Genomic DNA, 56,915 nt, shown 5'->3' with positions numbered 1-56,915 from the left:
TCTCCTGTGGAGCTCATTTGTAAATCGTGCTGGCATTCGGCGCTGCAATCCGTACCATACACGACACACTTTCGCATGCTGGTTTTTACCGGTAGCCACAAACCCGTCTTTTATCGCTAACCAGATGGGGCACGTACATGCGCAGATGGTGTATGAAATCTATGCTACATGGATAGAAGAGATGAACACGAAGCTGACGCTTTGAAATCGTTTTCCTCACCCTGTGCCCCATTTGAGATCTGAGTAACGAATAGATGCAACAAAATCAAGAAATTAACAAGAAAGAACAGTACAACCTGAATAAACTGCAAAAGCGACTGCGCCGTAACGTGGGCGAAGCCATTGCAGACTTCAACATGATTGAAGAAGGCGATCGCATCATGGTCTGCCTGTCGGGCGGTAAAGACAGCTACACCATGCTGGAGATCCTGCGCAATCTACAGCAAAGCGCACCGGTGAACTTTTCTCTGGTCGCGGTTAACCTCGATCAGAAACAGCCGGGCTTCCCGGAGCATATCCTGCCGGAGTACCTTGAGAACCTGGGCGTTGAGTACAAAATCGTAGAAGAGAATACCTACGGCATTGTTAAAGAGAAGATCCCAGAGGGCAAAACGACCTGCTCGCTCTGCTCACGTTTGCGTCGCGGCATTCTGTACCGCACCGCAACCGAACTGGGCGCCACCAAGATTGCGCTTGGTCATCACCGGGACGACATTCTGCAAACGCTGTTTTTGAATATGTTCTACGGCGGCAAAATGAAGGGAATGCCACCGAAGCTGATGAGCGACGACGGGAAACACATCGTGATCCGCCCACTCGCCTACTGCCGCGAGAAAGACATTGAGCGTTTCTCCCAGGCCAAAGCCTTCCCTATCATTCCGTGCAATCTGTGCGGCTCACAGCCGAACCTGCAACGTCAGGTCATTGGCGACATGCTGCGTGACTGGGATAAACGCTATCCGGGTCGCATCGAAACCATGTTCAGCGCCATGCAGAACGTGGTGCCTTCGCACCTCGCCGACGTTGAACTGTTCGATTTCAAAGGGATTAACCACGGTTCAGAGGTGGTGAATGGCGGGGATCTGGCGTTTGACCGCGAAGAGATCCCGATGCAGCCTGCTGGCTGGCAGCCAGAGGAAGAGGATGCGCAATTCGATGAACTGCGCCTGAACGTGGTAGAAGTCAAGTAACCTGGGAGCGTCTCAGATATCATTTCTGAGACGCGTTTTAAGCTTATTTCAGCAGTCGAACGCGGCAGGTCTTCCCTTTAATCTTCCCGCCCTGCAACTGTTTCCTGGCCTTTTGCGCAACTGACTGGCGAACCGCTACGTAGACATGCGCAGGATGGACCGTGATCTTGCCAATATCTGCCCCGTCGAGACCGATATCCCCAGTTAACGCCCCCAGAACGTCACCGGGACGCATTTTGGCCTTTTTACCGCCGTCGATGCACAGGGTGGCCATTTCCGCCGCCAGCGGAGCGATGCTGATATTACCAGGGGTATTCACCCAGTTGAGTTTCAGTTGCAGCATTTCCGCAAGAATATTGGCGCGCTGCGCCTCTTCAGGTGCGCAGAAGCTGATGGCGAGACCACTGTTACCTGCGCGCGCGGTACGCCCGATGCGGTGGACATGCACTTCCGGATCCCATGCCAGTTCGAAATTCACCACCAGCTCAAGCGATTTAATATCCAGGCCACGGGCCGCCACATCCGTTGCAACCAGCACGCGTGCGCTGCCGTTAGCGAAACGCACCAGCGTCTGATCGCGATCGCGCTGTTCCAGATCGCCATGCAGCGATAATGCGCTCTGTCCTGCATCATTCAGGGCATCGCACACCGCCTGACAATCTTTTTTGGTATTACAGAACACCACGCAGGACGCTGGCTGGTGTTGGCTCAGCAATTTTTGTAGCAGTGGAATTTTGCCGTGCTGCGATGTCTCGAAGAACTGCTGCTCAATCGCCGGTAACGCATCGACAGTATCGATTTCAATGGTCAGCGGGTTCTTCTGCACGCGCCCGCTGATCGCCGCTATCGCCTCTGGCCAGGTGGCAGAAAAGAGCAGCGTCTGGCGTGTGGCTGGGGCAAAGCGGATCACTTCGTCAATCGCATCGCTGAAGCCCATATCCAGCATGCGGTCAGCTTCATCCATCACCAGCGTTTGCAGTGCATCGAGTGAAACAGTGCCTTTTTGCAGGTGATCGAGCAGACGGCCTGGCGTTGCCACAATGATATGCGGCGCGTGCTGAAGGGAATCGCGCTGCGCACCGAACGGTTGCCCGCCGCAGAGCGTTAAAATTTTAGTGTTAGGCAAAAAACGCGCCAGACGACGCAGCTCACCCGCGACCTGATCGGCCAGCTCGCGCGTCGGGCAGAGTATCAAGGACTGGGTCTGAAACAGGGTTGCATCAATGTGTTGTAACAGGCCTAGCCCAAATGCAGCCGTTTTTCCACTGCCGGTTTTCGCCTGCACGCGCACGTCACGGCCTTCAAGGATAGCCGGCAGCGCGGCGGCCTGGACAGGGGTCATAGTGAGGTAGCCCAACTCATTCAGGTTAGTCAGTTGGGCTTCAGGCAGAACGTTCAGCGTGGAAAAAGCGGTCACAATATACTCTCGTGGTAATGATTGCAGTCAGATGGCGCGTATCCTCGCAGATCTGCGCTAACGATGCGACAATTTAATCGGTTCTTCATCGGGCGGCGGATCCGGCATCGGCTGCGGACGTGGGACAGGATCGGGTATCGGCGTCGGATCGGTGGGCACCGGATCGGACTGCCAGGTGTTGAGGCGTTGCAGGGCAAGTAGCATACTCATCTTTTCCTCCAGATTAGGGTGCTTACTCCTAAAGGGTAGACGCAGATAAACAGGAGGCAAAAAAAAGCCGACTATGAAGTCGGCGTCGTACGAATCAATTGTGCTATGCAGTAATTCAAAAAAGGAAGTAAGACAATATGGAGCGCAACGCCCATCGCTTGACGTTGCATTCACCTGCGGGAGTAATATTGCACCTAACATGGTCGGAGTTTATTGACTTCGCTCAATTAAAATGTCGTTTTGAAGCCGACTCTGCCTCAGAAAAGCGTAAATTTACAGCCATTTACTACGATGCAACCACCATGCAACACCCCCAATCAAAACCACTAACATGACGCAAAACGTGGTGAAGCCATAGTGATATTCACCGCCGGGGATCCCTCCGAGGTTTACGCCAAACAACCCCGTCAGGAAGGTACTCGGTAAAAAGACCATCGCCATCAGCGACATGGTGTACGTTCTCCTGGCTAACGACTCCTGCATCACCTGGGCTATCTCATCCGCCATGACTGCCGTTCTGGCAATACATGAGTCAATCTCGTCCAGTCCACGTCCGAGCCGGTCAGCGATATCCTGCATTCTGCGGCGCTGATCGTCGTTCATCCAGCTCATGCGTTCGCTGGCCAGCCGCGCATAAACGTCGCGCTGAGGGGTCATATAGCGGCGCATCACGATGAGCTGCTTACGCAGCAGCGCCAGAAAACCACGTGGGGGGATTTGCTGATCGAGCAGGTTATCTTCCAGATCGATGATTTTATCGTGAAGTTCTTCAATAAACTCGCTGGCATGATCGGTCAGCGCATCACACACATCCACCAGCCAGCTGCCGCAATCCGTAGGCCCCGTGCCCTCTTTCAGATCGTTAATGACGTCATCCAGCGCCAGCACTTTTCTCTGGCGGGTGGAAACAATCAGCCGTTCATCCATATAAACACGCATTGCCACCAGCTGATCCGGACGCTCATCCGTACTGCCGTTTATACAACGCAGCGTAATTAACGTCCCCTCACCCATGCGGCTGACGCGGGGTCTGAGACTTTCTCCCGCCAGCGCATCCCGAACGTTGTTGGGCAGTAGCGGCGTGGACGCGAGCCACTCGGCGCTGTCCGGGTGCGTGTAATTGAGGTGCAGCCAGCATGGATGTTCGCTGTCGATGTGATCCTGATCTTCAAGCGGCCTTGCGCCGCCTTGTCCATCAAACACCCATGCAAAAACTGCGTCAGGTACGTTAACCTCAGACCCTTTAATGCTCTCCACAGCGCCTCCACCGTTTTATCTCTTTCGGTGTCAGTCTAGCTTTCGCCGAGGGTTAAGCAATAATTATGTGAGGCATCGTCCTGAATACGTTCAGGAATTCACCGCCCATTCGCGGCTTCTTAACGCATTATCAGTCTGGAACTCATTTTCCAGACGGAAATTGCGTGTTCGTGTCTGGAGCTCAATCACCTGATTGCGCAGCACATCTGACGATCCATTGAGTTCCTCAACCATCGACACGTTGCTCTGCGTTACGCGTTCAAGCTCTGATAATGCCTGCGTAATTTGTGAAATACCTTTTTCCTGTTCTGATGTTGAGGCGGATATTTCATCCATCAGTCTGCTCACATTGCCCGAACCGGTAACAATGTCATGCATGTTTTTTTCGGCTTCAGAGACCACGTTAACGCCCTGCGTCACGTTATGGCTGGTAACTTCAATCAGTGACTTAATATTTTTTGCCGCTTCGGCGCTACGATGCGCCAGGCTTCTCACCTCACCCGCGACCACAGAAAACCCTTTACCATGGTCGCCCGCTCTTGCCGCTTCAACGGCGGCGTTAAGCGCCAGAATATTGGTCTGAAAAGCGATACCGTCAATCAGCGAGATAATCTCTGTCATTTGCTGGGCGCAGTCGGTAATCGACTGCATATTGTTCGCGACCTGCCCCATTAATTCTCCGCCTTTACGCGCCTGTAACGTCGCGATATTCGCCTGCTCGCTGGCTAAACGGGTATTGTCGGCATTATTTTTTGTACTTGCAGCCATCTCTTCCATGCTGGCTGCCGTTTGCACCAGCGAAGCTGACTGCTGTTCTGTTTTGACGGAAAGCTGCGCGCTGCGTGAAGAGAGTTGATCTGACAGGGTCATCGCGGTTTGCGAGGAGGCGCGGATCTCACGGACCAGCGTTGCAATGTTGCTGGAGAGACTATTAATCCCGGGGATCAGTCGTCCCGCACAGTTGTTGCCAAATTCAGGTATCGACACGCCAAGTTTGCCTGACGTTACTTCTTCAATACTTTTTTTCACAGTATTGATCGGCGTCACAAGATATTTGGTCATGTACGCCCAGAGTAAAAATAAGGCGATGAATTGTACAATTATGACTGCAATAAAAAGCGAAGAATTCCGTGAAAATAGCGCTATAACTCCATCACTTACCAAAAATACACATAAAAGGAAATAGACAATGAACGTTCTGACACTAATATTTCTTAGCATACGTTTTCCTGGGACATTATATTTTGGTTGGCATTAAGGGTTATAGCATTGCCATACGAATTTGTCCTCACGTTCGTCGCTGGTTTGTTGTTTTGCAGTTTGATTTGCGCAGTTTTACTTAGGGCGGATAAAAAGCATGTTTTACGCTAAATATCTGGCTTGTCGTTGGGTTGCTGATACCCCTTCCATAACGGTAATTATATATTTAAGGAGGGGTACTGTAGGGCGCCGTTGTTTAGTGGTGCTTAATAAGTTAACGTAGTTAATACGCGCCCCTCCCGTTAGAGTGGCTTACGTTCAGGCCAGATAGTCGATAGTCTGGAAAAAGCAGTCCTCATTCATGAGAATATTCTCTTTTGCACTTTGATGCCCGCGACGAATATACCAGCCTGTATCAGGCGCCATGCTTAAATGGAATATCCTCGCCCCCGACAGACTATCGGGGACATTAATACTCATCGTCACACACCCCTTCTCCGGCCCCCTGATCACCTGTTCTGGCATAATGGTGACGCTGCGATCCCCATTTTGCAAAATGATCGTCGTAATAGCATAACGACATATACCGCTACTGAGGCTGTAGCCAACCGTACTTAAATCGGTGATATGTTTTTTAGATAAAATTATTTCAATACCAGAACCTTCAAACCATGTAATGATTTGCTGCGCAAGATCCTCCATCCGCTCACAAAACGTCCTGACTTCGGCCTCAGCCGTATTAACATAGATTGGTTTGTCCCCGATATTCTGTTGCACTTTCTTAAAAAAACGCTCTCTTGCTGACATGTCAACTCCGTGTTTTTCGCCAGTCTCATTATTCTTTTTGGTGCTTCAGCAGGGCATAGCTGGCAATCAACTGCTGAAGATGCTGTTCGGTCTGGTTTAGCTGCGCTGCTGACAGGGGTTGCCCGGCAGGTAAAATGGAAAGCAGACGAAGCTGCTCCTCAAGCGGAACGGTATGGCGAATAAATGACTACGCATTTTTCGATAAACGGGAGAAAAAATCTCTCTGAAGATATTCATCATGACAATAAGTGATGGGCTGATATGAAGGGGATATTCGGTAATAACCATGCTGTAAAACTATCAACCCTTAGAGCGGGCGCTTATGGGTTAATGGATGTTAACCATAATCACGTAGCGCCCTGAGCTCTTTTTAGTGCTTTTCAATATACATTGTACGGCTGTACGCAACATCCTCTGGGTTATTTATCGGATAACCTTTAACCCATGGCTTGATGAGACGGCCATTGGTGTATTGATAAATAGGGGCAATCGGTGCTTTCTCGGTGAGGATCTTCTCGGCCATGTTGTAGTCGGCATTACGCGCTTTTTCAGTAGTTTCGAGCGTCGCCTGATGAATAATCTTATCGTAAGCAGGATCGTTGAATCGTGAGATATTCCCGCTATGGGAGGATGTCAGCAGCGACAGGAATGTTGACGGCTCATTGTAGTCCCCTACCCACGATGCACGGATGACGTCAAAATTCCCGGTATTGCGGCTGTCGATGTAGGTTTTCCACTCCTGATTCTGCAACTTAACGTCAACACCCAGATTTTTCTTCCACATGGATGCAACGGCAATCGCAATTTTCTGATGGTTTTCAGACGTGTTGTACAGCAGCGTTAATTTTAGCGGCCGCTGAGGGCCATAGCCTGCCGCCTGCAACAACGTTTTCGCCTGCGCATTTAGCTCCTGTTGCGACATCTGCTCAAATGGCGAGGTTTCCGGCGTAAAACCCGCAGTGACATCGGGAGTAAAATGCCAGGCCGGTTTCTCGCCGGTCCCCAGGACTTTTTCCGCCATAATACGTCTGTCGATAGTCATGCTGAGCGCGAGACGTACGCGGGCATCCGCGGTTGGGCCTTTTTGCGTGTTAAACGCGTAGTAATAGGTCCCAAGCTGTGGCGGTGTGTATACCTGTCCCGGAATATCTTTAAGCAGCTTCTGGTACATGTTTTTCGGAAACGATTCTGTAATATCGATATCGCCCGCCAGATAGCGTTTGGTCGCTGAGGACTCCTGGTTGATCGGTACAAAGGTGACTTTTTTAAGCACCGTCCTGGCGTTATTCCAGTAATGAGAGTTCGGCTCAACCACCAGTTTTTCATTCACCACGCGATCTTTCAGCACATAAGCACCGTTGCCAATGAGCGCGCCAGGGCGCGTCCATTCCTTACCGCTCTCCACATTGGCCTTTTGAACAGGATAAAACGCGAAGTTAGCCGTCAGATTACTGAACCAGGGTAGCGGTTTGTCCAGCTGCACGCGCAGCGTTTTAGCATCGACCGCCGTCACGCCGAGCGTATCCGGAGCAGCTTTGCCGTCGATGATGGACTGGGCATTGTTAATGCCCGCCAGCGCCGCAAACCAGGCGAAAGGTGACGTTGTTCTAGGATCAACCAGACGACGCCAGCTATAGACAAAATCTTGTGCCGTCACCGGAGTACCGTCGGACCACTTAGCGTTATCCCGCAGCGTGAATGTCCAGATGCGGTTATCATTGCTCTGCCAGCGCGTCGCCACGCCGGGAACTAACTCCCCTTTTTCGTTCTGATTCACCAGCCCTTCATAGAGGTCGCGGATCACCTGTATCTCGGGCAATCCCACCGCTTTTGCCGGATCGAGCGAAGCGGGCTCATCTTTGATATGTCGAACCAGCTCCTGCTTTTGCGCCAGAACCGTTCCTTCGGGAACCTCCGCGGCATATGAAAGTGAAGAAAGCCCGCACAGCCACAGCGCAGTACAAAGAAGCGAAACAGGATGCTTCATACGATCCCCTTAATGATGTCAGGTAACAGGTAGATGCGTAATTATTTGTTTCGAAACGGAGAAATGCAAATGCTTCCTCCGGAAAGTTGATGTCAGGCAATTTTCCACACACACGGAAACTATTTGATTAAGCGCGGCTTTTGCACAACACTGCCAGAAGTGACTTTATCATCAGGGTTTACTATGGCAACTACCCGACCAAGAACGGAACGCGGCGCCTTCCCGCCCGGGACTGAACATTATGGACGCTCGTTTTTAGGCGCGCCGCTGATCTGGTTTCCGGCACCCGAGGCCGATCGTACTAGCGGCTTAATCATTGCGGGCACGCATGGCGATGAACACTCGTCTGTCGTGACGCTCTCGTGCGCGCTACGTACGCTGGCCCCCGATTTACGACGACATCATGTGATTTTGACCGTCAACCCGGACGGTTGTCAGCTTGGATTACGGGCGAATGCACGCGGCGTTGACCTGAACAGGAACTTCCCGGCGGCAAACTGGCGCGCCGGTGAAACGGTGTATCGCTGGAACAGTTCAGCGCAGGAGCGAGATGTGGTCCTGCTCACGGGAGACAAACCCGGTTCCGAACCGGAGACTCAGGCATTGTGCCAGCTTATTCATAAGATCCACCCGGCCTGGGTTGTCTCTTTCCACGATCCCCTCGCCTGTATTGAAGATCCTCGTAATACGGCGCTCGGGCAGTGGCTGGCGGATGCGTTTGCTCTACCTCTGGTGAGCAGCGTTGGCTATGAAACACCCGGGTCGTTTGGCAGCTGGTGCGCGGACCTTAGCCTTCACTGTATCACCGCAGAGTTTCCGCCCATCTCCTCGGATGAAGCGAGCGAAAAATACCTGCGGGCGATGACAGATCTCCTGCGCTGGCAGCCTCAAAGATGAAGTACACCGGAGGTAAAATTCAGGGCGGGTGATACGTCAACCGCCAGCCAGGTTGGGCCGTCAAGATCGGCAAAACGCACGCTGTTCACCAGCGGGAGCGCAGCGCCGATCGCTCTTGACGTGCACAACATGCAGCCCAGCATCAGAGCAAAGCCTTGCGCCTGCGCATCTTGTGCCAGTGCCAGGGCTTCGGTTAATCCACCTGTTTTATCCAGCTTAATGTTCACCATTTCGTAGCGTCCCTCGAGAGCTGACAGGCTCTCACGGGTATGACAGCTTTCATCTGCACAGACGGGAAGCGGATGAATAAAATTCGCCAGCGCGGCATCGTCTTCTGCCGGGAGGGGTTGCTCCAGCATGGCAACGCCCAGATCGGCAAGCAGCTGACAACGGGCTGCCAGCCCTTCGCTATGCCATGATTCGTTCGCATCGACGATAAGAGTGGCATCAGGCACCGCCGCACGAATGGCGACCATGCGTTCGCTAATCAGACGATCGTCGAGCTTCACCTTTAATAATGTTGCACCGGTGGCATACAACGCCTGAGCGCTGGCGGCCATTTGCTCTGGTTCACCGATGACCACCGTTTGCGCGGTGACGATCGATTGCGGCAGCGTAACGTCCAGCAGCGCAGGCAGCGGTTTTTGTTGTTTCGCCGCTTCCAGACTCCAGAGTGCGCAGTCAATCGCGTTGCGTGCCGCGCCGGCCGGCAACCGAAGCTGAAGAGCCTCGCGCGTCAGACCCGCCTGCAACTCGGGCACCACCGTCATAATTTGCGCCATGACTGACGCCAGGCTTTCTCCGTAGCGAGGATAAGGGGTACATTCCCCGACGCCTTTTACGCCGTCCTCTTCACATTCAACCACGACCACACAGGCCTCATTACGGCTGCCGCGCGAGATCACAAACGGGGTGTGCAATGGCCAGGCTTCTTCATAGACCTTAACGCTTCTCATCACTAACTCCTTGCAGGCCGGAAAGGCAGAAAATTGGTTTGCCGTGCTAACTGCGGATGACATACACTAGCCACGACGTTAACTATTTGTAAACAGGAAGATATCTATGTCACAACTCGTTCATTTCCAGGGCAACCCGGTTGCTGTTGCAGGTTCCATCCCACAGTCTGGCAGCAAAGCACAGCCTTTTACTCTGGTGGCTAAAGATCTGTCTGACGTCACGCTGAGCCAGTTTGCTGGCAAACGTAAAGTCCTGAACATTTTCCCAAGCATCGATACTGGCGTTTGTGCTGCATCAGTGCGTAAATTCAACCAGCTGGCGACCGAAATGGACAACACCGTAGTGCTGTGCATTTCTGCTGACCTGCCGTTTGCCCAGTCCCGCTTCTGCGGCGCTGAAGGCCTGAGCAACGTCATCACCCTTTCCACTCTGCGCAGCCCGGATTTCCTGGAAAAATACGGTGTTGCCATTTCCGAAGGCGCGCTGAAAGGTCTGGCTGCTCGTGCGGTACTGGTGATCGACGAAAACGACAACGTTGTTTTCAGTGAGCTGGTTAACGAAATCACTACCGAACCGGATTACACCGCCGCACTTGAGGCGCTTAAAGCCTAAACGTAAAAAAGCCTCTGCAAAGAGGCTTTTTTATTTATTCGTCACCCTTCTTCTGATTTAACCCATACTCGCGCAGCTTATTCGCAATTGCGGTATGTGACACCCCAAGACGTTTAGCCAGCTTGCGCGTGCTCGGATAGCTGCGATAAAGCTGCGTTAACACCGAACGCTCGAAACGGCTGGTGATGTCATCCAGCGAGCCTTCCATTGCCTCTTCGCCTACCGAGACCGTCCCGGCATCGTAATCCGGCAACAGAATATCCTGAGGGCGCAGTTCATACCCTTCAAGCTGAGTTAATGCGCGATAGACCGCATTTTTAAGCTGACGAATATTGCCCGGCCAGCCGTAACGCGTCAGCACGGTGCCCAGGTCGGCAGAGAGCTTCGGACGCGGCACGCCCTGCTCGTCGGCAAAACGGGCCACGAACAGTTCTGTCAACGGCATGATGTCCTGCGGGCAATCACGCAGCGGCGGTATATTGAGCGTCAGAACGTTGAGACGATAGTAGAGATCTTCGCGGAATACCCCTTTCTGCACCAGCTCCACCAGGTTTTTCTGGGTGGCGCAGATGACGCGCACGTCCACGTGCACTTCATGATCTTCCCCCACACGGCGGAACGTGCCGTCATTGAGAAAACGCAGCAGTTTCGCCTGCATGCGTGGCGACATTTCGCCAATCTCGTCCAGCAACACCGAGCCGCCGTTCGCCTGCTCAAAGAAGCCTTTTTTGCCTTCCGGCGCATGCCCGAACAGCTCACTTTCCACCGCATCTTCAGGAATAGAGGCGCAGTTCAGCGCCAGATACGGTTTTGCCGCACGCGGGCTGGCCGTGTGCACAGCATGCGCCAGCAGATCTTTCCCCGTACCGGTATCCCCGGTAATCAGCAGCGGCGCCGTAAGATTTGCCAGCTTGCGCGCCTGGTCGATTACATGACGCATCTTCGGGCTCACCGCAATAATCTGGCTGAATGCGCCGACGTCCTGGCTGGAAAGATTCTGTAACTGGCGTCCCATGCGCACCGTGGAGCGCAGCATGATCACCGCGCCGGTGAGCACCCGCGCGGCATTTTCCCCTTTCAGGTAGACCGGCGTGATCTCCATCAGGAAATTCTGTCCGTTGATAACGACATGCTCGCTATGGGTATTTTGCGGGTTGCTGTCCAGCCAGCGCTGGAAATTAAACCCGGTGATCAGTTGCGTGGCGTGGTGCCCAATAAGTTTTTCCTGAGTCTGCGCAAACAGCTGGCAGCTGGCCTGGTTAACGCGCTCGACTTTATTTTTCAGATCGAGAGAGAGAAACGGCTCCGGCATTGCTTCCAGCAGCGCGCTCAGCGCAAGATGTTCCCGCTCGGACGGCATCCAGGGGATGGTGCGTACATCCGTAACGCCAGCGATACGGCGGATTTCCGCCATCAGGCTACTGAAGGTATTAAATTCAATTTCGGCAAAATTGAGGTAAATTCGCCCGACAGGGTCGATCTCTATGCCACGTAAATCAATGCTACGTAAAACAAGAAGATCGAGTAACTCGCGGGTCAGACCGAGACGGTCCTCACAAAAGACTTCCAGACGCATGGGAAATTCACCGTTTAAGCCAATAACAGTAAAATGATATGTCAGATCACGTTATTCGGGAAGGTGGCTGTCAACAAATATTGACAGCCCGCACGATTAGAAAACAAAACCTCACTGAGCAGGTTTTTTATTGAGCGTCTCTTTAAGCTGGCCAATCAATTCGCGACGGAAATCCCCCAGCCGCGGCTTATCGCCATCGATCCAGGGGAGTGGACGACAAACCTCCATCGCTTTGATGCCCAGGCGTGCCGTCAGCAGACCGGCACCAATCCCCTGCGCCGCCCGGGCAGAGAGACGGGCCGCAAGATCCTGCGACATCCAGTCCATCCCGACCTCCCGTACCAGTTCGCTTGCCCCGGCGAAGGCGATATTCAGCAATACCAGTTTGAACAGGCGCAGCCGGCTGTAATAGCCAAGCTCGATGCCATACAGTCTGGCGATGCGGTTGATCAGGCGCAGGTTGCGCCAGGCGATAAAGGCCATGTCCACCATCGCCAGCGGACTGACGGCGATCATCAGGGTAGATTCCGCCGCCGAGCGGCTGATCTCACGACGAGCCTGCGCATCCAGCACCGGCTGAACAATGTGGGCATAGAGCGTGACCACTTCCTGGTCATTCTGGGTTTCGTGGATCGCCGCATACCAGCGCTGAAGCGCCGGGTGAGAGTGATCAATCCCGGCCTGAGCCGCAAGCTTTTCACAAAAAGCACGCCCTTTTCCTGTGCCGTGACTGTGCAGCAGATCCCGCGCTTCATCGCGTTCGTGGGCACGCTGACGCAAACGCCAGAGGCGACGCCACTCGGTGACGACTGAGCCAACGCCCGCACCAACAATCAACGCCCCGGCGGCGCATCCCCCCAGCGCCACCCAGTCCTGCGTTTGCCAGGCATTGACGCCCCACTGCACGCCCTGGCCGATTACGCTCGCACCAAAAAGGGCTAACCCGGCGGTCACCATCTTGCGCCACAGGCTGCGTTTCGGGCGCAGTGCCGCATCAACCACCGCTTCCGCCTGCCCCTCTTCAGCCAACGGTTCGTCTGCCAGCACGGGAGCAAAGTTGTCGGCCTGCGGGCCGCTGAAGGTTTGCGCCGTTTTAAACGCCTCATGCGGGGACTGCTCAAGCTGGCCGGTAAAATCAATGCGTGGTTTTAACGGTTCCGTCATCGCAATTTATCTCCAATTAAAAACTCCAGCGCGGCATCCAGACGGATATGCGGCAATGGCTGGTCAACGTTCATACTCTGCGGACGGAAGGCTTCGAACTGAAAACCCTGGCTTTGCCAGAAAGCCTGGCCCGGCAGACGCGCCGGAACTTCCCCCGGATAGACCGTGAGCGGCGCACCGTCGCTGAGACGGTTGCCCCGCAGGGCCGGAATTTTCTCGCCATTCAGGTCAATCAACCCACTCTGCGTAGCCTGTACGGACGCCAGCCCCAGACAATCCATACTGATCCCTTCGAAGGCCGCATTCTGCCAGGCATCCTGCACCAGCTGTTGCAGCAGGGATACCATGTTGGCGTGCTGATCGACCGTCACATGGTCAGCTTTTGTGGCGGCAAACAGCAGCTTGTCGATGACTGGCGAGAACAAACGGCGAAACAGCGTACGCTGGCCATAATGAAAGCTTTGCATCAGCTGCGTCAGCGCCAGCCGCATATCATTGAACGCCTGCGGCCCGCTGTTGAGCGGTTGCAGGCAGTCCACCAGCACGATCTGGCGGTCAAAGCGTAAAAAGTGATTTTTATAAAAGCCCTTAACCACCTTCTCACAGTAATAATTGTATCGCTCGCGGAGCATACCGGCGTTGGTGGTCTTGTCCGCCTGCGCCAGTTTCGATTCACCGATGCTGTCAACGTCCGGCCACGGGAAAAACTGTAGCGCGGGAGCACCGGCTAAATCACCCGGCAGAACAAAGCGGCCCGGCTGAATAAAATGCAACCCCTCCTGCTTGCACTGATGCAGGTAATCCGTCCAGGCTTCGGCTATGACGGCCAGACGGTTTTCATCCGCCGGTGCCAGCGGATCCAGTCCTTCGCAAAGCTGGCGCCATTTGGTCGACCACTCTGCCCGCTGCCCCTGCAACAGACCGGTCATCTGTCGGGACCAGCTCAGGTAATCCTGCGCCAGCATCGGTAAATCGAGCAGCCATTCTCCCGGGTAATCCACAATTTCGAGATAGAGCGTGGACGTTTCTTTGAAGTGACGCATCAGGGATTCATTCGAGCGGAAACGAAGCGCAAGACGGATTTCGCTCACGCCACGCGTCGGGGTGGGCCAGGCGGGAGGCTCCCCATATAACTGCGCCAGACCTTCATCATAGGTGAAACGGGGTATGCCAAAATCACGTTGCGGTACGCGTTTCACCCCAAGCAACCGCTCCTCGCGCACTGCGCTAAGCAGTGGCAGGCGCGCCCCTGCATGCAGGTTCAACAGCTGATTGACCATCGCCGTAATGAATGCTGTCTTACCGCTGCGGCTCAGCCCCGTCACGGCAAGACGCAGATGGCGATCAACGCCACGGTTCACCAGAGAATTGAATTCGTTTTTAAGTCGCTTCATCGCCGTCCTTCATTGCCTGGAACCCTGAAAAAAGTCACTTCAGAATACAGTAAATTGGGGCAGATCGTTGATTATCAATTCTTAATTATTGCTATTGCCGTTTTCTCTCCAGTAAGATGGGCGCAATTGCTGTCCGTCTGGAGTGAGTAAGGTGTATGTCACCCACCATCTATGATATTGCCCGCGTTGCTGGCGTTTCGAAATCAACCGTGTCGCGCGTTCTGAATAAACAAACGAATATTTCTCCTGAAGCGCGCGAAAAGGTGTTGAAGGCGATAGAAGAATTAAATTATCAACCGAATAAACTTGCCCGCGCACTCACCTCTTCTGGCTTCGACGCCATTATGGTTATTTCGACCCGTTCAACCAAAACCACCGCAGGCAATCCGTTTTTCTCTGATGTACTACATGCCATTACGGCAAAAGCAGAAGAAGAGGGTTTTGATGTTATTTTACAAACGTCCAAAAGCAGCGAAGATGATCTTCAAAAATGCGTGGGTAAAATAAAGCAGAAGATGATCAAGGGGATCATCATGCTAAGCTCGCCGGCGAACGAGTCTTTTTTCGCGACGCTGGACGAATATGGCGTGCCCGTGGTCGTTATTGGTAAAGTGGAAGGTAATTACCAGAATATCTATTCTGTCGACACGGATAATTTCCGCGACAGCGCCATATTAACCGACTCATTTATCAAACATGGTCGAACTAAAATTGCCTGCCTGCATGCCCCGCTCGATTATCACGTTTCTATCGATCGCCTGGCGGGCTATAAATCGAGCCTTGAGAAGCAGGGTATTGCGATTAACCCGGACTGGGTTATTGATGGCGGGTATACCCATGAAAGCGCGCTTCAGGCGGCCTGTCAGCTACTCTCTTCAGACAACCCGCCCGATGCGGTTTTTGCGACAGACAGTATGAAATTGCTGAGTCTTTATCGTGCCGCGGATGCGCTAAACCTGACGATCCCAGAACAGGTCGCAATGGCAGGATACAGCGACCCAATGCTATCTCTCATTTTAACCCCTGCGCCTGGCGGCTTTGATATCCCCACCAGAAAGCTGGGCGAAGAGAGCTGCGATGTGTTGTTCAGGTGCATAGCGGGTAAACCTGCCCCGCATAAGATATTGGTTGAAACGCATTTTTCAGATGCGGCTTCATTACGCTAAAAACCAGGGGCAAACGCCCCTGGTGAAGTGTTATCAAAACGCGTAATTCACGCCGATACCGGCATAGTGGAAGCGGTCACTTTCCCCTTCGTCATGGTTTTCCCATTCGTAGGCATATTCCAGCGTCATGGATAAACCATTGTTAAAATCATAGGCGTACAGCATACCCAAACGGTTGAAATCATGTCCTTCACGCTCAGGATCGTCTTGCCAGTCCCAGTTTGACCAGCGATCGAGTCCCAGACGGGTATAAGGCGTTAACGTAGTCTGACCCAATGAAATCGGCAGATAGGCGCGGATTTCCTGAGTGGAGAATTCACCGTTATTACGTGAACCGTCCATATTAAAACCGCGCTCTAAATAGTAATTAACTTTTGCCGAGACCGTTTCGCTAATTGTCCAGGTAAAACCGGTTTCGGTCTCGACGCGGCTGTCAGAATAGCCGGTTTTTTCCAGATCGTTGGCAAACTGATACATGGCAAACCAGCCGCCAAAACGCCAGTCGTCGGTTAGTTTAATATCCCAGTCAGGCTGAACTTTGTAGCGCTGCATATTAGCACTACCATCTTTAGCACCATGCTCATCCTTAAAGTGATAGCCATAATTACGGAAGCCACCGGTCAGGCCGAACGTAAAATCATCGGTGCCGATAAAACGATAGCGTAATTCTACTTCAGGACGATCGAAATAGGTGCCGCGCGTCATGCTACTGTAATCGACCGGCCCTTCCTGATACATAGCCAGCGAAATGGTCCAGGCATCCCATGTGGCATTAAACCACACGGAGGGTTCATATAATCCATCTTTATCGTCGGCCTGACCTTCGACGTTTTCAATTTCATACATGGCGCCAATATTAAATTCCCACTGTTTGGCTGATTCTGTTGCTTGCGCGCAGCTCACCCCTGCGCACAGGACGAGCGCAGCACTTCTTAGTAGAGTACTCATTAAAATATTCCTTTATAATTAACACACAAAAAACCGGAAACTTTCATTTCCGGCGAACACCTTTCTTATCTAATAGCTGTTTCAGTATCAGCATCGAAGAAATGGCACTTATTCATATCGAACTGGATGCCGATATTATCTCCGGCAACGTAATCATCCGCCGCTCCCGCACGGACAACCAGTTCATGCCCACCCACGGAGGCATAAAGCATAAATTCAGCCCCGGTCAGCTCAGCAACGCTGATCTTCGCCGTGATGTTTTCACCGCTTCGCTGTACGGTGAGAATGTCTTCCGGACGGATCCCAAAGACAACCGCTTTACGCTGGTAACCTTGCGCATTAAGTACGGCCAGCTTGTCTTCCGGGATCTCCAGATGCAGCGTTTCCGTCACAAAGTAGCGGTCGTCGATCGCGCCACGAATGAAGTTCATCGCCGGTGAGCCAATAAACCCTGCAACGAACATATTCGCCGGCTCGTTGTAGACCTGCTTCGGCGCGCCCACCTGCTGAATGATGCCGTCCTTTAAAATCACGATGCGGGTCGCCATCGTCATGGCTTCCGTCTGATCGTGCGTCACGTAAATCATGGTGGTGTTAAGCTTCTGGTGCAGCTTGCTGATTTCAGCGCGCATCTGCACACGAAGCTTGGCATCGAGGTTGGATAAAGGCTCATCCATCAGGAAGACCCCCGCTTCGCGCACTATCGCCCTGCCTAACGCCACGCGCTGGCGCTGACCGCCGGACAACGCGCCAGGTTTACGCTGGAGATAATCGCGCAAGCCCAGGATCTGTGCCGCCCAGCTAACGCGTTCTTCAATGACGGAGGGCACAATTTTTTGCATTTTCAGGCCAAACGCCATGTTGTCGTAGACCGTCATATGCGGATAGAGCGCATAGTTCTGGAAGACCATCGCAATATCACGGGACTTGGCGGGAACATCATTCATGCAAACCCCGTCAATAATCAGTTCACCCGCGCTGATCTCCTCAAGGCCGGCAATCATTCGCAGCGTCGTGGATTTCCCACAGCCCGATGGACCGACGAAGACAATAAATTCTTTGTCTTCAATTTCGAGGTTGAAATCCTTCACCACGTGGACCTGGTTATCATAGATTTTCTGAATGTGTTTCAGAGACAGTTGAGCCATTATTAATTCCTTATCAATACGCCCGGGATGCCCAGAACGCCGTCAGGCGTTCCCAGGTCAGTTCCTGCGTTGAATGAAGTTGTAATCCCGCATGGTTCAGGCCAGGCCCAATCCCGACCGACAGCATTCCTGCGGCGTTAATCGCATCTACCCCTGCGGCGGCATCTTCGATACCAATGGCCTCTTCAGGACGTACGTTCAGTCCCTTACAGGCCGCAAGGAAGATTTCCGGGTCCGGCTTTGAGCGGTTAATACGCGAAGCATCGGCGCAAAAATCGAAAGCCTGATGAATACCCAACGCGTGCAAAATCCCGGGGGCATTAAGCGATACGGATGCCAGGCCAATTTTGACCTTCGCGGCGCGAATATCCGCCAGCACGTCGCGAATCCCCGGGAGCAGTGAATCCTGCGTCAGTGATGCCAGCGACTGGACGTAAAGCGCGTTTTTTTTCGTCGCCAGCGCCAGGCGCTGCTCGTCACTGAACATCCCCTCTTTCCCGCCATGTTTCAGAATGCGCTGGAGGGAGTCCATACGGCTTATTCCCTTCAGCTGTTCGTTAAATACTTCATCGAAGGTGATACCAATCTCCTCCGCCACGGCGCGCCAGGCCAGAAAGTGAAGATGCGCGGTATCGGTGATCACCCCGTCCAGATCGAATACAACAGCGTTAAGCGTCATGGCGCCCCTCCGTGGTAGCGGTCCCATTAACAGATGCAAGAAAGTCCTTACGCGCGCAGACCTTTCGCCCTGATACGTGCAGCGTTTTATCCCACAGCGTCAACGTGACAGGTGCGGTGGTTTCAATGGTTAACTGGTCATCTTCACAGGTAACGTGCATTGTTGCGTTCCGCCACCGCAGCGGGAAGGCGAGTTTCTGCCAGTGAGCAGGCAGCTTCGGCGCAAGATGCAGCTCCCCTTCGCTAATGTGCAGGCCAGCAAATCCCTGAATGGCGCCCAACCAGATCGCACCGGTGGCGGCGGCATGAATACCATCATCGCTGCTGTGCGGGTCGTCTCCCAGGTCAATGGCGATACCATCGCGCCAGAAGGCATACGCCCCGTCAGTGTCACCGCAGCGTGCGAGCACAATGCCGTGAATGGCTTTACTCAGGGATGAATCATGGATCGTGCGTGGCTCGTAGAACGCCAGATTGGCGGCACATTGCTGCGGCGTAAACCGTTCCGGCAGCAGGTAGTTAAGCATCACCACGTCGGCCTGCTTCAGGATCTGCATCTCGTTCACTTCCGCGCGAGAGTAATCAAGCAGAATGGTTTGCTTACCCGCTTTGGCTTTATAGCGGCTCAGATCGATGGCAGGTTTTGCCATGAAGGTATCATCCTGCGGGATCACACCCTCTGCGTCGGCCTCTGGCAGCCACAGGCGCGCCAGAAACGTCCCGGCATTCTCCGTAAAACGCGCATCTTCACGCCTAAACATCGCCATAAACTGACGCGCGCAGGCAACGTTGTGCCAGGCCAGATAGTTGGTGTAGGCGTTGTTGTTGACATGCTCGGTGTATTCATCCGGTCCGATTACGTCATGGATCTCAAGACGACCATTAATTTCCGTCGCGCGTCCCATCCAGAACGAAGCGGTTTCCATCAGCAGCGTCAGGCCCTCATTGCGCATAAAGGCATCGTCGTGTGTTGCCTGCCAGTAAGCGACAACGGCCCAGGCAATATCTGCCACGATGTGATGTTCAGCGAGTGCGGAGGCGACCTTCTGGCGAACCCCGGTGCGGATGTTAATGGCCGCAAATTCTGGCGTCTCTTCCTGTCCGCTGGCGGCACTTTCCCACGGGAACAACGCGCCCGGCCAACCGTTACGGCGTGCTTTTTCACGCGCGCCCGAAAGATTGAGCCAGCGATAGCGCAGCAGACTGCGGGCAATCTGTGGACGGGTAAACAGATGGAACGGCAGCAGGAAAATTTCGGTATCCCAGAAGACGTGTCCCTTATACCCCTCACCCGTCAGCCCTTTCGCCGCAATACTGCTTCGCTCATCATGAGCAGGCGTCATTGTCGTCAGATGCCAGACGGCGTAATCCAGCGCCAGCTGATCCTGCTGTTCTGCACAAGTCACTTCCACCCGAGCATCACGCCAGACCGCTTCCCAGGCGTACGCTGAGCTCTCAAGCAACGCATCGTAGCCTCTTGCCGCGCAGACTTTGAGATCGGCCAGCGCGTTGCGGGCGAAAGACTCCTGCGAGAGCGATTTATCGCAGCGATGCGTCAGCCAGACGATTTTTTCAAGCGTGACAGTGTCACCTTGCAAGATAGTCAGAGAATGATGAACGCTGAGGCGACGATTTTTGGCGGTGAAACAACTGTCGCTCTTAGCGGAGAGCTGACAAAACGCCGAAACAACAACTTCAGACGCCCGGTCCTGCGTTTCATACACACCCTGCATGTAGTGCTGGTCAAAGACCCTGACCGAGATTTCATCCAGATGCTGCCTGCCGCTGTTCGTTTGTGTCGCATCTATGCCGGTTTTCAGCACGGCCTGAGCGGCGCCGTCAAGCGGTGTGATCGAGAGCTGCATTGCCACTAAGGGCAACTGGTCCAGCGAAACAAAACGACGGCTCTCGAGGCGATAGCGTTTTCCGTCCGGCGAACGCCAGACAACATTACGATGCAGTTCGCCGTTAGCAAAGGCCAGCTCGCGTTGCCACTCAAGAATTTCGCCTGAAAGGAGCGTGAAATTGATGCCGTCCAGCTCAACTTCAATCCCGGTGACATCCGGCAGATTGATCAGCTCAGTGGTTTCGTTGCGTCCCGCGCGATGATACAGCCCCGCGAGGTACATGCCTCTGGTCTGCTGGGTGTAATCTTCTTCATGCGTGGCGCGCATGCCCATGTAGCCATTGCCGCAGGCCATAATGGACGCGTACTTATTCAGGCTATGCGGGCAAAAGCCCGGATCGGTTAATACAGACTGGTTCAGCATAACGTCACGCTTTCCCCTGTTTCCGCGGCTTCATATAATGCCGCGACTAATTGCTGGATCACCAGCCCCTGTTCCGCATCGGCAATCATGACCGGCTCGCCCAATACGTGGCGAACAAACGCGTCCATACTGCGCAGATGTCGGCGATCGTCAGCCTCTTCCCGCTGGGTCAGCGTCTGTAAAACACCGGCTTCGTCGTTATAAATGTGTGCCGGGAACAGCGTTGCACCCGCCTTCTCACCGCAGAAAGAGACGTTCATGATCGACTGCTCGCGGATATTAAGCGCAAAAGAGGTGTCCAGACGCAGAATGCCACCGTTGCAGAACTCAATCGTGCCAAACAGGGCATCTTCCACGGTAAACTGCGCAGGATCCCATTCGCCAAACTGGCCGGTGTGTTTCCGGTTCCCCAGTCTCTGGAAGCTGTGCGCGGTTACCCGCTTCACGGCCGGGAAGCCCAGCACATACATCGCGGCATCCAGCATATGAATGCCGATATCGATCAGCGGCCCGCCGCCCTGAAGCGATTTATTGGTGAACACGCCCCACCCCGGCACACCGCAACGACGCAGCGCCTGCGCGGAGGTGAAGTAAATTTCACCGAGCGTTCCGTTCATAACCGCATCGCGCAGGAGCTGGGTATCCAGGGCAAAGCGATGGTGAAAATCGTACGCGAGGACTTTTCCGGCCTTGCGCGCCGCGAGACGCATCTCATCCGCCTGGTGCGGCGTCATCGCCGGCGGCTTTTCACACATCACATGACAGCCTGCTTCGAGAGCCGCCATCACATGTTCAAAATGGAACCGGTTAGGCGAACAGACGCTCACCACATCCGGTTTTACTTCCTGCAACATCTCGTGAGCGTCCTGCCATGCCGATGGAATAGCATAACGTTCCGCGAACGCCTGTGCCTGCTCAAGGCGGCTGTCCATGACAGCCACCATTTGAACATCACTGCGCGTGGCGTAATACGAGGCATGCACTTTGTCTGCAACCTGCCCGGCGCCAATGATGGCGACGCGCAGAGGCAAAGGTGTAGAAGCACTCATCACGCTCGTCATCCTTAGCATTCACGCAAGTAAGTGAGAGAGTCCTTATAGGCCTGAGCCGGATCGTCGGCACGCACCCGGCACTCGTACACGACGTAACCCTGATAGTTATCGGCACGCAGCTGATCGAACAGGCTGGCGAAATCGAGGCTGCCGCTGCCCGGCTGATAGCGGTGGTTATCAGCAATGTGCAGATGACCCAGCAGGTCGCGGTTGTGATGCAGCGCTTCCGTCAGGGAGTCTTCTTCAATATTCATGTGGTAGAAATCACCGATGATCTGCACGTGCTTCAGGCCGTTCTCTTCGATATAACGACGCGCATCGGCCAGGGTGTTGATCATATGATCCTGATAGCGGTTCAGCGGCTCCAGGTAGACGGTAGTACCGGTGCGCGCTGCCACCTCATCCAGCCAGCGCAGGGAAGCGCTGACCGCTTTGCGATCGCCGTCCAGGCTACGTGGCGAAGTCATTGGCGGCAGACGGAAGGTAAACATCCCCCACGCAGCCGGAACGATAATCCCCTTGCCGCCCACTTCTGCCAGCGCTTCCAGAATGCGTTCAATCTGCTGTAGACCGTTCAGGCGGCGTTCTTCGATAAAATCCCCGATCCAGCCATCGTATCCGCCACAGGCCGTCGTGACCGGCAGGCCGGTGGCTTTGATAGCCGCTTTTACTTCGTCGAGGTTTTCCACCAGCAGCCGGCCATCAATTTCGTAGCCATCAAATCCCATCGCTTTGATGTATTCGAATTTTTCCATGATAGCGGTCGGGAAAAAGGCCTGGTTTTGTGTTGCGATTTTCATGATTTGCTGTCCTTAGCTTAAAAAGTGACGCCCATTTTGATACTGAGTTCCGGGTGCTGATCGACATACTTCATATAGCTTTCCGGGCTGGTGGTGAAGGTGACGACCGGGTCGATCAGATCTTCGCAATTGAGATAACCGTTCATCAGCAATTCCCAGCAGGTCTCTTCAATACGCTTGCGGCTCTAGCGCGGATAATCCGGGTTGGGTTCACTGCATGCGCGGGAGAAGACAATTTTGGCGTTGTTGAAGTGTGCCTCGCGACCAAGGTTGAAGCCCGCCGCAAACGGCTTGGCGAAGGCCACGTAGGAGATTGTTCCACCGTAGGCGAGACCGCGCAGCGCAGATTGCAGCGCATCTGCAAATCCGCTGGTTTCGATGATCACATCCGCGCCCTGCTTGCCGGTCAGTTTCTTAATTTCCAGACCAACATCGGTACCGATTGGGTTCAGGCAGTGGTCTGCACCGTGACGGCGGGCGATCTCACAGCGATGTTCGATAGGATCGACACCAATAACCACTGACGCGCCGGCTTTTTTCGCCAGCTGAATCGCAATCTGACCAATCGCGCCCAGTCCCACAACCACGACGAAATCCCCTACGCGGACGTTAGCATCACGCACGCCGCTCATGGCGAACTGCGCCGGATCGTAGCAAACGGCGTTTTTCCAGGATGCGCCCTGCGGCATTTTGCGCAGCTTATAGTTGTTCACCGCGTTAACAATGACCGTTTCCTGCAACGGGCCGTAGCAGCAGACGCTGTCGCCGATCTGGTATTCGGTCACGTCCGCACCACATTCGATGATGTCGCCGACGATCATGTTCCCCAGCTGGAATTTACCAAATTCGATGCCGCGCGCTGCACCTTCTTCACGCGGGGTAAACATCTGCCACTCCGCGTTGAACTCTTCATCGATGAACGGGCTTGCCGCGCGGAAATCCACGACTTCGGTGCCGTGTTTCGGGGCGCCATAACGGGCACGAATCTTCACCTCATGTGCTGCAACAGGACGATCTTCGTATTCCACCAGCGCCGCTACACGAGGCGCTGTCGCAACTAATTTTTTCATGACTGACTCCTTGTTAAAATCGGCCGCCTCAGCCCTTCACGCCGCCGGCGGTCAAACCACTTTTAATGAAACATTCAGACAGGGCATACATAATGACGACCGGAAGTGCCGTGACTAGCGATGCCGCCATCATGCGACCCCAGATGTAATCTGGCGTACTGAAGAGCGTGTTCAGCCCCACCGGCAACGTGAAGTTGCTGGCGCTGGACAGGAAAATGGAGGCGAACAGATAGTCATTCCACGCCACCATGAAGCAGTAGACAAAGACCGACACCAGACCCGAGATCGCCAGCGGCACGGTGATGCGGAAGATGATTTGCAGGCGGTTCAGGCCGTCCATCATCGCGGCTTCTTCGATTTCGTCCGGGATGGTGTCGAAATAGCTGCGCAGCATAAAGACCGCGGTAGGCAACGTCTGCGTCACCATGGTGATGATCAGCGCCAGTTCGGTGTCATAAATGCCGAGCGCGGTGATGATTTTGAACAGCGGCACCACCAGCAGGATCCCGGAGAACATATAGACGGTGTAGAAGCTCGCATTGATCGTCGTGCGCCCTTTAAAGCGCAGTTTGGATAACGCATACGCGCCCAGCGTGCCGAGAAACACCGCAATGACCGAGGAGGTCAGCGACACCACCATGCTGTTACGAAAGTAATCCACAAACGGGAAAATCAGCGGGTTAAAGATGTCGATGTAGTGCTGTAGCGTCCACTCCTGCGGCAGAATGGTCGGGTGCAGCGAGATCGCCTCTTTCGCGCTTTTGAACGACGTCATCAACATCACAAAAAATGGAAACAGCGTGATAATCAGAAATAGCGCCAGTCCCAGATAAAAACCGATACGGCCCAGAACGCGTTTATTTGTTGCCATTGAGGTTTACCCTTTTTCTGGTCAGCAGAATGACAGCGAAGATGATCACAAACAGCACAACGGAAATGGCGGCTGCTTTACCCAGGTCATTGAACGCAAAGGCGGTTTTGTAGAGATATACGCCCAGAATGTCGACCTTGGTGGTGAGCAGATATACATCCGCAAACATGTAGAACATCCAGATGGTTCGCAGCGTGACCACCGTGGCCAGCACCGGCATGATGGCGGGCAACGTCACGATACGAAAACGCTGCCAGGCATTTGCTCCGTCCATCTCTGCCGCTTCGTACAATGATTTATCAATGGTCTGCAAAATCGCGAGGAACGAGATAAAGGCGTACGGGAAGTAACGCCAGATGGCGAACAGCACAACCAGGACAAAACTGCTGCCAGGATTATCGAACCACAGCGGCGCCTGATCGTAGAGATGCAGCAGATCAACGCCCAGATAGTTCACAATCCCGTAGCCGTTGTTGAACATGTATTTCCAGGCAAATACCAGTGAAATAGACGGCGTCACGTAGGACAGAATCACCAGTGAACGTGCCGTTTTCCGCATGCGGAATTCACGGTTAAAGAAGATCGCTACGGCCAGTCCCAGCCCGGTGCTGCCGAGCACGACCAGCGCCGTATACCAGAACGTCATCCACAGGGAGTGCCAGAACGCAGCATCGCCCAGAATGCGAATGTAGTTATCCAGGCCGACGAACACCGCATCAATACGCGGGTTCAGCGGTAAACGTAAAAAACTGATTTCAATGTTGGAAATCATTGGCCAGGCCACCAGGCCCCCCAGCAAAATCAGGCTGGGGGCCAACAGCAGCATGGCGAAAGGCATATCTGAACGACCAGAAAACAACGTCTTCATAATTCCCTTCGCAAAGCGCTCCTATCGTTGTGTTATCAGGTCAGTCAGTTTCTTCTGGCTGTTGCTTAACGTCGCATTGAGATCTTTTTGTCCCACCGTCACGTTATGCACCATGGAACTGATAATGCCGGAGCCGGTAACGTCTCCCATGCGGGTAAAGTTTTTGTCGCCTACGGCGCCAAATACCTGGACGTTCGGGAACTGGGCAATCAGCTCGTAAGGCAGTTGGCCAAAGGCTTTGATCACGTCGTTGTTTTTCCAGCTATCAGTGCCCACCACGAGTTTGTTCACCGGCAGCGCCGCGCCAGGGGACATCATCACCCAGTCAGACGCGTTTTGAGCCTGCTCTATCCAGGTCACAAACTTTTCTGCCGCCTGCGTTTCCTCTTCGGTCTGGCCGGTCGTGATCGTCAACGAGGTGATCATGCCGTACACGGCTGATGATTTTTCCGTCGGGACCACGAACCCCAGGTTGGCCGGATTGCCATCTTTGTAGACCGCGGGCAGGATATAGGTGGAGTAAACGGCCATAGGCGCAGAGCCGTTCATGAAGGCGTCTTTGATCTCCATGACATCATTGGAGCCCGGCATGGTGTTCGCGGCCAGTGCCCGATAAAACGCCAGCGCTTTCGACATTTCAGGGGTATCGATTTTCACGTTGCCGTTTGCATCAAAGACGTTGGCTCCGCCTGACAACGCAAACTGCGAGAAGGCCTGCTCCGTCATGACGCTTTCTGCGGTTGGAAGCGCGATACCGTAATGTTTTTTCGCCGGTTCGTTGAGCGCCTGACTGGCTTTCAGCAGTTGCTCCCAGTTGTGCGGTTCTTCGATTCCCGCTGCCGCGAGCGCATCTTTGTGATACCAGACGCCGGACAGCCACGCGCTAACCGGCACCCCCGTCCATGCCTTGCCGTCTTCGGTGCGAACAACGCGTAAAATACCGTCGTAAAAGGTATCTTCACCGACGGCTTTAATCGCGTTGCCGATCGCGTCACGGTCCAGCAGTTGCTCTTTATCCATGACTTTGGCGTAGTCATGGCTGACTTCAATCACTTCCGGCAGCGCGCCGGTACGGGCCAACGTAATGACCTTGGTGTTATAGGCATCTTCCTCAACGGGGACCTGTTTCACCGTAATAGTCGGGTTTTCTTTCTCGAATTTTTCGATCAGTTTCGTAATAACTGCCTGACGCTCCTGTTCTACCGACGAGTGCATAAACTCAATGGTGACCTGAGATGCTTTATCGTCCTTACAGCCTGATAACAGGGCGCACGAAACCAGTGCTGATAACAGCACAATTTTGGGCATTTTCATTTTAGGGTCCTTTTTAGTTTTATTTAATCCACATTACCTGCCATGGATTGAGGGTCAGTTCCGTACCGCTAATATCTTGTCCTGAGAGTAATTCCCTACCAAAGAGCGTTTGTCCATAAACGGTCTGCATTTTATTGCTAAAATTAAATAATGCTGTCATTCGCTCGCCATTTTCAGCAACACGAACAATTTTAAGAATATGTTCACCGATTGCGTCAAAAATAGCCTGACTATCCGGATGGAACGCACGCTCGCCGCGACGAATAGCAATAAGCTCACTCAAACGAGAATAAATCTGATAACGTATACTCTTATTATTATTAAGCTCCCGATCAACCTGACCTGCGGTGTATTTCTTCCTGTTTATCGCGCGATTATATCCGAGACGTTCGACACCTTCATAATCGTTACGCGAACCAAGAATGCTTTGAATATATACAGCCGGTACGCCAGGAAAACTTAACAACACAGCATGCGCCAGGATGAACCGCGCAATGCGCTCATCATCTGAGCTGTCTCGCAAACTCAACGCATCAAGATAGGTGACATTAATTTCATAGGGGCTTCGCGTTCCGTCAGGATTATTTTTCCAGTTGACCAGCGCGCCTTCCTGCTGAAGCTTTTCGACCAGCGAGAGGATCTCTGATTCCGGAAGGATGCCGCGTAACGGGTTCAATCCGATACCATCATGTGAAGCCAGGAAATTAAACCAGGTGGTGTAAGTTGAAGGCAGCGCCAGCGAGCCCGCCCACCGGCACAGGGCTTTAACATCCTGACGATGAACGGCGTGCAGCACCAGCGGTGGTAAGGAAAACTGATAGACCATCTGGGCTTCATTTTCACCATCACCGAAGTAAGAGATATTGTCTTTGTGGGGAACATTTGTCTCAGTGATGATCACCGTTCCAGGCGCCACGGCGTCCGTATGGCGCGGAACAGCTGGATAAGGCAATGGGTTTGTTCCAGATGGATACAGGTGGTTCCCGGGATCTTCCACATAAACCCGACCGCATCCAGACGGATATAACGCGCCCCTTCCATGAGGTAATGGAGCAGAACGTCAACCATGGCAATCAGCACCTGCGGCGAGGCGAAATTGAGATCGATTTGGTCATCGCTGAATGTGGTCCACAGATGACGAACGCTGCCATCATTAAGCGTGAACGGCGTCAGCAGCGGTAATGCGCGGGGACGCGTCACCGCCGATAAATCGGTTTCGGGATCGACAGAAATAAAGAAATCTTTGTAGCCCGGCTTCTGCGCCAGATAATTAGCAAACCATTCGCTTTTCGCTGACATATGGTTGCAAACAAAGTCAAACATTAAGCTGGCAGACTGTTTTAATTCCGCGACATCTCGCCAGGTTCCGGTTTCAGGTGCAACTTCGTGATAATCAATAACGGAAAATCCATCATCCGACGACCACGGATAAAACGGTAACAGATGGACATGAGAAAACGTGCGAGAAAGCCATTCATTATAGAAACGGGTAAATACCGGCAACGCTTTCTCCCCTTTCGCGGAGAACTGATCGGCATAGGTAATCAGCACAACGTCTTTTTCATCCCAGCCTGACTTACGCTTTTCCGTAATATTAACCGCCGCCTTTTCAAGCTTAGTTAATAACACGTTAAGGTGTGCATCTGAAAATGATTCACCGTAAATATGATTGATAAGTTTTTTAATTTTTGCGTTCACATTATTTTCCATGGTAGCGGTCCCACGGATTGGCAATCTACTCCCATGTAAAATATCTGTCAACGGACCCGGGGGCAGAAAGCGGCAATCTCAGCGCAGCGCAACGCATTATTGTGAGCTGCCGCAAAGAAAGCAGAAAAGCATAAGAAACGCAGAAGGGAAAGTCATGCCCCTTCTCTGGGCGAGAAAGGGCTTATGCGGGAGGAACTAGCGTGACAGGTAGCGCCGGGAAACGCGTTTTGCCAGCTTCTGTAACAGCGGCTCCAGAGCGACCGCCAGCAACATTCTGACCGGCTTGCGGGCAACAGACTTGATCGCCCAACCCGCCACACCCGCCGGGCCATAACGTAACGCCGTCATCAGAACCAGTTTACCTGCGATTTTCAGGCCGGGTTTTACCTTCTGACCGGCCTGTTGCCAGTTTTGTTTCATGTAAGTTCTCTCTTAAAGCTGACGAAAACGACTTCTCAGCGTAAAGGTATCGGAGGTGACATAACGTTCCATCTCGCGCAATCGCTTCTCCCCTGCGCTCAGCTGTTCATCCACCGCGTTCAGGAGATCGCTGCTGGTTGGCGTGTTCTCCGCATCCAGCTCACCTTCCGGCATAGGATCGAGTACAAACGACAGGATGATGTATGCCACCAGTGTAATAAAGGCCAGGCCGAAGAAAATCGACAATACGGTGACCACACGCACCAGTTTTACCGGAACATCCAGATAGTGCGCCAGCCCGGCGCAAACGCCCCGAACCATGCCCTGCTGTGGGATCCGCCACAGTTTTTTATTCAGATTCAGTCCAGCCATTACCGTTCCCTCCAGTTCGGGTGTTCCGCGTCCAGGATCGCTTCCAGCGCCTGAATACGTTCGCGCATTTTATTTGCCTCGGCAGAAAGCTGCGCCAGCCGCTGTTGTTCACTCTGCGACAGCTCACCGCGTGAAGAGCGGTTGCTGTAGTGCAGCCATAACCAGATGGGCAGAACAAACAGCACGAAAATGGTCAGGGGTATAGCCAGAAAAAGCGCGCTCATGTGTACTCCTTGTCTTACGATGCGGCACGCTCAGGTGCCGCAGGAATTATTATTGGTTGTCTTGTTTCATTTTGGCTTTCAGCGCAGCCAGTTGCTCGCTAATTTCATCATCGGCTTTCAGGTCAGCAAACTGCTGATCGAGGGTTTTCTGTTTACCGATGCTGTGGCTCTCGGCTTCCGCTTCCATGTGGTCGATGCGACGTTCAAACGATTCGAAACGGGCCATCGCTTCATCCAGCTTGCCGCTGTCCAGCTGGCGACGCACGTCGCGGGACGAGCTTGCAGCCTGGTGGCGCAGCGCCAGAGCCTGTTGACGTGCACGGGTTTCGCTGAGTTTGTTTTCAAGCTCACCAATCTCTTTCTTCATACGCGCCAGAGTATCATCCACCAGCGTCACTTCGTGTTCCAGCGTGGCAACCATGTCGGTCAGCTTCTGCTTCTCAATCAGCGCAGCGCGAGCCAGATCTTCTTTATCTTTACGCAGCGCCAGTTCCGCTTTTTCCTGCCATTCGTTAAGCTGGGCAGTTGCCTGCTCGATACGACGCGTTAACTGCTTTTTCTCTGCCAGCGCGCGGGCGGAGGTGGAGCGTACTTCAACCAGCGTGTCTTCCATCTCCTGAATCATCAGGCGCACCAGCTTCTGCGGATCTTCCGCTTTCTCCAGCAGCGAGTTGATGTTGGCGTTCACGATGTCGGCAAAACGAGAAAAAATACCCATAATTCAATCCTCATAGTTCTGTTATCGGGCGATGCCCTGCTGAGTAGTTAATACAAATCCCATGCCAACTTTTTATCTTATTGATTTTACTGAGTGTGATTGATATTTATCCAGCCAGCGGCTATTCTCACCTGGTGAATATCACTAAGGAGTGGTTAATTTCATCATGGCTGAATATAAAGATAATTTGCTTGGCGAGGCCAACAGCTTCCTGGAAGTGCTTGAACAGGTATCGCGCCTCGCGCCGCTGAATAAACCGGTGCTGATTATCGGTGAGCGCGGAACGGGTAAAGAACTTATCGCTAACCGCCTGCACTTTCTTTCTGGCCGCTGGGACGGCCCTTTTATTTCGCTTAACTGCGCGGCGCTGAATGAAAACCTGCTCGACACCGAGCTGTTTGGTCATGAAGCTGGCGCCTTCACCGGCGCACAAAAACGCCATCCCGGACGCTTTGAGCGCGCCGATGGCGGAACGCTCTTTCTCGACGAGCTGGCGACCGCGCCGATGCTGGTGCAGGAAAAGCTGCTGCGCGTCATTGAGTACGGTGAACTGGAACGCGTTGGCGGCAGTCAGCCCCTCCAGGTCAACGTTCGCCTGGTATGCGCCACCAACGCCGACCTGCCCGCGATGGTGGCTGAGGACAAATTCCGCGCCGACCTGCTGGACAGGCTGGCTTTCGATGTTGTACAGCTGCCGCCGCTGCGGGAACGGCGCAGCGATATCATGCTGCTGGCCGATCAGTTTGCCATTCAGATGTGCCGGGAACTGGGTCTGCCTCTCTTTCCGGGCTTCAGCGAACGGGCCACCGGGACCCTGCTCGGTTACCACTGGCCGGGCAATATTCGTGAACTGAAAAACGTGGTGGAACGGTCCGTTTACCGGCATGGCAGCAGCGAGACCGAACTGGACAACATTATTCTCGATCCGTTTCGGCGTGAGGATAAACAGCCCCCGGCTCCGGCGACGCGCCAGCAGGCTCCGGCGTTGCCGCTCGATTTACGCCAGTTCCAGCATCAGCAGGAGCAACAGCTGCTTGAGCAGAGCCTGAAAGAGGCGAAATATAATCAGAAACGGGCGGCTGAACTGCTGGGCCTGACCTACCATCAGTTAAGGGCATTGCTCAAAAAACATCAAATGCGCTGACATTATCAGCACTTACCCCCAGACATTTTTACGAAGCAGGCGTAAGTGCGATACACTTTGCAGATCGAATCTAAAAACCTTAAAAACTATGCGCCTGGTTTTATCGTCCCTGTTTGCACTCGGTTTGTTCAGCAATCTGGCCTTTGCTGCGCCCGATCGCGCTGTGCCTCCTGATATCCGTGATAGTGGTTTCGTCTACTGCGTCAGCGGTCAAGTTGATATTTTTAATCCGCAAAAAGCGGGGAGCGGCCTGATTGTCGATACGCTGGCCGCACAGCTCTACGATCGCCTGCTCGACGTCGATCCTTATACCTATCGGCTGGTTCCGGAGCTTGCTGAAAGTTGGGAAGTGCTTGATAACGGCGCCACATACCGCTTTCGTCTACGCGATGATGTCGCATTTCAGCACACCCCGTGGTTTACCCCAACCCGTAAGCTCAACGCGGATGACGTGGTTTTCACCTTCCAGCGCATATTCAACCGCAATCATCCGTGGCATAACGTTAATGGCGGGAACTTCCCCTATTTCGATAGTCTGCAATTCGCGGACTCGGTCAAAAGCGTTCGCAAACTGGATAACCGTACGGTTGAGTTTCGTCTGAATCGCCCGGATGCCTCCTTCCTCTGGCATCTGGCGACGCACTACGCCTCGGTCATGTCAGCCGAATACGCGGATCAGCTGACGAAAAAGGATCGTCAGGAACGTCTCGATCGTGAGCCTGTAGGCACCGGTCCGTTCCAGTTAGCAGAGTACCGCGCCGGACAATACATTCGCCTGCAACGCCACGATCGTTTCTGGCGCGGCAAGCCGCTGATGCCGCAGGTTATTGTTGATCTGGGTTCAGGTGGAACAGGCCGACTCTCCAAACTGCTGACCGGCGAGTGCGACGTGCTTGCCTGGCCTGCGGCCAGCCAGTTGACCATTTTGCGCGACGACCCACGCCTGCGCCTGACCCTGCGCCCGGGCATGAACATCGCTTATCTGGCGTTTAACACCGATAAGCCGCCGCTGAATAATCCGGCCGTGCGCCATGCGCTGGCGTTAGCGATCAACAACCAGCGTCTGATGCAGTCGATTTACTACGGTACCGCGGAAACCGCCGCCTCTATTCTTCCGCGCGCCTCCTGGGCCTATGACGGCGAGGCGAAGATTACGGAATATAATCCGGCGAAAGCGCGCGAACAGCTTAAAGCGCTGGGGGCAGAAAACCTGACGCTACAGCTGTGGGTGCCCACCAGCTCTCAGGCGTGGAACCCCAGCCCGCTGAAAACGGCTGAGCTGTTGCAGGCTGATATGGCGCAGGTGGGCGTTAAGGTGATCATCGTGCCTGTCGAAGGCCGTTTCCAGGAGGCGCGTCTGATGGACATGAATCACGACTTAACGCTGGCTGGCTGGTCCACCGACAGTAACGACCCGGACAGCTTCTTCCGTCCGCTGCTGAGCTGTGCGGCAATCAACTCCCAGACCAACTACGCCCACTGGTGTAACCGGGAATTTGATGCCGTTCTGCAAAAAGCGCTGGCGTCTCAACAGCTTGCCTCACGCATTGAGGCCTATGATGAAGCGCAAAATATTCTGGCCAGAGAACTTCCCGTGTTGCCGCTTGCCTCTTCCCTGCGCCTCCAGGCCTACCGTTACGATATTAAAGGGCTGGTACTCAGCCCGTTTGGTAACGCCTCCTTCGCGGGCGTGACCCGTGAGAAAGAACAAGAGGTGAAGAAACCATGATTATATTTACCTTGCGTCGGCTGCTGTTACTGCTGGTCACCCTGTTCTTCCTGACCTTTGTCGGCTTTAGCCTGAGCTACTTTACGCCGCACGCCCCGCTTCAGGGCTCATCCCTCTGGGACGCCTGGCTGTTCTGGTTTAATGGCCTGCTGCACTGGGATTTTGGCGTGTCCAGCATCAACGGACAGCTCATCTCCGAGCAGCTGAAAGTGGTTTTCCCGGCCACCATGGAGCTATGTATACTCGCCTTTGGCTTTGCCCTCATGGTGGGGATCCCGGTGGGGATGCTGGCGGGCATTTATCGTAATAAGTGGCAGGATAAATTCATCAGCGCGCTTGCCTTAATTGGCTTTTCCATCCCTGTTTTCTGGCTGGCGCTGCTGCTTACCCTCTTCTTCTCACTGACGTTAGGCTGGCTGCCGGTATCTGGCCGTTTTGACCTGCTGTATAACGTGCAAACGGTGAGCGGCTTCGCCATCGTTGACGCCTGGCTTTCTGATTCAGTCTGGCGCGACGAGATGATCGTGAGCGCGCTGCGCCACATGGTGCTGCCGGTGCTCACGCTGGCCGTCGCGCCGACGACCGAAGTGATCCGCCTGATGCGCATCAGCACTATTGAAGTCTTCGATCAAAACTATGTGAAAGCCGCCGCCACGCGCGGACTGTCTCGCCTGACGATTCTACGTCGCCATGTGCTGCACAATGCGTTGCCCCCCGTTATCCCACGTCTTGGGCTGCAATTCTCAACCATGCTGACGCTGGCGATGATCACCGAGATGGTTTTCAGCTGGCCGGGCCTTGGGCGCTGGATGATCAACGCCATTCGCCAGCAGGATTACGCGGCGATCTCTGCCGGCGTGATGGTGATTGGCTCGCTGGTCATTATTGTTAACGTTGTTTCCGATATTTTGGGTGCCATGGCCAACCCATTGAAGCATAAGGAATGGTATGCCTTACGATAACGTCTACAGCGAAAAGCGCACGCCCGGTGCGCTACGTACCGTGTGGCGTAATTTTTACGGCGACACCACGGCGATGATCGGCTTTTACGGCTGCATTGGCCTCGTGTTGCTGTGCGTTTTGGGTTCGTGGTTTGCGCCGTATGGCATCGATCAGCAGTTCCTGGGTTATCAGCTTTTACCGCCGTCGTGGTCGCGTTACGGGGAGGTTTCGTTCTTCCTGGGGACTGACGATCTCGGGCGCGACGTGCTAAGTCGTTTACTGAGCGGCGCCGCACCGACGGTGGGCGGCGCGTTCGTGGTCACCCTGGCCGCTGCGATCTGCGGCCTGGCGCTGGGCATTTTTGCCGGCTCAACCCACGGGCTGCGGTCGGCCGTGCTTAACCATATTCTGGATACCCTGCTCTCTATTCCTTCGCTGCTGCTGGCGATTATCGTCGTGGCCTTCGCGGGGCCGCATCTCACCCATGCGATGTTCGCCGTCTGGCTGGCCATTCTGCCGCGCATGGTGCGCTCGGTTTACAGCCTGGTTCACGACGAGCTGGAGAAAGAGTATGTCGTCGCCGCCCGTCTGGATGGCGCCACCACGTTTAATATTTTGTGGTTTGCCGTGCTGCCTAACATTGCCGCCGGGCTGGTGACGGAGATCACCCGCGCCCTGTCGATGGCGATTCTGGATATCGCAGCGCTGGGCTTCCTGGACCTTGGCGCACAGCTTCCCTCCCCGGAATGGGGCGCCATGCTCGGCGATGCGCTGGAGCTGATTTACGTTGCGCCGTGGACGGTCATGCTGCCGGGCGCGGCCATCATGGTGAGCGTGCTGCTCGTTAACCTGCTGGGCGACGGGATCCGCCGCGCAATCAATGCGGGGGTGCAATAATGCCGTTACTCGATATCCGCAACCTCACGATAGAAATTAAAACGGGCGAAGGCTGGGTCAAGGCCGTGGATCGCATCAGTATTACGCTCGCAGAGGGCGAAATCCGCGGGCTGGTGGGCGAATCGGGTTCGGGGAAAAGTCTGATCGCCAAGGCCATTTGCGGCGTGGCGAAAGACAACTGGCGGGTGACCGCCGACCGTATGCGTTTCGACGACATCGATCTGTTGCGTCTCTCCCCGCGCGAACGCCGTAAACTGGTGGGCCATAACGTCTCGATGATTTTCCAGGAGCCGCAATCCTGTCTCGATCCGTCCGAGCGCGTCGGGAAACAGCTGATGCAGAATATTCCCGGCTGGACTTATAAAGGCCGCTGGTGGCAGCGTTTCGGCTGGCGTAAACGCCGTGCCATTGAGCTGTTGCACCGTGTCGGGATCAAAGACCATAAAGACGCGATGCGCAGTTTTCCCTACGAACTGACCGACGGTGAATGCCAGAAAGTGATGATTGCCATCGCCCTGGCGAATCAGCCGCGTCTGCTGATTGCGGACGAACCAACGAACGCGATGGAGCCAACCACCCAGGCGCAGATTTTCCGCCTGCTCACGCGTCTGAACCAGAATAACAACACCACCATTTTGCTGATCAGCCACGACCTGCAAATGCTGAGCAAGTGGGCGGATAAAATTGACGTAATGTATTGCGGACAGACGGTAGAAACCGCGCCAAGCGAAGACCTGGTGACGACGCCGCATCATCCCTACACGCAGGCGCTGATCAGGGCGATCCCGGACTTTGGCAGCGCGATGCCGCACAAAAGCCGGCTGAATACGCTGCCTGGCGCGATACCGCTGCTGGAATCGCTGCCCATTGGCTGCCGTCTGGGTCCGCGTTGCCCGTATGCTCAGCGCAAATGCATCGAAACACCGCGCCTGACAGGGCCGAAAAATCATCTGTTTGCCTGTCATTTCCCGCTGAACATGGAGAGAGAGTGAAATGGTCGAAACCTTACTGGAAGTACGTAACCTGAGTAAGACCTTTCGCTATCGCACCGGCCTGTTTCACCGTCAGACCGTCGAGGCTGTTAAACCGCTGAGCTTTACGCTGCGCGAAAAGCAGACGCTGGCGATTATCGGTGAAAACGGCTCGGGAAAATCGACCCTGGCAAAAATGCTCGCGGGTATGGTCGAGCCGAGCGGCGGTGAAATACTGATTGACGATCATCCTCTGGAATTTGGGGACTACTCTTTTCGCAGTCAGCGCATCCGGATGATTTTTCAGGATCCGTCGACGTCCCTGAACCCGCGTCAGCGTATTTCCCAGATTCTGGATTTCCCGCTGCGGTTGAATACCGACCTGGAGCCGGAAGCACGTCGCAAACGGATTGTCGAAACTCTGCGTCTGGTAGGCCTCCTGCCCGACCATGTCAGCTATTACCCGCACATGCTGGCCCCTGGCCAAAAACAGCGTCTCGGTCTGGCCCGCGCGCTAATCCTGCGCCCGAAGGTCATCATCGCCGACGAAGCGCTGGCGTCGCTGGATATGTCGATGCGTTCGCAGCTCATTAACCTGATGCTGGAGTTACAGGAAAAACAGGGTATCGCGTATATCTACGTGACTCAGCATCTGGGCATGATGAAGCACATAAGCGACCAGGTGCTGGTGATGCACCAGGGAGAAGTTGTCGAGCGCGGCAGTACCGCTGACGTACTGGCCTCCCCGCTCCATGACCTGACGAAACGCCTGATTGCCGGACACTTTGGTGAAGCGTTGACGGCGGACGCGTGGCGTAAAGATCGTTAGCCGCTGCGTAACCCGCTTGCCAGCAGAGTAAACACCTCTATGGCATGCGGGAGGGTCTTCTGCGGTTCTTCACTCGCGGCAATCAGCAGAGCCGCATTCAGCGCAGCGCCATTCAGCAGATGGGCTGCGACTCGGGCATCCATCTTTTTGATTACGTTGCACTCCATCATTTTTTCGATGGTCTGACGGGTCGACTCAAGGCAGCTGTTCTGGCTGGGCCATTGCGCCGGGTCGCCCAGAACAGCCGGGCCGTCAAGGAGGACGATACGCTGAACTTCCGGAACGAGCGCCATTTTGATATAGGCGATGCCCTCCGCCAGCAGTCGCTCCCAGTCATCTTCGGCGGCGGCGGCAATCGCTTTTGCGTTTGCTGCCATTTCGCTGTCTATCTGCGCGACCACCGCCGCCAGTAGTCCCTTCTTGTCGTTGAAATTATGATATAGCGCGCCGCGTGTTAACCCCACGCTTGCCGTGAGTTCATCCATTGACGCTGCGGCATAGCCTTTTTCAGCAAATGCCTTTCGCGCCGCCTGAATCATTTTCTCGCGATTTTCCTGGGCCGTTTCAGCGCGACGTTTTGTAGCCATGGGACTTCCTTAATTAAGCGATAACTATAATTTGACATACGCGATGTATGTGAATTACATTTTTCACATACATCGCGTATGTTACTTCTACCGCGTAAGCACAACAATACCCCTGACAGAAAAGGAAAAGCCATGCATCCACGTGATCCCGTCTTCCCGGCTAACCGACATGCCCTCTATAAAGAGCATGGCTATTCAGCTGCAATTCGCTCTGGCGATCTGTTATTTGTTTCCGGTCAGGTTGGCAGCCGCAGCGATGGCACACCTGAACCCGACTTCCCCGCTCAGGTGCAGCTGGCGTTCGATAATTTACGGGCGATCCTGGCAGCCGCGGGATGTACTTTTGACGATCTGATTGATGTCACGACGTTTCATACCGATCCTGAAAACCAGTTTCCCGTCATCATGGAGGCGAAAAAACTGGCATTTCCGCACGCTCCTTACCCAAACTGGACAGCAATAGGCGTTAACTGGCTTGCGGGTTTTGATTTCGAAATTAAGGTTATCGCCAGGATCCCCTCGTCAGCGAATTAAGATCCGGCTGTGCTCCGGGCAGTCTCTGGTTGGATGAGGCGAACCCCGCGTGCGGTGATATACTGCTGGGATACACACGAAACAGCCTGATGAAGAGACAGTTCGACCTCTTCCGTGAGCCCATTCACGGCGCAGGAGCGAGAAATATCGTGACACAAGGGGCTGTGAGTGGGCTATAATTTCGAGCTAATTTCGAATGATTTTGAAATACTGCCTGTAACGCTATGAATTACAAGGCAAAATAAGAAATGAATATAAGGATTAAAGCTATGGGTTTTCTTTCCGGTAAGCGCATTCTGGTGACTGGCGTTGCCAGCAAACTGTCCATCGCATACGGCATCGCACAGGCAATGCATCGCGAAGGCGCTGAGCTGGCGTTCACCTACCAGAACGACAAGCTGAAAGGCCGTGTTGAAGAATTTGCCGCGCAGCTGGGTTCCAGCATTGTTCTGGAATGTGACGTTGCACAAGACGAAAGCATTGATGGCATGTTTGCTGAACTGGCAAAAGCATGGCCGAAATTCGACGGTTTTGTTCACTCCATCGGCTTCGCTCCTGGCGACCAGCTGGACGGCGACTACGTGAACGCGGTTACCCGTGATGGCTTCAAAATCGCCCACGACATCAGCTCCTACAGCTTCGTTGCAATGGCAAAATCCTGCCGCGCGATGCTGAACCCGGGCGCAGCCCTGCTGACTCTGTCCTACCTCGGCGCAGAACGTGCTATCCCTAACTACAACGTTATGGGTCTGGCGAAAGCATCTCTGGAAGCCAACGTGCGCTACATGGCGAACGCGATGGGTCCTGAAGGCGTGCGTGTTAACGCTATTTCTGCGGGTCCAATCCGTACCCTGGCCGCTTCCGGTATCAAAGATTTCCGTAAAATGCTGGCACACTGCGAAGCGGTTACCCCGATTCGTCGTACCGTTACCATCGAAGATGTGGGTAACTCTGCGGCATTCCTGTGCTCTGACCTTTCCGCGGGCATCTCCGGCGAAGTGGTTCACGTTGACGGCGGCTTCAACATCGCTGCAATGAACGAGCTGGAAATCAAATAAGCTTGTCACTCTCTTCCCGCCAGGGAAGAGAGTTTCCTCCCGCCCCTCGTTATTCCGTTCAGCTATTTGTTATCACCTAACAATATTTTTCCCCTCATCCGCCTTACGCCAGGATATTGATCGCCATTTTGAGATCAAGGAACGCCCATGGAACAACGCCGTTTTTCCGGCAAAGGCCACTGGTATCATGAAACCCAGTCGAATCATTCGCAGACGGACGTTCTGCCGCTGGTGCCCGAAGCCGCTAACGTCGACGACCGTTTTTTGCTCGATTTAGCCCTGCCCGATGACATTCTCGCAAGCTGTGCTGGTTGGCTTACGCCTGCCCGAACCCTCTGTCATCTTTTGTTCCCACTTGATACTCCCGTGAACCGTCTGCATACGCTCAGCGCCTACGACAGGCTGAGCACGGCATTAACGGTTGCCCAGGCGTGTGGCGTTCAGCGGCTCTGTAACCACTACGCTGCTCTGCTCGCCCCTCTTCCGGGGCCGGACTCCTCCCGGGAAAGCAATCGACGCCTTGCAGAAATTACCCAGTATGCCCGCCAGTTAGCCAGCTCACCCGATGTCATCGATGATAAAGCCCAAAACCAGCTTGATGAGGTTGGACTCACAACGTATGACATTGTGCTTATCAACCAGATCATCGGCTTTGTCGGTTTTCAGGCGCGAGTGGTCGCGGTATTTCAGGCATTGCTTGGCCATCCGGTACGCTGGCTGCCCGGGCATCACATTCAGCCCCATACGCTGCCGGTCAGCTTCAGCAGATGGACCGCCACGCTACCCGCGGTTGAGCTAAAATATGCCAGTGCGCTTCAGCTTGAGGCGCTCTCACGCTGGCAGGCGGAACCGGCACTCGAAGCGCTTACTCCTGTGCTGTGTCATGAGCAGATGCTGCTTGATCTGACGGGCGAAATTCTGCTTAACCATCCGCGAAGTGAAGGTCCCGCCTCTTCGATGCTCTCAGCCGCTCGTGCGCTGCTTGTCGCCTCTCCGGATCGCTTTAGCGCCGCCCAGTTAACGCCCCTGACCGGGTCAGGTCTCTCGCCAGAGAAGGCCATCAACCTGCTTACGCGAGATGCATTTTATGGCTGGCTGGACCGTCTGCGCGTGGCGCTCGGTAAAGAGGAATAACCATACTCTTTACCTAAAGAGCGCTTGCTGTAGCAGTGAGATTCGCGTAAAACTGTCAGCCGCTCAATGGCTACGAAAATAGAACATTATGTTTCAGGACAACCCGCTGCTAGCGCAGCTTAAACAGCAACTGCATTCCCAGACGCCGCGTGCAGAAGGGGTCGTAAAAGCCACGGAAAAGGGCTTTGGCTTTCTTGAAGTTGACGGGCAGAAGAGCTACTTCATTCCGCCTCCTCAGATGAAGAAAGTGATGCATGGCGACCGCATTTCGGCCGTTATTCATACCGAAAAGGAACGAGAGTCTGCCGAGCCGGAAGCACTGATCGAACCTTTCCTGACCCGCTTTGTCGGGAAAGTGCATAAAAAAGACGATCGTCTTTCTGTCGTGCCGGACCATCCTCTCCTGAAAGATGCTATTCCGTGCCGCGCCGCGCGTGGCGTTGAGCATGATTTTGTTGAGGGTGACTGGGCGGTTGCTGAGATGCGCCGTCATCCTTTAAAAGGCGATCGCGGTTTTTACGCCGAGCTTACCCAATACATTACCTTCGGCGACGACCATTTCGTCCCATGGTGGGTGACGCTGGCGCGCCACAACCTCGAAAAAGAAGCGCCTGAGGGCGTGGCGACTGAAATGCAGGACGAAGGTCTGGAACGTCGCGATCTGACGGCGCTGGACTTTGTCACCATTGACAGCGCCAGCACCGAGGATATGGACGATGCGCTGTATGCCGAAGAGACAGCCGATGGCAAACTGCATCTGACCGTCGCCATTGCCGACCCTACCGCATGGATTGTCGAAGGCAGCAAGCTGGACGAGATGGCCAAAGTGCGCTCGTTCACCAACTACCTGCCGGGCTTTAACATTCCGATGCTGCCGCGTGAACTCTCCGACGATCTTTGCTCGCTGCGTGCGCATGAAGTGCGTCCGGTGCTGGCCTGTCGGATGACCATTGCGGCTGACGGTACCATTGAAGAAGATATTGAATTCTTCGCCGCCACCATCGAATCCAAAGCCAAGCTGGCCTATGACGACGTGTCCGACTGGCTGGAAAACACGGGCAGCTGGAAACCCGAGTCCGACAACATTGCCGCACAAATTCGTCTGCTGCACCGCGTCTGCCTGAGCCGCAGCGAATGGCGTCAAACTCACGCGCTGGTCTTCAAAGATCGTCCGGACTACCGTTTTGTGCTGGGTGAAAAAGGTGAAGTGCTGAATATCGTCGCTGAGCCGCGCCGTATTGCCAACCGCATCGTTGAAGAAGCGATGATATCCGCCAACATTTGTGCCGCCCGCGTGCTGCGCGACAAATTAGGCTTTGGCATTTACAACGTGCACACCGGGTTTGATCCGGCGAACACCGAAGCGCTGGCTGCCCTGCTGAAAACCCATGACGTACACGTCGATCCTGAGGAAGTGCTGACCCTGCAAGGTTTCTGCAAACTGCGCCGCGAGCTGGACGCGCAGCCTTCAGGGTTCCTTGACAGCCGTATTCGCCGCTTCCAGTCCTTTGCGGAAATCAGCACCGAGCCAGGCCCGCACTTCGGCCTTGGCCTTGAGGCTTACGCGACCTGGACCTCCCCGATCCGTAAGTACGGCGATATGGTTAACCATCGTCTGCTGAAAGCGATCATCAAAGGGGAATCTGTTGCCCGCCCACAGGATGATACGACGTTGCAGATGGCAGAACGTCGCCGTCTCAACCGTATGGCGGAGCGTGATGTCGGCGACTGGTTATACGCGCGCTTCCTGAATGATAAGGCAGGGACTGACACCCGTTTCCCGGCTGAAATCATTGACATCAGCCGCGGCGGTATGCGCGTTCGTCTGGTGGATAATGGCGCCGTTGCCTTTATTCCTGCCCCGTTCCTGCATGCCGTTCGCGACGAACTGGTTTGTAGCCAGGAAAACGGGACCGTGCAAATTAAAGGCGAAACGGTTTACAAGGTCACTGACGTGATTGATGTCACCATCGCTGAAGTGCGCATGGAAACCCGCAGTATTATCGCGCGCCCTGTCGCCTGATAACCGCGTAAACTTCCGGCCGTTCCGTTAAGGGGTGGCCGGGAGTTCTCTTCTGTATTATCTCCCGCAAAATCATCGTTTTTTCTCACACTTTTCTGTTTCCCATCGCCACATTTCGCCAGAATTATCTACAGTAAAAGAGAGCCGTCATTGTCGACTGCAAATGAATAATTTGTGCGCTACTCAGCAGCCGCGGGAGAAAACGTGATGGACGATCTGGAGCAGAATTTGCTGTTTCGTTACATGGGTACGCATAGCCCCTGGTGGCGACTGACAGCAGACAGCAATGCTCTGCATCTTGCTGCCAGTGAAAGCGCTGACATCATTCAGGTGGTGGCGCTGGATGATGAGCAGGCCGCGCTGATCCGCCAGCTCACCGTGATAACTTCCAGCATTGCCATGACCCTGCCCTTGTACGGTGTGGACGTTCCCGTTCATCTTGTCGGCCGTAAAATTAACAAAAATGAGTGGGCAGGAACGGCATCAGCCTGGAACGATACTCCTTCCGTGGCGCGGGACTTGGCGCAGGGGCTCTCCTTCGCCGAACAGGTAGTGTCCGAGGCTAACTCCGTGATTGTGATCCTCGACCAGAACGGGAATATTCAGCGCTTCAACCGTTTAAGTGAAGAATATACGGGCCTGAAGGAACAGGAAGTTATCGGGCAAAACGTGTTCAAACTGTTTATGAGTCGTAGCGAAGCCGCAGCCTCCAAACGCAACATCACCGGTTTTTTTCGTAACGGCAGCTCGTACGAAGTTGAACGCTGGATCAAGACCCGCAAAGGGCAGCGCCTGTTTCTCTTCAGAAATAAATTTGTTCACAGCGGCAGCGGGAAAAATGAAATTTTCCTCATCTGTTCAGGTACCGACATAACCGAAGAGCGTCGGGCCCAGGAGCGCCTGCGCGTACTCGCCAATACGGATACGATTACCGGTTTGCCTAACCGAAACGCCATCCATGAGCTGATCTCTGATGCCATCACCGCTCGGGGTGACACGCAGGTAGGCGTGGTTTATCTCGATCTGGATAACTTTAAAAAAGTGAACGATGCCTATGGGCATATGTTTGGCGACCAGCTGCTACAGGCCGTTGCGCTGGCGATCCTGAGCTGCCTGGACGAAGGACAAACCCTGGCGCGCCTGGGTGGGGATGAGTTTATCGTGCTGGCCACCGATACCTCGCAGGGCGCGCTGGAAGCCATGGCATCGCGCATACTGACCCGACTTCGTCAGCCTTTCCGCATCGGGCTGATAGAGGTTTACACCGGCTGCTCGCTGGGCATCGCGCTTGCGCCCCAGCACGGTAACGATCGCGAAAGCGTCATTCGTAATGCCGACACCGCCATGTACACCGCCAAAGAAAATGGCCGGGGCAAATTCTGCGTCTTCTCGCCAGAGATGAACCAGCGCGTATTTGAATACCTGTGGCTGGATACCAACCTGCGTAAAGCGCTGGATAACGATCAGCTGTTAATCCACTACCAGCCCAAAATAACCTGGCGCGGCGAAGTCAGAAGTCTGGAGGCGCTGGTGCGCTGGCAGTCCCCAGAGCGTGGCCTGATCCCGCCGATGGAGTTTATCTCCTATGCTGAGGAGTCAGGGCTGATTGTGCCCCTGGGCCGCTGGGTTATGCTTGATGTGGTGCGCCAGGTGGCAAAATGGCGCGACAAGGGGATCAACCTTCGCGTCGCGGTCAACGTCTCCGCCCGTCAGCTGGCGGACCAGACCATCTTCAGCGACCTGAAGCAGGCGCTGAAAGACCTGAGTTTTGAATACTGCCCGATTGACGTGGAATTGACCGAAAGCTGTCTCATTGAAAATGAAGAGCTGGCCCTGTCAGTGATCCAGCAATTTAGCCGCCTGGGAGCGCAAATTCACCTGGATGACTTTGGTACGGGGTACTCTTCCCTGTCGCAGCTGGCGCGCTTCCCTATCGATGCCATTAAGCTTGACCAGGCTTTCGTGCGGGACATCCATAAGCAGTCCATTTCACAGTCGCTGGTGCGTGCGATAGTCGCCGTGGCGCAGGCGTTAAATTTGCAGGTCATTGCTGAAGGGGTGGAAAGTGCAAAAGAAGACGCCTTTCTGACGAAGAATGGCGTCAACGAACGGCAGGGTTATCTTTTTGCTAAGCCCATGCCCGCTGCCGCATTCGAGCGATGGCTAAAGCGCTATCAGGCCAGAAATGTCCGTTAGCTGGCTTTGCGTAAGCCCGTCGCCTGATGGCGATTTTGCAGCATAACCAGCCGCTCCATGTAGGCGATATCCTTCGGTTCAAGGCAGAAGGCGGCATCAACCCAATCCTCGGTAATGTCCATCAGCTCGCTTCGCGGAAGTGGCAGCACGCGCGTACGTGCACGCAGCATGGCCCTTACGCCGTTGAGCTTCGGCTGTAGCGTGTCGATAAACGTCCGCACCGAAACATAGCTCTGTAACGGCTCGAATAAGAGATCCACAAGACCATACTGCTCATACCATTCCGCCGTATGCGTCTCACCTTTGTAGATCAGCGCCTCCGCCATTTTCATGCCGGCGCGACGCGCCACCAGTGAATAGCCGCCCATGCCCGGGAACAGATTGAACGCGATTTCCGGAAAGCCTAATCGGGCATCGCGCTGGGCCAGAATGAAATGATGCGCCAGCGCGGCTTCAAACCCGCCCCCTAACGCGCTTCCTTCCACCATAGCCAGCGTGACAGCTCCGGTATCAAACCCTCGCGAGGCGGCATGAACGCAGTCCACACAGGCCCGGGCATAGGCGCGTAACGCTTCGCGTCGGTTGTTTTTGATGCACTCAACGAAGAACTGTAAATCACCGCCGGTATTGTAGATGTCGGGGACCAGCGATCCGGTGACCCAAAAATCAACGACAAATCCGGACTGTCGAACCAGCCAAGAGAGATTCATGATCTCCTCGATCAGCGCATGATTGAAGCAAGGCCGTGGCGTGGCACGTAACATCATCCACACCGTACGCCGTTCGGCCTCATAATAAGCCGCCAGTTGAGTGAATCGTTCAGCATCAGTAAACAATGTGCAGGTTGTCTGGTTGATAACTGTCATAGTCGAATTCCTCTTATAAAAAAGCGCGTTGCGCGCAGTTTTAGACTAATCCACCCCTACAACCCGCAGCATACGGGGGCCAAATTTATCACTTTCATTTATGAACTTTGGTTATTGCATTTTTTACCTTCTCTTTTGAATCAATTTTCTGCATCATTGATAATATTAACTTTTCGCTTCAGGGTGAGCTTATGTCTAACATTGATGCAACAGCCGTGGCACAGCGTATTGATACTGTGCTGGATATTCTTGTCGCAGGCGATTATCACTCTGCTATCCGTAACCTTGAAATCCTCAAGTCTGAACTGCTGGCTGAGAACGGCGCTGATAACGCTCCAGAATCCACTCAACCTAAAGCCCCGTGGGAAGTGTAGCCACGTCGTTTCCGCCCTTGCCTTTTAAATGGATGCTATGAATTCCCGACAACAAATCATTTTGCAGATGGTGATCGATCAGGGACGCGTAAGCGTGGTCGATCTCGCTAAAGCCACCGGCGTTTCTGAAGTCACCATTCGTCAGGATCTGAATCTGCTGGAAAAACAGAGCTACCTGCGGCGTGCGCACGGATATGCCGTTCCACTGGACAGCGACGACGTCGAAACCCGCATGATGAACAATTATGCGCTCAAGCGGGAGCTGGCGGAGTTTGCTGCATCCTTAGTGAATAACGGTGAGACCGTCTTTATTGAAAATGGCAGCAGTAACGCTCTTCTGGCGCGCACGCTCGCCGATCAAAAAGACGTTACCATCATCACCGTAAGCAGCTATATCGCCCATCTGTTGAAGGAAACTCAGTGCGAGGTGATACTGCTGGGCGGCATTTACCAGAAGAAAAGCGAAAGCATGGTGGGGCCATTAACGCGTCAATATGTTCAGCAGGTTCACTTCAGTAAAGCATTCATTGGTATTGACGGCTGGCAGCCCGACACCGGCTTTACCGGTCGCGACATGATGCGTTCAGACGTGGTTAACGCAGTGCTCGCCAAAGAGTGTGAAGCGATAGTGCTGACCGACAGCTCTAAGTTTGGCGCCGTACACCCTTATACGATGGGTCCGGCTTCACGCTTCAGCCGTGTGATTACGGATGAGCGTTTGCGCGATGAATATCGCCAGCAATTAGAACAAGACGGCCTGACTGTCGATATTGTGAAAAAAACGGCCTGATTATCCTGCTGCGCCCGAATAATGGGCGCACTTAAACCTTTCTCTGAGAGTATTCTGACCCTGCCTTTAAGAGTTTTTACCTGTTGAAACCGTTCTAAACACGTAAAATTAATATTAGCGATATAACAGGAAGTGACTATCACCTGCGTGATGATGAAACGCCTGCGCGACCAGGTTTCACGGGAACAGAATTTAAGTATGGATATTGTCTATACTTAAAGTGCATTCCTTTCCGTGAATCGATAATTCAGGAGAAAGTATTATGACATTTACCAGCAAAAAATTAGCCGCCGCTGTTCTGGCAATCACTGTAGCAATGTCCCTGAGCGCTTGCTCTAACTGGTCTAAACGTGACCGTAATACCGCGATTGGTGCCGGTGCTGGTGCGCTTGGTGGTGCAGTATTAACGGATGGTAGTACGCTGGGTACATTAGGTGGTGCTGCCGTAGGTGGTGTTATCGGTCACCAGGTGGGCAAATAATCACCATAACGGCTCTCACCGGTATAATAATATATTTTGTATTTTCAGGTCTGACTTACGCACGTAAAAAAAAGAGCCACGGCAATGTCCGTGGCTCATTTATTTTAGCCGCCCGCCAGTTTGACTTTCATTCCTTTGGCTTCCAGCAGCGCTTTAATTAAATCCCGTTTATCACCCTGAATCTCAATAATGCCGTCTTTTACTGCCCCACCGCATCCGCACTTCTTTTTAAGTTCAGCGGCGAGCTTTACCAGGTCTGCATCATCCAGATCAATGCCAGTGACAAGGCAAACCCCTTTACCTTTCCTGCCGCTGGTCTGGCGCTGAATTCGCACGATGCCATCGCCTTTTGGACGTTCAGCTTTCTCTTTTGGCTCTTCAATGCGCCCGGTATCCGTTGAATAGACCAGACGACTGTTGGCGTCACGCATTATGCCCCCTTTTTCAGTGATGCATTTATCGCTTTCAGGGTCTCTGCCGGATGAGCGGATTGCGTCACCGGGCGACCAATCACCATATAGTCTACACCCGCGCTCAGCGCCTGCTCTGGCGTCATGATGCGTCGCTGATCCCCAGACTCGGTGCCTGCCGGACGGATGCCCGGCGTTACCAGTTTAAAGTCGCGGCCTAGCTCAGCTTTGAAGCGAACCGCCTCCTGAGCCGAACAGACCACGCCATCGAGACCACACTGTTGCGTGAGGCGCGCCAGACGCTCCGCGTGTTCGGCAGGTGACAACGTCACACCCAGGTCGCGCAGGTCGGATTCATCCATACTGGTCAGCACGGTGACGGCGATCAGAAGCGGAGCGTCATTGCCAAACGGCACCAGCGCTTCGCGCGCAGCCGTCATCATGCGTGCCCCGCCGGATGCATGAACGTTAACCATCCACACGCCCAGTTCAGCCGCCGCAGCAACGGCGTGCGCAGTGGTATTCGGAATATCATGGAATTTCAGGTCGAGGAAAACGTCGAAGCCACGCTGGTGCAGATCGCGGACGATTTGTGGGCCGAACAGCGTAAACATCTCTTTGCCTACTTTCAGACGGCAATCGCGGGGATCAATGCCATCAACAAAGGCCAGTGCGGCGTCACGGTTATTGTAATCCAGAGCAACAACTACGGGAGAATCGGTAACTACGCGGGAAGTGGAGGATGTAACAGACGTCATGACCAGCCCTTTTCGTCTATGGGCGCGCAGCGGCGCGGAACAGATAAACGGCGTGCATTCTACCTGCCCTCGGGGTAAATGAACAGAATCGAATGATTTTCCTGCCGAACCCCAGACCGCTCGGTGCTGATGAAATTACTACAACCATTAGTATGTTGTAACTAAAATGCGGCGTTTTAAAAATCACTGCCCGTCCAGACCTCGGATTGGCTTAATGGTTGACCACGCCCGGCAGGAAGGGCAATGCCAGTAAAGCGAATAGGCGGTGAAGCCGCATTTCTGGCAGCGATAGCGCGGTTTGCTGCGCACCTGTTCACCCACCATGTCTCGCAGCACCATCAGGCTCTCTTTAGCGCGCCCTTCTTCTGCGTCATTAAGGTGGTAATCCATCAGCTTATGGAATACCCGCATGGTAGGATGACGCTGCAACTGACGGGTAATGTATACCTGGGCGGTATCACTCCCTTCGTGCTCTTCGACGACATCTGACAGCATCAGTTCGGCTGTGGCACCGGTGTTTTCTTCAACGCAGCGACGCAGAAACGCAACCCACTCGTCCTGCTTACCTAACTGCTGATAGCAGGTTTGCAGCATTTCCAGCGTTTCGCTGACCAGCTCTTTGTCCTGATCGATAACGCGAAGCAGGCTCTCCACGGCTTTGGCGTAATCACCGTTAGCCATAAAGACCCGCCCCATCATGATTGAGATGCGCGCGCTGTTGCGATCGGCCGCAGCGCCTTTCTTTAACAATGCCATGGCTTTATCCATGTCATCGCTACCCATCTGCTGGAGAGCCAACTCGCAATAGAAGTGGGCAATTTCGACGCGTTGTTTGTCTTTACCGAGTTTGACCAGCCGTTCGGCGGTATCAATCGCTTTTTGCCAGTCGCTGGTGGCCTGGTAGATTTGCAGAAGCTGCTGAAGCGCACCGATACGGAAGTCCGTCTCATCCACCAGCTGAGAGAACATATCCTCGGCGCGATCGTAAAGCCCCGCGGCCATGTAATCCCGCCCAAGCTGCTGCACGGCCAGCAACCGTTGCTCATAGGTCAACGAAGCGCTTTCCATCAGGGTCTGGTGGATACGAATGGCACGGTCAACCTCTCCGCGCGAGCGGAACAGGTTTCCCAGGGTGAGATGCGCCTCTACGGTGCCGGTATCCTCTTTGAGCATGTCGAGGAACAGATCCACCGCTTTATCCTGCTGATTGCTCAGCAGGAAGTTCACCCCCGCTACGTAGTCACGGGAGAGTCGGTTTGCTTCATCCTGTTTTGTTTGTTGCGCGCTTCTGCGGCCCATATACCAGCCATAGGCTGCGGCGACAGGCAAAAGCAGAAACAACAACTCCAGCATATTCGATTATTCCTTGACTACCGGCACACCAGAGCTCGCCGGAATGTCAGACGCAGGCGTAAGTTGATGTTCAAGTCGTTTAATTTTACGTTCAGCGCGAACAAGAGAAACACGAACCTTAAGCCAGAACAGGCCGCATACAAGCCAGCCGATGACAAAACCCGCCGCGAATAACACCGCCAGCAGGCTCGACACCCGGTACTCGCCCTGCGCCAGCAGATAGTTAAAACTTACCTGTTGATCGTTTTGCGCGCCCAATGTGACTGAAATGACAAAAATCGCCAACACCAGTAAGAAAATGAGTAAATATTTCACATGACTTCCCGTAATGTGGTTCGAGCGTATAAAGCGTGTTCAACTCACTGCAATCAGCCTTATAAGCTACCATTTTAGTGGCGGGCGCGAAATGGAAAAAGTAACGCGCCCTACATGGATTTATGGTCAAAATGCGGAATATCAACCTTCAGGTTCCGCCAGACTCCCTTTCGGCTATTTCTTCCTTCTCTTCCGGCGGCGGCGTCAATGGTCCACAAAAACGTTGTGCAAGCCAGGTCGCCAGCGTCACCAGTACCCACGAGATCAGCGTTGCAACCACCAAATCACGCGGCCAGTGCATCCCCAGCAGCATCCGGCTGCCCATTACGCCTGTCGCCCAGACCAGCAAAATCGCAATCGTGAGGGTACGCCGACGCGGCCACAGCAGTCCCACGCCAAGTAGCGCCCAGCTGGCAGCAAACATCGTATGCCCGGAAGGAAACGCAAAGCCGGTCTCTTTTTGCCAGTGTTTGCGTAAAAAGGTCGGGATATCCTGCTGTTCTGCAAGCTGCTCCTTTACCAACGCACCGCGATCTTTACGCTTTAAATTGTAGAACTCATCCACCGGAACATGATGCGTTTTTTCCAGCCAGACGACGAAAGGACGGGGTTCCTGCACGCGATCCTTGACCCACGACTTCACCCCTTGCCCGATAAGTATGGCGCCGCCGAGAATAGCGAACAGTACCAGCGCCGCGCGAAGGCGAAAGCGCAGGCACCACAGGAACCAACCACAGAGCAACACGTGCGTAATAATCCCCCACGGCTGGGTGACCGTCTCGGTTATCCAGTATAAGGCTTTCAGCCACGTCTCGTTTTGTCCGGGCTGCCACATCCAGCCGGAGAACCAAACGACCAGGGGTATAACGAGCAATACGGCGGCTCCTGCGGCCGTTCGTCTGGCAATTGAAAGCATGTCCTCTCCTTTTTCACTAAGCACCACAATCATAACTGAATTTCATCATTCTGGTGGATATGTCGGATTGTGCGTTTAACGTTTGTAAAGCGTGGTGGTGATTAGGTGAAGTTGCCGGGCTTGTGGCAAAATAGTCCGATACAGAAAGCATAATGGGCAAAGGCACGAAACGTGTCAGCCTGGTCTGGAGAATCACATGCAGCTTAAACGTGTGGCAGAAGCCAAACTGCCAACCCCATGGGGCGATTTCCTGATGGTGGGTTTTGAAGAACTGGCAACCGGGCAAGATCACGTCGCCCTGGTGTTCGGCGACATTTCGGGGCAAACGCCGGTGCTGTCCCGCGTTCATTCAGAGTGTCTGACCGGTGACGCGCTGTTCAGCCTGCGCTGCGACTGCGGTTTTCAGCTTGAAGCCGCCCTTTCTCATATCGCAGAGGAAGGACGTGGCGTTCTGCTGTATCACCGTCAGGAAGGTCGCAATATTGGCCTGCTGAATAAAATCCGCGCCTATGCGTTGCAGGATCAGGGCTACGATACCGTCGAAGCGAACCATCAGCTCGGCTTTGCTGCTGACGAGCGCGATTTCACCCTGTGCGCGGATATGTTCAAGCTGCTGGGCGTGGACGAAGTGCGTCTGTTGACCAATAACCCGAAAAAAGTGGAAATCCTCACTGAAGCGGGCATCAATATTGTGGAACGCGTACCGCTGATTGTCGGCCGCAACCCGAAAAACGCGCACTACCTCGATACCAAAGCTGCCAAAATGGGGCATCTGCTGAGCGAGTAAACGCAAAACGCCCGGCACATGTGCCGGGCGAGTTTGATCAGTCCAGCATCTTACGAATCACATAATGTAAAATGCCGTCGTTCTGATAATAGGTCAGCTCTGTTGCCGTATCAATACGACACCGGCAATCCAGCACTTCTGTCGTTCCATCTGCGCGCGTTAACTTCACCGGAACGGTTTTACCCGGTTGCAGATTTTGCAGACCGCTGATATCAATCTGCTCTTCCCCGGTCAAACCCAGCGTTTTACGCGTTACACCCTGCGGGAACTCCAGCGGCAGGATCCCCATCCCGATCAGGTTTGAGCGGTGGATACGTTCAAAGGATTCGGCAATCACCACGCGAACCCCGAGCAGACGCGGACCTTTTGCCGCCCAGTCGCGACTGGAACCGGAGCCGTACTCTTTACCGGCAATAACGGCCAGCGGCGTACCCTGCTGCTGATACTTCATGGCTGCGTCATAAATTGAAATGACCTCTGTATCCGGCAGGTGGCGCGTCATACCCCCTTCCACGCCTGGGACCATTTCATTGCGAATGCGGATGTTGGCAAAGGTCCCGCGCATCATCACTTCGTGGTTACCGCGGCGCGAACCGTAGGAGTTGAAATCGCGACGTTCCACGCCACGACTTTGCAGATACCGACCTGCCGGACTGTCCGCCTTGATGCTACCCGCAGGGGAGATATGGTCGGTGGTGACGGAATCGCCAAGCATCGCCAGAATGCGCGCGCCGTGAATATCTTTCAGCGGTGCAGGCTCCGCCAGCATTTCGTCGAAGAATGGCGACAGGCGAATATAGGTGGAATCATCCTGCCAGTCATAGGTATCGGAACCCACCACGTCGATCGCTTTCCATTCCGCTGTGCCTTCGAACACTTCCGCATACTCTTTGCGGAACATCTCGGTGGAAACTTTCTCTACCGCGCGCGCAATTTCGCGCGATGATGGCCAGATGTCTTTCAGATAGACCGGTTCATTTTTGCGATCGTGACCAATCGGATCGGTCGCCAGGTTAATGTTCATGTTTCCGGCCAGCGCATAGGCTACAACCAGCGGCGGCGAGGCCAGCCAGTTGGTTTTCACTAGCGGATGAATACGCCCTTCAAAGTTTCGGTTACCGGAAAGTACCGCGCCAACGGTCAAATCCCCCTGCTTGATCGCCATTTCAATAGGTTCAGGCAGTGGACCAGAGTTACCGATGCAGGTCGTACAGCCGTAGCCCACCAGGTTAAAGCCCAGCTCGTCGAGGTAAGGCGTGAGTCTGGCCTGTGCCAGGTAATCGGATACCACTTTCGAACCAGGCGCCAGGGAGGCTTTAACCCAAGGCTGTGGCTTGAGCCCCAGCTCTACCGCTTTTTTTGCCAGCAGCCCGGCAGCCATTAACACACTCGGGTTGGACGTGTTGGTACAGGAAGTGATAGCGGCGATCACCACGGCGCCGTCAGGGAGCTGATACTGATGCCCGTTCAGAACATAGTCCACCGGACGGTGATCTTTTTGTGCGGCGTTAACTTCCAGCTCATTGCTGGCGGCAAAGGCTTTCGGAACGTTGCTCAGGGCGACGCGGTCCTGCGGACGTTTTGGCCCTGCGAGGCTTGCCTCAACTGTGCCCATATCCAGCTCCAGCGTACTGGTAAATACCGGCTCGTCACCCGGGTTACGCCACATGCCCTGCGCTTTGGTGTAGGCCTCAACGAGAGCCACCTGCTCCTCGCTGCGACCACTGAGGCGCATATACTCCAGCGTAACGCTATCAATCGGGAAAAAGCCGCAAGTCGCGCCATATTCCGGCGCCATGTTGGCGATGGTGGCCCGGTCCGCCAGCGGCAGTGAATCCAGACCATCGCCATAAAATTCAACGAATTTGCCCACCACGCCATGCTTACGCAGCATCTGGGTGACCGTCAGAACCAGATCCGTGGCGGTAATGCCTTCGGACAATTTACCGGTCAGCTTAAAGCCCACCACATCGGGAATGAGCATTGATACCGGCTGGCCGAGCATGGCCGCTTCCGCTTCAATACCACCGACGCCCCAGCCCAGAACGCCAAGGCCGTTAATCATGGTGGTGTGTGAATCGGTGCCCACCAGCGTATCAGGGTAAGCCACCCACTCTTTATCCTGCAATTCACTCCAGACGGCTTTGCCAAGATATTCCAGGTTGACCTGGTGACAAATGCCAGTGCCCGGTGGAACAACGCTGAAGCGGCTGAACGCCTGCTGACCCCATTTCAGAAATACGTAGCGTTCATGGTTACGTTCCATCTCCAGACGGACGTTTTCGCCGAAAGCATCGTCGTCACCAAAGTGATCGACGGTGACGGAGTGGTCAATGACGAGGTCTACCGGGGACAAGGGGTTAACCTTAGCTGTATCGCCCCCGAGACGCTTAACGGCTTCACGCATAGCTGCCAAATCCACCACCGCTGGCACGCCGGTGAAATCCTGCATCAGCACTCTGGCCGGGCGATAGGCAATTTCTCTGTCTGCATGAGCATTTTTCAGCCACCCTGCTAGAGCCTGGATATCCTCCTCGGTAACCGAGTCGCCATCCTGCCAGCGCAAGAGGTTTTCCAGTAATACTTTCAACGACTTGGGTAACCGCGAAATGTCCCCAAGCGTTCTGGCAGCCAGCGGTAAGCTGTAGTAGCGCCAGGTTTTATTTTCCGCCTGTAATGTGTCCTTACTGGCTTCGCGTAGGGTTAACGACATAAGCTCCTCCTTAAAAACAGGGATGTCCTGACAATCATCAGGGCTGTAATTAAAGATAACACAAAGATGTCGTAACGTTTTGATAACAACCCAAATTGATAAATTTAGGAATGGTCCAACGCGAGGGATAAAACAAAAAACCCCGCCGTGGCGAGGTTTTACGATTTAGTGCAGGGCCAGCCAGAGGAGCTGACACCAGAAGAGGATCGACGCTGAGAATACGCCGAGCCATGACCAGTATTTTACGGTTGTCATGTTATTCATCATAGGGACACCAGTCTTTAATTATTTAAGGTTGCGAGGTCTGCCCTCGTTCTATATTGCTGATGTGTATTTATTAAGGAGTACAAAAGTGCACAGTCTATATTCAGACTATTTGCATCATTACGCAAAAATCAAAATTATTGTTTTTTGGGTTCGTCTTCCGCGAACACATCAATAAAGGCCTGCTGCTGCGGCGTCAGTTTCCAGGAAGCTGGCACGCTGGTTGCTGGCGCCTTACGGGCTTTGTGAGCATTGTCACGAAGCTGACACATCTCTTTTCTCGCTTCTGTACGCACCGTCATGACCATAATCAACCCCAGTAATTCCAGACAAGAAGAGCAACCACCACCCAGAACAGGGCAGAGCCAAGAAAGACCGCCAGCCAGGCTTTACGCTTAAGCGCGGGATCCCTTTGCGGTTCTTCACTTCCTGACGGCATTGCTAACCTCATACAATCGATATCGCTTATCATTTAGAGACCAAACAATTGGCACAAGTAATCATCTGATGAGATAAATCCTAAAGAAACTTTAGCCGAAAAGCCAGTGAATTTACGTATCCGAGCCCGGGAAAATTCAATCTTTTGACCCGAAATAAATAATTGAAAAGAATAATTTGCACAGCTGTAAATTAGTTTCTACTTTTGTCGCAAATTTGCGACAGTAAAACCATAGTCATCAAATGGGTTATGACGATATATGACAGTGGGCGTAGATGATGATAATTCTAATTCAGGTTTAAAGCGGAATGACGGTATCTTTCCGCAAGAGAAAGATACCGGGAGTGATTATTTGGCGGGAAGTTTAATGTCTTTAAACATCTCTTCGATGTCTTCATTGGAGCGTAACGCCACAGCTGTATCCACCACATCGCGCGTTAAATGTGGCGCAAAGCGTTGAATAAAATCATACATATAGCTGCGCAGGAACGTGCTGCGACGAAAACCTATCTTGGTGGTGCTGTGGCTGAAAATATCATGCGCATCCAGACGCACCAGATCCGGGTCTGAGACAGGATCCACCGCCATGCTGGCAATAACCCCAACGCCCAGGCCCAGACGTACATACGTTTTTATGACGTCCGCATCCGTCGCCGTAAAGACAATCCGTGGCGTTAATCCGGCGCGGTTAAACGCGGTGTCCAGTTCAGACCGGCCCGTAAAGCCGAACGTATAGGTCACCAGCGGGTATTGCGCCAGTTCTTCGATTGTCACTTCGCCCTTCCCCGCCAGCGGGTGATCCGGGGTCACGACAATAGAGCGGTTCCAGTGGTAGCACGGGAGCATGACCAGATCATCGTACAGATGGAGCGCTTCCGTCGCGATAGCGAAGTCTGCATTGCCTTTAGACACGGCCTCTGCGATTTGCGTCGGTGAGCCCTGATGCATATGCAGGGAAACGCGGGGATAGCGTTCTATGAAGCCTTTGATCACCCCGGGAAGCGCATAACGCGCCTGTGTATGCGTGGTGGCAATATACAGAGAGCCTTTATCCGGCCAGGTATGTTCCCCGGCGACGGATTTAATGGCGTCGACTTTGGAGAGCACTTCCCGTGCGATGCGTATGATTTCCTGTCCTGCCGGGGTGACCTGTGTCAGGTGCTTACCGCTGCGGGCAAATATCTGAATACCTAACTCATCCTCCAGCATACGCACCTGCTTACTGATGCCGGGCTGAGAGGTATAAAGACCTTCTGCGGTGGAAGAGACATTGAGGTTATGATTGACGACCTCAACGATATAGCGAAGCTGCTGTAATTTCATGCCAGACCATCCGATTTAGCGCATGCGTCAATCGCTTAAGACGATTTGATAATAAGAAACGGGTTAACTATAACCACTATATCATTTATAGCCAGGCTGTATAGTACGGAACAAAAAATAATAACTACGTAATAAAAAAGGGCCGGAAGTCCGGCCCTTTTACAGGTAAGTTACGGTAAGGGAAGATTATTTCTTGCCTTCAACCCATTTCCCGTCGACAAAGAAGGCTGACCATCCGGTCGCTTTGCCCTCTTTCTCTGCCGCCACGTACTGCTGCTTCGTTTTACGGCTGAAGCGCACCACGGTTTTGTTGCCTTCCGGATCCTGCTGTGGCGCATCGGCCAGGTAACGCAGTTTCTCCGGCAGACGGTCGCGGAAGCGGTACAGCTCTTCTACCAGCGGCGCACGGGTTTCGCGCGATTTCGGGAAGGTGTTGGCCGCCAGGAATACCCCGGCAGCACCGTCACGCAGCACGAAATACGCGTCTGACTTCTCGCACGGCAGCTCAGGAAGCGGAACCGGATCTTCCTTCGGCGGCGCAACTTCACCGTTACGCAGGATCTTACGCGTGTTTTTACAGTCGTCGTTGGTGCATGCCATGTACTTACCGAAGCGTCCCATTTTCAGGTGCATTTCGGAACCACATTTCTCACACTCAACGATTGGACCGTCATAGCCCTTAATACGGAACTCACCTTCTTCGATCTCATAACCATCGCAGGTCGGGTTATTGCCACAAACGTGCAGTTTGCGTTTTGGATCGATCAGGTAGCTGTCCATCGCCG

55 protein-coding genes and 4 pseudogenes (1 of these 59 only partly in view) are annotated in these 56,915 nt (G+C 53.9%); 20 read left to right on the top strand and 39 right to left on the bottom strand.

Features of this window, described 5'->3' with window-relative positions; genetic code table 11:
• Window positions 1–7 precede the first annotated feature (7 nt).
• Together ACWKXX_RS09355 and ttcA are read left to right on the top strand one after the other, a co-directional pair.
• A pseudogene (locus ACWKXX_RS09355) lies at window positions 8–205 on the top strand (site-specific integrase); the annotation flags it as partial.
• A 49-nt stretch (window positions 206–254) separates the two neighbouring features.
• On the top strand, window positions 255–1,190 hold the full coding sequence (gene ttcA / locus ACWKXX_RS09350; RefSeq protein WP_001186974.1) for a tRNA 2-thiocytidine(32) synthetase TtcA: 936 nt from the start codon (window positions 255–257) through the stop codon (window positions 1,188–1,190).
• 43 nt (window positions 1,191–1,233) lie between these two features.
• Here ttcA and dbpA read toward each other — a convergent pair whose 3' ends face one another.
• From dbpA to ACWKXX_RS09315, 7 genes and pseudogenes are all read right to left on the bottom strand, one after another.
• On the bottom strand, window positions 1,234–2,607 hold the full coding sequence (dbpA, locus tag ACWKXX_RS09345) for an ATP-dependent RNA helicase DbpA (protein WP_049134332.1): 1,374 nt from the start codon (window positions 2,605–2,607) through the stop codon (window positions 1,234–1,236).
• 57 nt (window positions 2,608–2,664) lie between these two features.
• The gene (gene ynaL, locus ACWKXX_RS09340; RefSeq protein ID WP_015570430.1) at window positions 2,665–2,817 is read right to left on the bottom strand and encodes a proline-rich small protein YnaL; all 153 of its coding nucleotides are present in this window, start codon (window positions 2,815–2,817) and stop codon (window positions 2,665–2,667) included.
• 273 nt (window positions 2,818–3,090) lie between these two features.
• The gene (gene zntB / locus ACWKXX_RS09335; protein ID WP_017382256.1) at window positions 3,091–4,074 is read right to left on the bottom strand and encodes a zinc transporter ZntB; all 984 of its coding nucleotides are present in this window, start codon (window positions 4,072–4,074) and stop codon (window positions 3,091–3,093) included.
• 90 nt (window positions 4,075–4,164) lie between these two features.
• Entirely contained in the window at window positions 4,165–5,295 is a 1,131-nt protein-coding gene (locus ACWKXX_RS09330) for a methyl-accepting chemotaxis protein (RefSeq protein ID WP_080276444.1), read from the bottom strand.
• Between the two features lie 297 nt (window positions 5,296–5,592).
• Window positions 5,593–6,081, bottom strand: a complete 489-nt coding sequence (locus ACWKXX_RS09325) for a hypothetical protein (RefSeq protein ID WP_045142581.1) — start codon at window positions 6,079–6,081, stop codon at window positions 5,593–5,595.
• A gap of 28 nt (window positions 6,082–6,109) precedes the next feature.
• A pseudogene (locus ACWKXX_RS09320) lies at window positions 6,110–6,250 on the bottom strand (VasL domain-containing protein); the annotation flags it as partial.
• A gap of 201 nt (window positions 6,251–6,451) precedes the next feature.
• Window positions 6,452–8,068 carry a peptide ABC transporter substrate-binding protein gene (locus ACWKXX_RS09315; protein ID WP_261666211.1) on the bottom strand — a complete coding sequence of 539 codons (1,617 nt, stop codon included), beginning with the start codon at window positions 8,066–8,068 and terminating at the stop codon, window positions 6,452–6,454.
• Between the two features lie 183 nt (window positions 8,069–8,251).
• On the opposite strand from ACWKXX_RS09315, the gene mpaA reads away from it, so the two are divergent.
• Window positions 8,252–8,965 carry a murein tripeptide amidase MpaA gene (mpaA, locus tag ACWKXX_RS09310; protein ID WP_261666210.1) on the top strand — a complete coding sequence of 238 codons (714 nt, stop codon included), beginning with the start codon at window positions 8,252–8,254 and terminating at the stop codon, window positions 8,963–8,965.
• Here mpaA and ycjG read toward each other — a convergent pair.
• Window positions 8,956–9,921, bottom strand: a complete 966-nt coding sequence (gene ycjG, locus ACWKXX_RS09305; RefSeq protein ID WP_032619607.1) for an L-Ala-D/L-Glu epimerase — start codon at window positions 9,919–9,921, stop codon at window positions 8,956–8,958. The two genes, mpaA and ycjG, sit on opposite strands and share 10 nt — an antisense overlap.
• 106 nt (window positions 9,922–10,027) lie before the next feature.
• Here ycjG and tpx point away from each other — a divergent pair, with 106 nt between their 5' ends.
• The gene (gene tpx, locus ACWKXX_RS09300; RefSeq protein ID WP_003856889.1) at window positions 10,028–10,534 is read left to right on the top strand and encodes a thiol peroxidase; all 507 of its coding nucleotides are present in this window, start codon (window positions 10,028–10,030) and stop codon (window positions 10,532–10,534) included.
• 34 nt (window positions 10,535–10,568) lie between these two features.
• Here tpx and tyrR read toward each other — a convergent pair whose 3' ends face one another.
• From tyrR to ACWKXX_RS09285, 3 genes are all read right to left on the bottom strand, one after another.
• Complete coding sequence (gene tyrR, locus ACWKXX_RS09295; protein ID WP_261666209.1) at window positions 10,569–12,110, bottom strand: transcriptional regulator TyrR; 1,542 nt, start codon at window positions 12,108–12,110, stop codon at window positions 10,569–10,571.
• 111 nt (window positions 12,111–12,221) lie between these two features.
• A complete protein-coding gene (locus tag ACWKXX_RS09290; protein WP_047738645.1) occupies window positions 12,222–13,274 on the bottom strand; it encodes a YcjF family protein in 1,053 nt (350 codons plus the stop codon).
• Window positions 13,271–14,668 (bottom strand): YcjX family GTP-binding protein, encoded by a 1,398-nt coding sequence (locus ACWKXX_RS09285; protein ID WP_023296695.1) that lies wholly within the window; start codon window positions 14,666–14,668, stop codon window positions 13,271–13,273. The genes ACWKXX_RS09290 and ACWKXX_RS09285 overlap by 4 nt, the downstream gene beginning before the upstream one ends.
• Before the next feature lie 155 nt (window positions 14,669–14,823).
• On the opposite strand from ACWKXX_RS09285, the gene ACWKXX_RS09280 reads away from it, so the two are divergent.
• A complete protein-coding gene (locus ACWKXX_RS09280) occupies window positions 14,824–15,834 on the top strand; it encodes a LacI family DNA-binding transcriptional regulator (protein WP_023296696.1) in 1,011 nt (336 codons plus the stop codon).
• Between the two features lie 33 nt (window positions 15,835–15,867).
• On the opposite strand, the gene ACWKXX_RS09275 is transcribed toward ACWKXX_RS09280, so the two are convergent.
• The 15 genes and pseudogenes from ACWKXX_RS09275 to pspA form a co-directional block, all read right to left on the bottom strand.
• Window positions 15,868–16,782, bottom strand: coding sequence for an OmpG family monomeric porin (locus ACWKXX_RS09275; RefSeq protein WP_261666208.1), 915 nt, complete (start codon window positions 16,780–16,782; stop codon window positions 15,868–15,870).
• A gap of 65 nt (window positions 16,783–16,847) precedes the next feature.
• Window positions 16,848–17,930, bottom strand: coding sequence for an ABC transporter ATP-binding protein (locus tag ACWKXX_RS09270; RefSeq protein ID WP_261666207.1), 1,083 nt, complete (start codon window positions 17,928–17,930; stop codon window positions 16,848–16,850).
• Between the two features lie 13 nt (window positions 17,931–17,943).
• The gene (gene pgmB / locus ACWKXX_RS09265) at window positions 17,944–18,609 is read right to left on the bottom strand and encodes a beta-phosphoglucomutase (RefSeq protein ID WP_032653776.1); all 666 of its coding nucleotides are present in this window, start codon (window positions 18,607–18,609) and stop codon (window positions 17,944–17,946) included.
• Window positions 18,599–20,878: a glycoside hydrolase family 65 protein gene (locus tag ACWKXX_RS09260; protein WP_261666206.1), complete on the bottom strand. Its 2,280-nt coding sequence runs from the start codon at window positions 20,876–20,878 to the stop codon at window positions 18,599–18,601. The genes pgmB and ACWKXX_RS09260 overlap by 11 nt, the downstream gene beginning before the upstream one ends.
• Window positions 20,872–21,930: a Gfo/Idh/MocA family protein gene (locus ACWKXX_RS09255; RefSeq protein WP_108454265.1), complete on the bottom strand. Its 1,059-nt coding sequence runs from the start codon at window positions 21,928–21,930 to the stop codon at window positions 20,872–20,874. Before ACWKXX_RS09255 ends, ACWKXX_RS09260 begins: the two co-directional genes overlap by 7 nt.
• 11 nt (window positions 21,931–21,941) lie before the next feature.
• Window positions 21,942–22,730 (bottom strand): sugar phosphate isomerase/epimerase family protein, encoded by a 789-nt coding sequence (locus tag ACWKXX_RS09250; RefSeq protein ID WP_261666205.1) that lies wholly within the window; start codon window positions 22,728–22,730, stop codon window positions 21,942–21,944.
• A 17-nt stretch (window positions 22,731–22,747) separates the two neighbouring features.
• Window positions 22,748–23,800: pseudogene (locus ACWKXX_RS09245) on the bottom strand (zinc-dependent alcohol dehydrogenase).
• Between the two features lie 28 nt (window positions 23,801–23,828).
• Window positions 23,829–24,671: a carbohydrate ABC transporter permease gene (locus ACWKXX_RS09240; RefSeq protein ID WP_261666204.1), complete on the bottom strand. Its 843-nt coding sequence runs from the start codon at window positions 24,669–24,671 to the stop codon at window positions 23,829–23,831.
• Window positions 24,658–25,539 carry a carbohydrate ABC transporter permease gene (locus tag ACWKXX_RS09235; protein WP_003856862.1) on the bottom strand — a complete coding sequence of 294 codons (882 nt, stop codon included), beginning with the start codon at window positions 25,537–25,539 and terminating at the stop codon, window positions 24,658–24,660. Before ACWKXX_RS09235 ends, ACWKXX_RS09240 begins: the two co-directional genes overlap by 14 nt.
• 21 nt (window positions 25,540–25,560) lie before the next feature.
• Window positions 25,561–26,853, bottom strand: a complete 1,293-nt coding sequence (locus ACWKXX_RS09230) for an ABC transporter substrate-binding protein (RefSeq protein WP_261666203.1) — start codon at window positions 26,851–26,853, stop codon at window positions 25,561–25,563.
• A 19-nt stretch (window positions 26,854–26,872) separates the two neighbouring features.
• A pseudogene (locus tag ACWKXX_RS09225) lies at window positions 26,873–28,563 on the bottom strand (sugar phosphorylase).
• A 195-nt stretch (window positions 28,564–28,758) separates the two neighbouring features.
• Window positions 28,759–28,983, bottom strand: a complete 225-nt coding sequence (gene pspD, locus ACWKXX_RS09220; RefSeq protein WP_033486864.1) for a phage shock protein PspD — start codon at window positions 28,981–28,983, stop codon at window positions 28,759–28,761.
• Between the two features lie 12 nt (window positions 28,984–28,995).
• A complete protein-coding gene (gene pspC / locus ACWKXX_RS09215) occupies window positions 28,996–29,355 on the bottom strand; it encodes an envelope stress response membrane protein PspC (protein ID WP_006810819.1) in 360 nt (119 codons plus the stop codon).
• Window positions 29,355–29,579: an envelope stress response membrane protein PspB gene (pspB, locus tag ACWKXX_RS09210; protein WP_003856853.1), complete on the bottom strand. Its 225-nt coding sequence runs from the start codon at window positions 29,577–29,579 to the stop codon at window positions 29,355–29,357. Before pspB ends, pspC begins: the two co-directional genes overlap by 1 nt.
• 49 nt (window positions 29,580–29,628) lie before the next feature.
• The gene (gene pspA / locus ACWKXX_RS09205) at window positions 29,629–30,297 is read right to left on the bottom strand and encodes a phage shock protein PspA (protein WP_015570399.1); all 669 of its coding nucleotides are present in this window, start codon (window positions 30,295–30,297) and stop codon (window positions 29,629–29,631) included.
• 151 nt (window positions 30,298–30,448) lie between these two features.
• Between pspA and pspF the strand changes: the two genes are divergently transcribed.
• The 6 genes from pspF to sapF all read left to right on the top strand — a co-directional run bounded on the left by pspF (window position 30,449) and on the right by sapF (window position 36,809).
• A complete protein-coding gene (gene pspF / locus ACWKXX_RS09200) occupies window positions 30,449–31,441 on the top strand; it encodes a phage shock protein operon transcriptional activator (RefSeq protein WP_161799647.1) in 993 nt (330 codons plus the stop codon).
• 88 nt (window positions 31,442–31,529) lie between these two features.
• Complete coding sequence (sapA, locus tag ACWKXX_RS09195; protein WP_017383082.1) at window positions 31,530–33,170, top strand: ABC transporter substrate-binding protein SapA; 1,641 nt, start codon at window positions 31,530–31,532, stop codon at window positions 33,168–33,170.
• Window positions 33,167–34,132: a putrescine export ABC transporter permease SapB gene (gene sapB, locus ACWKXX_RS09190; RefSeq protein ID WP_006810823.1), complete on the top strand. Its 966-nt coding sequence runs from the start codon at window positions 33,167–33,169 to the stop codon at window positions 34,130–34,132. The genes sapA and sapB overlap by 4 nt, the downstream gene beginning before the upstream one ends.
• Window positions 34,119–35,009, top strand: coding sequence for a putrescine export ABC transporter permease SapC (gene sapC / locus ACWKXX_RS09185; protein WP_003856843.1), 891 nt, complete (start codon window positions 34,119–34,121; stop codon window positions 35,007–35,009). Before sapB ends, sapC begins: the two co-directional genes overlap by 14 nt.
• Window positions 35,009–36,001 (top strand): putrescine export ABC transporter ATP-binding protein SapD, encoded by a 993-nt coding sequence (gene sapD / locus ACWKXX_RS09180; RefSeq protein ID WP_003856840.1) that lies wholly within the window; start codon window positions 35,009–35,011, stop codon window positions 35,999–36,001. The genes sapC and sapD overlap by 1 nt, the downstream gene beginning before the upstream one ends.
• A gap of 1 nt (window position 36,002) precedes the next feature.
• Complete coding sequence (gene sapF / locus ACWKXX_RS09175; protein ID WP_047735479.1) at window positions 36,003–36,809, top strand: putrescine export ABC transporter ATP-binding protein SapF; 807 nt, start codon at window positions 36,003–36,005, stop codon at window positions 36,807–36,809.
• Here sapF and ACWKXX_RS09170 read toward each other — a convergent pair.
• Entirely contained in the window at window positions 36,806–37,396 is a 591-nt protein-coding gene (locus tag ACWKXX_RS09170) for a TetR/AcrR family transcriptional regulator (RefSeq protein ID WP_023296707.1), read from the bottom strand. The two genes, sapF and ACWKXX_RS09170, sit on opposite strands and share 4 nt — an antisense overlap.
• A 132-nt stretch (window positions 37,397–37,528) precedes the next feature.
• Between ACWKXX_RS09170 and ACWKXX_RS09165 the strand changes: the two genes are divergently transcribed.
• The 5 genes from ACWKXX_RS09165 to pdeR all read left to right on the top strand — a co-directional run bounded on the left by ACWKXX_RS09165 (window position 37,529) and on the right by pdeR (window position 44,341).
• Complete coding sequence (locus ACWKXX_RS09165; RefSeq protein ID WP_261666202.1) at window positions 37,529–37,930, top strand: RidA family protein; 402 nt, start codon at window positions 37,529–37,531, stop codon at window positions 37,928–37,930.
• 269 nt (window positions 37,931–38,199) lie between these two features.
• Entirely contained in the window at window positions 38,200–38,988 is a 789-nt protein-coding gene (gene fabI / locus ACWKXX_RS09160; protein ID WP_003856831.1) for an enoyl-ACP reductase FabI, read from the top strand.
• Between the two features lie 147 nt (window positions 38,989–39,135).
• Complete coding sequence (locus ACWKXX_RS09155; RefSeq protein ID WP_063151439.1) at window positions 39,136–40,122, top strand: CMD domain-containing protein; 987 nt, start codon at window positions 39,136–39,138, stop codon at window positions 40,120–40,122.
• Between the two features lie 88 nt (window positions 40,123–40,210).
• Window positions 40,211–42,145, top strand: coding sequence for an exoribonuclease II (locus tag ACWKXX_RS09150; protein ID WP_017384207.1), 1,935 nt, complete (start codon window positions 40,211–40,213; stop codon window positions 42,143–42,145).
• Between the two features lie 204 nt (window positions 42,146–42,349).
• The gene (gene pdeR, locus ACWKXX_RS09145; protein WP_032103394.1) at window positions 42,350–44,341 is read left to right on the top strand and encodes a cyclic di-GMP phosphodiesterase; all 1,992 of its coding nucleotides are present in this window, start codon (window positions 42,350–42,352) and stop codon (window positions 44,339–44,341) included.
• Here the strand turns inward: pdeR and ACWKXX_RS09140 are convergent.
• Entirely contained in the window at window positions 44,338–45,207 is an 870-nt protein-coding gene (locus tag ACWKXX_RS09140; protein ID WP_017384209.1) for a crotonase/enoyl-CoA hydratase family protein, read from the bottom strand. The genes pdeR and ACWKXX_RS09140 overlap by 4 nt on opposite strands.
• A 191-nt stretch (window positions 45,208–45,398) precedes the next feature.
• Here ACWKXX_RS09140 and ACWKXX_RS09135 point away from each other — a divergent pair, with 191 nt between their 5' ends.
• From ACWKXX_RS09135 to osmB, 3 genes are all read left to right on the top strand, one after another.
• Complete coding sequence (locus ACWKXX_RS09135; protein WP_003856825.1) at window positions 45,399–45,581, top strand: YciZ family protein; 183 nt, start codon at window positions 45,399–45,401, stop codon at window positions 45,579–45,581.
• 37 nt (window positions 45,582–45,618) lie between these two features.
• Window positions 45,619–46,371, top strand: a complete 753-nt coding sequence (gene yciT, locus ACWKXX_RS09130) for a DNA-binding transcriptional regulator YciT (protein ID WP_017384211.1) — start codon at window positions 45,619–45,621, stop codon at window positions 46,369–46,371.
• Window positions 46,372–46,633: 262 nt separating this feature from the next.
• Complete coding sequence (osmB, locus tag ACWKXX_RS09125) at window positions 46,634–46,852, top strand: osmotically-inducible lipoprotein OsmB (RefSeq protein WP_017384212.1); 219 nt, start codon at window positions 46,634–46,636, stop codon at window positions 46,850–46,852.
• A 104-nt stretch (window positions 46,853–46,956) separates the two neighbouring features.
• Here osmB and yciH read toward each other — a convergent pair whose 3' ends face one another.
• From yciH to pgpB, 5 genes are all read right to left on the bottom strand, one after another.
• Window positions 46,957–47,283, bottom strand: coding sequence for a stress response translation initiation inhibitor YciH (gene yciH / locus ACWKXX_RS09120; RefSeq protein WP_015570389.1), 327 nt, complete (start codon window positions 47,281–47,283; stop codon window positions 46,957–46,959).
• Window positions 47,283–48,020, bottom strand: a complete 738-nt coding sequence (pyrF, locus tag ACWKXX_RS09115) for an orotidine-5'-phosphate decarboxylase (protein WP_015570388.1) — start codon at window positions 48,018–48,020, stop codon at window positions 47,283–47,285. The genes yciH and pyrF overlap by 1 nt, the downstream gene beginning before the upstream one ends.
• Window positions 48,021–48,203: 183 nt before the next feature.
• Entirely contained in the window at window positions 48,204–49,373 is a 1,170-nt protein-coding gene (gene lapB / locus ACWKXX_RS09110) for a lipopolysaccharide assembly protein LapB (protein ID WP_003856819.1), read from the bottom strand.
• Between the two features lie 6 nt (window positions 49,374–49,379).
• Window positions 49,380–49,688 (bottom strand): LapA family protein, encoded by a 309-nt coding sequence (locus ACWKXX_RS09105; protein ID WP_003856817.1) that lies wholly within the window; start codon window positions 49,686–49,688, stop codon window positions 49,380–49,382.
• A 148-nt stretch (window positions 49,689–49,836) separates the two neighbouring features.
• Window positions 49,837–50,604, bottom strand: a complete 768-nt coding sequence (pgpB, locus tag ACWKXX_RS09100; protein ID WP_003856815.1) for a phosphatidylglycerophosphatase B — start codon at window positions 50,602–50,604, stop codon at window positions 49,837–49,839.
• Window positions 50,605–50,800: 196 nt separating this feature from the next.
• Here pgpB and ribA point away from each other — a divergent pair, with 196 nt between their 5' ends.
• Window positions 50,801–51,391 (top strand): GTP cyclohydrolase II, encoded by a 591-nt coding sequence (gene ribA, locus ACWKXX_RS09095; RefSeq protein ID WP_003856813.1) that lies wholly within the window; start codon window positions 50,801–50,803, stop codon window positions 51,389–51,391.
• A 37-nt stretch (window positions 51,392–51,428) separates the two neighbouring features.
• Here ribA and acnA read toward each other — a convergent pair whose 3' ends face one another.
• From acnA to topA, 6 genes are all read right to left on the bottom strand, one after another.
• Complete coding sequence (gene acnA / locus ACWKXX_RS09090; protein WP_017693321.1) at window positions 51,429–54,104, bottom strand: aconitate hydratase AcnA; 2,676 nt, start codon at window positions 54,102–54,104, stop codon at window positions 51,429–51,431.
• 165 nt (window positions 54,105–54,269) lie between these two features.
• Window positions 54,270–54,368, bottom strand: a complete 99-nt coding sequence (gene ymiC / locus ACWKXX_RS09085; RefSeq protein WP_032103392.1) for a small membrane protein YmiC — start codon at window positions 54,366–54,368, stop codon at window positions 54,270–54,272.
• A gap of 137 nt (window positions 54,369–54,505) precedes the next feature.
• Window positions 54,506–54,670, bottom strand: a complete 165-nt coding sequence (locus ACWKXX_RS09080; protein WP_162183706.1) for a hypothetical protein — start codon at window positions 54,668–54,670, stop codon at window positions 54,506–54,508.
• Window positions 54,671–54,678: 8 nt separating this feature from the next.
• Window positions 54,679–54,819 (bottom strand): YmiA family putative membrane protein, encoded by a 141-nt coding sequence (locus ACWKXX_RS09075; RefSeq protein ID WP_213083754.1) that lies wholly within the window; start codon window positions 54,817–54,819, stop codon window positions 54,679–54,681.
• Between the two features lie 336 nt (window positions 54,820–55,155).
• Window positions 55,156–56,130, bottom strand: a complete 975-nt coding sequence (gene cysB, locus ACWKXX_RS09070; protein WP_006810844.1) for an HTH-type transcriptional regulator CysB — start codon at window positions 56,128–56,130, stop codon at window positions 55,156–55,158.
• A 186-nt stretch (window positions 56,131–56,316) separates the two neighbouring features.
• Window positions 56,317–56,915 carry the end of a type I DNA topoisomerase gene (topA, locus tag ACWKXX_RS09065; RefSeq protein ID WP_017384217.1) on the bottom strand. 1,999 nt of this gene lie beyond the right edge of the window, so 599 of the gene's 2,598 nt are visible here — the last part of the coding sequence; its start codon lies off the right edge, out of view; the stop codon is at window positions 56,317–56,319.

The sequence above is a fragment of the Enterobacter sp. UPMP2061 genome (genome assembly GCF_053709615.1).
The sequence above is the reverse complement of the archived record's forward strand: the minus strand, read 5'-3'. Positions and strand labels throughout refer to the sequence as shown.

Coding starts and splice junctions, on each gene's coding strand:
- pyrF (WP_015570388.1), bottom strand. CDS start 48,020: ATGACGTCTGTTACATCCTCCACTTCCCGCGTAGTTACCGATTCTCCC.
- osmB (WP_017384212.1), top strand. CDS start 46,634: ATGACATTTACCAGCAAAAAATTAGCCGCCGCTGTTCTGGCAATCACT.
- ACWKXX_RS09330 (WP_080276444.1), bottom strand. CDS start 5,295: ATGCTAAGAAATATTAGTGTCAGAACGTTCATTGTCTATTTCCTTTTA.
- ttcA (WP_001186974.1), top strand. CDS start 255: ATGCAACAAAATCAAGAAATTAACAAGAAAGAACAGTACAACCTGAAT.
- tpx (WP_003856889.1), top strand. CDS start 10,028: ATGTCACAACTCGTTCATTTCCAGGGCAACCCGGTTGCTGTTGCAGGT.
- ynaL (WP_015570430.1), bottom strand. CDS start 2,817: ATGAGTATGCTACTTGCCCTGCAACGCCTCAACACCTGGCAGTCCGAT.
- yciH (WP_015570389.1), bottom strand. CDS start 47,283: ATGCGTGACGCCAACAGTCGTCTGGTCTATTCAACGGATACCGGGCGC.
- ACWKXX_RS09075 (WP_213083754.1), bottom strand. CDS start 54,819: ATGAGGTTAGCAATGCCGTCAGGAAGTGAAGAACCGCAAAGGGATCCC.
- lapB (WP_003856819.1), bottom strand. CDS start 49,373: ATGCTGGAGTTGTTGTTTCTGCTTTTGCCTGTCGCCGCAGCCTATGGC.
- ACWKXX_RS09165 (WP_261666202.1), top strand. CDS start 37,529: ATGCATCCACGTGATCCCGTCTTCCCGGCTAACCGACATGCCCTCTAT.
- ACWKXX_RS09250 (WP_261666205.1), bottom strand. CDS start 22,730: ATGAAAATCGCAACACAAAACCAGGCCTTTTTCCCGACCGCTATCATG.
- ribA (WP_003856813.1), top strand. CDS start 50,801: ATGCAGCTTAAACGTGTGGCAGAAGCCAAACTGCCAACCCCATGGGGC.
- ACWKXX_RS09280 (WP_023296696.1), top strand. CDS start 14,824: ATGTCACCCACCATCTATGATATTGCCCGCGTTGCTGGCGTTTCGAAA.
- ycjG (WP_032619607.1), bottom strand. CDS start 9,921: ATGAGAAGCGTTAAGGTCTATGAAGAAGCCTGGCCATTGCACACCCCG.
- ACWKXX_RS09275 (WP_261666208.1), bottom strand. CDS start 16,782: ATGAGTACTCTACTAAGAAGTGCTGCGCTCGTCCTGTGCGCAGGGGTG.
- pspA (WP_015570399.1), bottom strand. CDS start 30,297: ATGGGTATTTTTTCTCGTTTTGCCGACATCGTGAACGCCAACATCAAC.
- ACWKXX_RS09140 (WP_017384209.1), bottom strand. CDS start 45,207: ATGACAGTTATCAACCAGACAACCTGCACATTGTTTACTGATGCTGAA.
- sapC (WP_003856843.1), top strand. CDS start 34,119: ATGCCTTACGATAACGTCTACAGCGAAAAGCGCACGCCCGGTGCGCTA.
- ACWKXX_RS09290 (WP_047738645.1), bottom strand. CDS start 13,274: ATGACGGAACCGTTAAAACCACGCATTGATTTTACCGGCCAGCTTGAG.
- ymiC (WP_032103392.1), bottom strand. CDS start 54,368: ATGAATAACATGACAACCGTAAAATACTGGTCATGGCTCGGCGTATTC.
- ACWKXX_RS09325 (WP_045142581.1), bottom strand. CDS start 6,081: ATGTCAGCAAGAGAGCGTTTTTTTAAGAAAGTGCAACAGAATATCGGG.
- pspB (WP_003856853.1), bottom strand. CDS start 29,579: ATGAGCGCGCTTTTTCTGGCTATACCCCTGACCATTTTCGTGCTGTTT.
- mpaA (WP_261666210.1), top strand. CDS start 8,252: ATGGCAACTACCCGACCAAGAACGGAACGCGGCGCCTTCCCGCCCGGG.
- ACWKXX_RS09155 (WP_063151439.1), top strand. CDS start 39,136: ATGGAACAACGCCGTTTTTCCGGCAAAGGCCACTGGTATCATGAAACC.
- ACWKXX_RS09135 (WP_003856825.1), top strand. CDS start 45,399: ATGTCTAACATTGATGCAACAGCCGTGGCACAGCGTATTGATACTGTG.
- ACWKXX_RS09080 (WP_162183706.1), bottom strand. CDS start 54,670: ATGACGGTGCGTACAGAAGCGAGAAAAGAGATGTGTCAGCTTCGTGAC.
- pspD (WP_033486864.1), bottom strand. CDS start 28,983: ATGAAACAAAACTGGCAACAGGCCGGTCAGAAGGTAAAACCCGGCCTG.
- sapA (WP_017383082.1), top strand. CDS start 31,530: ATGCGCCTGGTTTTATCGTCCCTGTTTGCACTCGGTTTGTTCAGCAAT.
- ACWKXX_RS09240 (WP_261666204.1), bottom strand. CDS start 24,671: ATGGCAACAAATAAACGCGTTCTGGGCCGTATCGGTTTTTATCTGGGA.
- ACWKXX_RS09285 (WP_023296695.1), bottom strand. CDS start 14,668: ATGAAGCGACTTAAAAACGAATTCAATTCTCTGGTGAACCGTGGCGTT.
- cysB (WP_006810844.1), bottom strand. CDS start 56,130: ATGAAATTACAGCAGCTTCGCTATATCGTTGAGGTCGTCAATCATAAC.
- sapB (WP_006810823.1), top strand. CDS start 33,167: ATGATTATATTTACCTTGCGTCGGCTGCTGTTACTGCTGGTCACCCTG.
- yciT (WP_017384211.1), top strand. CDS start 45,619: ATGAATTCCCGACAACAAATCATTTTGCAGATGGTGATCGATCAGGGA.
- sapD (WP_003856840.1), top strand. CDS start 35,009: ATGCCGTTACTCGATATCCGCAACCTCACGATAGAAATTAAAACGGGC.
- ACWKXX_RS09260 (WP_261666206.1), bottom strand. CDS start 20,878: ATGCTGAACCAGTCTGTATTAACCGATCCGGGCTTTTGCCCGCATAGC.
- pgpB (WP_003856815.1), bottom strand. CDS start 50,604: ATGCTTTCAATTGCCAGACGAACGGCCGCAGGAGCCGCCGTATTGCTC.
- tyrR (WP_261666209.1), bottom strand. CDS start 12,110: ATGCGTCTGGAAGTCTTTTGTGAGGACCGTCTCGGTCTGACCCGCGAG.
- acnA (WP_017693321.1), bottom strand. CDS start 54,104: ATGTCGTTAACCCTACGCGAAGCCAGTAAGGACACATTACAGGCGGAA.
- pspC (WP_006810819.1), bottom strand. CDS start 29,355: ATGGCTGGACTGAATCTGAATAAAAAACTGTGGCGGATCCCACAGCAG.
- pgmB (WP_032653776.1), bottom strand. CDS start 18,609: ATGACGCTTAACGCTGTTGTATTCGATCTGGACGGGGTGATCACCGAT.
- ACWKXX_RS09150 (WP_017384207.1), top strand. CDS start 40,211: ATGTTTCAGGACAACCCGCTGCTAGCGCAGCTTAAACAGCAACTGCAT.
- sapF (WP_047735479.1), top strand. CDS start 36,003: ATGGTCGAAACCTTACTGGAAGTACGTAACCTGAGTAAGACCTTTCGC.
- ACWKXX_RS09230 (WP_261666203.1), bottom strand. CDS start 26,853: ATGAAAATGCCCAAAATTGTGCTGTTATCAGCACTGGTTTCGTGCGCC.
- ACWKXX_RS09270 (WP_261666207.1), bottom strand. CDS start 17,930: ATGGCTCAACTGTCTCTGAAACACATTCAGAAAATCTATGATAACCAG.
- ACWKXX_RS09315 (WP_261666211.1), bottom strand. CDS start 8,068: ATGAAGCATCCTGTTTCGCTTCTTTGTACTGCGCTGTGGCTGTGCGGG.
- ACWKXX_RS09235 (WP_003856862.1), bottom strand. CDS start 25,539: ATGAAGACGTTGTTTTCTGGTCGTTCAGATATGCCTTTCGCCATGCTG.
- ACWKXX_RS09170 (WP_023296707.1), bottom strand. CDS start 37,396: ATGGCTACAAAACGTCGCGCTGAAACGGCCCAGGAAAATCGCGAGAAA.
- fabI (WP_003856831.1), top strand. CDS start 38,200: ATGGGTTTTCTTTCCGGTAAGCGCATTCTGGTGACTGGCGTTGCCAGC.